Raw genomic sequence first — 56,404 nt, 5'->3', positions numbered from 1 at the left:
CACGGCCGCGACGATGCCCTCGACCTGCGGCACGACCGCCTTCTCGAGCTCGGGGTTGTAGGGGATCGGCGCCTCCGCGCCGCCGAGCCGCAGGATCGGCGCGTCGAGATAGTCGAAGGCTTCCGACTCGGCGATCATCGCCGAGATCTCGGCGCCGACGCCGAGCGTCTTGACGCCCTCGTAGACGCAGACGAGGCGGCCGGTCTTCATCACGCTCGCGATGATGGTCTCGCGGTCCATCGGGCGCACGGTGCGAAGGTCCACGACCTCGACGTCGATGCCGTCCTTGGCCAGTTCCTCGGCCGCCGCCAGCGCCTTGTGGACCATGATGGCGGACGCGACGATCGTCAGGTCCCTGCCCTCGCGCACCACCGCCGCCTTGCCGATCGGCACGGTGTAACGGCCCTCGGGGACGATGCCCTTCGACTTGTAGAGAATCTTGTGCTCGAAGATCATCACCGGATCGGGATCGTCGATCGCGGCGAGCAGCATGCCCTTGGCATCGTGCGGGGTGGAGGGCTGGAGCACCTTCAGGCCGGGGACGTGGCCGAGCCAGGCCTCGAGGCTCTGGGAGTGCTGGGCGGCCGCGCCCGTGCCCGAGCCCGCCGGAAAGCGCATGACCAGCGGCACCGAGACGTTGCCGCCCAGCATGAAGCGGAGCTTGGCCGCCTGGTTGACGATCTGCTCCATCGCCAGCGTCGCGAAATCGGAGAACTGGAACTCGTAGATCGGCTTCATGCCTGTGAGCGCCGCCCCCACCGCAACGCCCGCGCCGCCGAGTTCGGCGATCGGCGTGTCGATCACGCGATCGGCGCCGAAGCGATGGACGAGGTCGCCCGTCACCTGGAAGGCGCCGCCGTAGACGCCGATATCCTCGCCCATGATGAAGACACGAGGGTCCTCCTCCATAGCGATGGCGATCGCTTCCTGGATCGCCTGGGCATAGGAAAGCTCGCGGCCGCCAGCCGCGTTCGCAAGTTCGCTCATCCGGGGGATTCCTTGGGGGTCGCCGGTCAGGCGGTGTAGACGAAACGGGTCGCGTCGGATGGGTCGGGCGACGGGGAGTTCTTGGCGAACTCGATCCCTTCCGCGATCTCGCGCTCGACATCGGCGCGGATGCCTTCGACCTCGCCGTCGGTCACGATGCCGTACTGGATCAGTTCGGCCTCGAAGCGGCCGATCGGATCCTTGGAGATCCAGTCGTCGATCTCTTCCTTCGTGCGATAGCGATTGCGGTCGCTCTTGGAGTGGCCGCGGTGGCGATAGGTCTTGCACTCGATGAGGGTCGGCCCCTCGCCGCGCCGCGCCCGCTCGATGGCGGTGACGGAGGCTTCCGAGACGTCCGACAGCGAATTGCCGTCCACCGTCACGCCCGGCATCGAATAGGCCACGGCGCGGTCGGCGATGTTCTTGACCGCCGTGGAGCGTTCGGTCGAGACCGACATGCCGTACTTGTTGTTCTCGCAGACGAAAACGACCGGCAGCTTCCAGATCGAGGCCATGTTGAGCGCCTCGTGGAAGGCGCCCTCGTTGTTGGCGCCGTCGCCGAAGAAGGAGACGACGACGTCGGGACGCTTCTGCATCTTCATGGAGAGCGCCGCGCCCACCGCGATGGGCAGGCCGCCGCCGACGATGCCATTGGCGCCGAGATTGCCTTTGGTCACGTCCGCGATGTGCATGGAGCCGCCGCGGCCGCGGCAATATCCGGTCTCCTTGCCGAAGAACTCGGCGAACATCCGCCCGACCTCCGCGCCCTTGGCGATGCAATGCCCATGGCCGCGATGGGTCGAGGTGATCTGGTCGGTATCCGTCAGGGGCAGGCAGATCCCGACCGCCGAGGCCTCCTGGCCGATCGACAGGTGCATCGTGCCGTGGATCAGGCCGCGCATGTAGCTTTCCTCCGCGCCTTCCTCGAAGCGGCGGATCAGGTGCATCTGGCGCAGCGCGTCCTTGAGGACGGCCGGCTCGAAATGGCGGAAGGCGAAGGGGCGGTTGTCGCCCTCGCGCCCGCCGCTTGCCTGCGGCGCGGCCTCGGCGACATCGGCAGCCTTGGGGATGGCGGACATGCGACCTGTCTCCTGATCCGGTTATTCGGCGGCCGTGGCGAAGCGCCCGTCGGCCTGGTCGAGACGTCGGCGGATCTGGGTGATCACCAGGCTGTCGTCCGGCTCGCAATTGGCATAGGTCAGCTTCTCGCCGGCCTTGATCGGCTTGATGACACGCGCCCGCTCCGCCAGCCCCAGCGGCAGGGCGCCCTCGTCGCGGGCGCCTTCCCAGGTCATTGCGAAGCCGCGATAGTCGTACTCGCCGATCTTGCCGAGCGTATCGCCGGGGTTGAGGTCGCGCTTGGCGAGCGTGACGCACTCGGCGACCGGGCGATCGGCGGGGATGAGGTCTGGCGCGCCCTTCATCACCGCGCGCACCGCGGAAAGCGGCACTTCCAGCGAGGTCAGGTGATAGGGGCGGAAGATCGTGTAGTTCGGGCCGGGACCCATCTTGAGATCGCTCATGCGCTCGAGCACGCGATCGTGCCTGGGCTTCACGATGCAGAAGACGCCGGGCGCGACGCCCTTGCCGATGGAGTAGTCGACCTTGCCCGTGCCCGAGAGGACGCCGCCGTCCTCCCTGGTGCAGAGCACCGAGGCCAGCTCGTCACGCGTGGCGGCAGGCCCATGCATCCCCGGAACATCCGGCACGAGCCCCGTCGCGTTGGCGACCGCGACCATCTCGATCATGGTCTTGGAGCCGTCCACGAACTCGACCAGCATGCGGGCGTTCATATTGCGCCGGCGCGCCTCGTCCTCGTAGGCGTCCGGTGTCGCGTCGAACTTCAGGGGGTTGTTCTTGCCCTTGCCGGCGCAGACGATGTCGAAGCCCAGCGACTGGGCGAAACCGATGATCTCGATCGTCGCCGCCGGCTCGTCGCCCGCCGCGCCCGTGTAGACGACGCCGGCCTTGGCGGCTTCCTCGCGCAGGAACCGGCCGATCGTGATGTCGGCCTCGACGTTGAGCATCACGACATGCTTGCCGTTCCGGAACGCCTCCAGCGCGATCAACGTGCCGACGTTCGGGTTGCCGGTCGCGTCGATGATGACATCGATATGGCCGGAGGCGCAGAGCGCCTTAAAGTCCTCGGTCAGCGCGACCTTGCCGCCCTCGATGGCACGGTCGATGTCGTTGACGCCCGCGGCATGGACGAACTCGGTGCCTGCCATGCGCAGCGCGGCTTCCGCCCCCGCGACGTTCAGCTCGGACAGGGCGCCGAGGCGCACGCCCGGCATCAGGGTGAGCTGCACGACCATGTCGGTGCCCATCTGGCCGGAGCCCGCGAGGCCCACGGTCACCGGGCCGTTCTTGTCGGCATAGGCCTGGAGCTCGGCCGCGAGGCCAACCTGAAGAATCATCATCGCTGTTCCTCCCATGGGAAGCAAAGTACATTTGTCTCTTTATAAAGACAAGAGTTCAAAATCGTTCGCCGACGGATTTTCTGCCGTCGAGCAGGCGTTCGGCCGTTCGCTCGTCGGTCACGAGGATTTCGGGCGTCAGCAGCTTCATGGCCGCTCGGATCGCGGGGAACTTCGACCAGCCGCCGCTGGCGAGCACCGTGCGGCGCGCGTCCACGAGCCGGCGGGGATCGACGGCCAGGACCCGGTCGTTGACCGAATGGTCGAGGACGCGCCCTTCCGCGTCGATGAAGCGGCAGAGAATGTCGCCGACCGCCCCTGCCCGCTCCAGGCTGTCGAGATCGGCGCGTTCCAGAAGCCCGTAGTGGACGAAGATCGAATCGCGCGTGAAGTCGCCGACCGAGAGAATCGCGAGGTCCATCCGGTCGGTGCGCCGGAACACCTCGGCGATCCCGCGATGGGCGAGGAGCGCGTCGCGTGTCGCCTTGTCCGGCGCGAAGACCGGGCAGGCCAGCATGTAGCAGTCGCCGCCGATCCGGTCGGCGAAACGCCAGGCGAACTCGGACGGGTTGGACAGGCTGACATGCGTCAGCCCGCCCAGCATCGAGATCGTGGTGGAGCGCGCGTAGTCCATCGGCTCCACGAAGGGCAGAGAAGTGGAGAGCGTGCGTCCCCAGCCGAGCCCGATCGTCATGCCGTCGGCGACGAGGTCGGGCAGGAGCTGGCCGAGCGCCGCGCCGATCATGGCCGGCAGTCGCGCCTCGTCCTGCGGATCGGGCACCACCACCACGCGCTCCATGTCGAAACGGGCGCGGACCTCCCGTTCCAGCCGCGCGCAGCGGGCGATCGGCGCGGTCACGCGGATCTGCACCGTGCCGTCCTCCCGCGCGGCCGCCAGCATGCGCAGGACGCGCGTGCGGGTGAGGCCCAGGATCTTGGCGACCTGATCCTGGGTCAGGCCCTCCATGTAGTAGAGCCAGGCGGCGCGCGCCTTGATGTCGTCGCTGTCGGTGGTGGACACGGCCTGACTTTCGCCCGAGGAAATCGTCTCCTTCGGGTCTACCCCCTCCCCCGCCTGTCCGGACAGCCCAGGCGAGCCGCCGCGTGCGCGCCAGCCCACCGGTCAGCCCCTTGGGATCGGCGGGAGGAGAGCGCCCTGCGCCATCGTCCGCGCTCAGGCCGCCGTGCGGTCCAGGCCTTGGATCTCGATCTCCGCCGGCCGGGTCGGGCGCCTGGTGAACTCCAGCGTCTTCTCGAAGGAGGTGACGCCCGCCTGGCTGCCGAGGCCGAGCGCGTTCTGCGCCGAGGTCGCCTGGGCGAAGCGGACCATGGATTCGGGGTCCATACCGCGCACGAGGCCCGTGGCGATGCCGGCGTTGAACGCGTCGCCGCAGCCGCAGGAACACACCATCTCGATGTCGAAGGCCGGCATCAGGAAGCGGTCGCCGTTGGCATGGCGATAATAGGCGCCGTTCTCGCCGAGCGTCAGGATGCAGCACGCCACGCCCTTGTCGAGGAAGAAGCGCGACACGTCCTCGATGTCCTCCAGCCCCGACAGGACACGCGCTTCCTCGATCGAGGGCAGGAAGTAGTCCGTATGCGGCAGGAGACCGACGACGTTGGCGAGATCCTTCTCGGCGGCCGCGAAGACGTCCACCGTCGTGATTGCACCGCGCCGCTTGGCTTCCGCGAAGAGACGGGCGCTTGGGGGCCCGTCCATCCGGTCCATCAGGCCGACGCCGCCGATATGGACGACGGTCGCGTCGAGGACCTGGTCCCACATGTCCTCGGTGATCACGAAGGCGCCGGTCGCGCCCTTCATGTGGAGCGCCGGGCGCGAGCCGTCGGCACGCGTCAGAACGATGGAGGTCGAGGTACCGACGCCCTCGAGACGCTGCATGGTGGAGATGTCGACGCCGAAATGGGCCATCCGATCGAGCACCCAGCCGGCCATCAGGTCGTCGCCGACGCCGCCGACCGCGAGGCACTTCAGCCCGTGCTTGGCGGCCGCGACGACGGCCGCGCCCGCCGCCCCCGAGACGGCGAGGTCGATCTCCTCGATGAACTGCGTGCCCCCGCCCGCCGGGATCGTGCCGACGGGGCGGCCCAGGCAGTCGAACGTGTAGAAGCCGATCGACGAATAATCGTAGCGCATCGCGCTCTCCTCCCAGGAATGACGGATCCCTTCCCGATCCGGCGGATGATGGTTCAGGCGGCGGCGAGGCGGATCGCCTCCACCTCGTCGCGAAGCGCCGGCGTCACCGCCCCCGACAGAGCGAGGTCCGTGCGCCGGCGCAGGATGTCGTCCGCGGTGCGGACCCTCTCGTTGGCCGCGATCCAGGCGATCTCGGCGACATGGTGGTCGGGCGCGGCTCCGAGCGTTCGGCCGTCCGAGCCGCCGATCGCGGCGGCGATGGCGCCGGCCCTGGTGCCGTAGCGCCGCAGGAGGCGTTCGCCCACGGGCTCGGGCGAGCCGGCGAGTGTCGCAAGTTCGTGCACCAGCGCGCGGCGTCCGCCCTCGTCCACCGGGAACCCGCGGCCGCCCCCGATGGCGAGCTCGGCCGTCGAGGCGCGGCGGGCGCGCCCGAGCCGGGCGAGCACCTTGTCCGTCACCTCTTCCGAGAAGCCGCGATAGGTCGTCCACTTGCCGCCGATCAGCGAGAGGACGGGCACGTCGGTTCCAGGCAGGCGCTCCTCGGCGATCGAGTGGTCGCGGCTGATCGCGCCGGGATCGTCGACATCGGCATTGGGCAGCGGGCGCACACCGCAGAAGGCGTAGACCACGTCCTCGCGGCGGATCGCGATACGCGGGAAGACCTCCGAGACGACGCCGATCATGTAGGCGATCTCCGCCTCGCTCACGCGGGCCTCGTCGGGATGACTGATCGGAATATCGGTCGAGCCGATCAGTACCCGGCCCTTGAACGGGTAGAGGAGGTTCACGCGGCCGTCGGCAGAACCGAAATAGACCATGCGCCCGCCCAGCGCTTCGAGGAGCTCAGGATGCTCCACGACGACGTGGCTGCCCTTGGTGCCGCCCATGTGGCGCGTGTTGAGCCCGAGCGCGGCATTGACGCCGTCGATCCAGGCGCCGCCGGCGTTGACGACGAGGTCGGCGCGCACCCATTCGCGCGCGCCGGTCAGAACGTCCTCGATCTCGACCGCGCCCCCGGCAGCCGAGCGCACCGTGGTGTAGCTGCGGGCCTCGCTGCGGGGATTGTCGGACAGCGCGTCGAGGACGAGTTCCAGCCCCAGCCGCTCGGCATGGTCGAGGCGGGCCTCGTAGTAGAGGCCGACGGCGGTGATCGCGGGATCGAGGCCCTCGAGTTCCCGGCGTGCACGGGCGCCGCCGATGAAACGATGCACCGGCATGGTGCGGAAGCGCCGGCCGAAGGCGTCGTACATCGTGAGGCCGAGCTTGGTGATGATCGCGCCGCGGTCGTTGAGCCTGGCCTTGAGCCCCAGGAACCGCTTGATCGACGGTACGATGCCGCCGAACCAGGAGCGGACGGGCAGTGCGGTTTCCAGGGGCGTCACGAAGTGCGGCGCGTTGCGAAGGAGGATGTTGCGCTCCTCCGCCGACTGGCGCACCAGCCGGAACTCGCCGGTCTCCAGATATTTCAGCCCGCCATGCATCAGGCGCGAGGACGCCTCGCTCGCGCCCGAGCAGAAGTCGCCGCGGTCGATCAGCAGGCAGTCCACGCCCTGCAGGCAGAGATCGCGGAAGGTGCCGATGCCGTTGATGCCGGCGCCGATGACGACGACCGGGAAGTGGCGGGTGGCTTTGGGGGCATTCAAGCTCATGATCAGGATACGATGGCGACCTTGATGGCATCGCCGCGCGCGGCGGTTTCCAGCGCCTCGCCGATCGCCGGAAGAGCGAAACGATGCGTCAGGAACGGCTTGGTGTCGAGCTGTCCGGACGCGATCAGGTTCAGCGACTTCTCGAACTGGAGGCGCGTCAGGCCGAAGGAGCCGGTGACGATCAGCTCGTTGTAGTGGATGGCGTTGACGTCGAGCGGCGCCATCTCGCCCTTGTCGAAGCCGGCGAAGAGCGACACGCGGCCGCGCGGGCGCGCGAGGCCCAGCGCGTCGTTGGCGAGCGAAGGCACACCGATGGCGACGATCACGGCATCGGCGCCGATGCCGCCCGATTCGGCCCTTACGATGGCTTTCAGGTCTTCGTTTGCCGGATCGACCACGACGTCGGCCCCGGCGTTCAGCGCCGCATCGCGGCGTGCCGCATTCGGCTCCGACACGATGATGCGGCGGGCGCCGGACAGGCGCGCGACCTTGACGTGGAGGAGCCCGATCGGCCCCGAGCCGAGGATGGCGACGACGTCGCCGCGCTCGACACCGACCTTCTCCTGCCCGTTGATGACGCAGGCCAGCGGCTCGGCGAGCGCCGCCTCCTCGAAGGAGACGCCGTCCGGCATCGCGAAGACGTTCCCCGTCTCCAGCGCGCGGCCGGGAATGCGGATGTATTCGGCGAAGGCCCCGTCCACCTCGTAGCCGATGGCGGTGAGATTCTCGCAGACGTTCTCCAGGCCGCGTCGGCAATAGGCGCAGTGGCCGCAGGCGATGGCGGGATCGACGCAGACGGCGTCGCCCGCCTTGAAGCGGGAGGAGCCGCCGGCATCAACGATCTCGCCGGAAAATTCGTGGCCGAGAACCGACGGGTAGCGCACGCCCATGGTCTTGCGCCCGCTGACGATGCGGATGTCGGTGCCGCAGATGGTGGCGGCGCGCACCTTGAGGACGAGGTCGCCGCGCTCCGGGGCCGGGTCGGCGACGTCGCCGAACAGGACGTCGTTGGGAGCGCGCAGGAGGGCAGCTTTCATGACGAACCATCCGATGGAGCCAAAGTTGGCTTCGATCTACCTTGCATATTTGTGTTTTGTAAACACCAAAAGTTTAGCGCCACCCGAATTGTGGTAAGCTTCGGTCCGACACGACATGCACTGCCGAAGGCTCAGCAAAACCGGCCTTACCGGAACGGACGAACAGAGTCCCGAGCAAAGTTGGCAAGATGAACATTTGGCACATCGCAGTTCAAATGTATTGACGCCGATCCAAAAGTGCGCGAGACCAATGGGAACGCGCGGGCCTCGGGAGAGACGGGCCGCGTCGCGTGGCCTGCGGATCGCAGGTTTCGGGGCGGGAGGCGCCCCTTTCGGGAGGAAGACGACATGCGCAACGGATTCTGGTCCGCCCTCGTTCTCGGCTCCATGCTGGTCGGCGCCGCCGCGCCCGCCCTGGCTGAGGGGCAGGAAGACCTCATCAAGCCGATCGACAAGGAACTGACCTTCGTCTTCATCCCGAAGGTGATCCATCCCTGGTACGACGTCGTGCGCCAGGGCGGCCAGTACGCGGTGGACGAGCTCGCCAAGCAGGGCATCAAGATCAACATGATCTGGGACCAGCCGCCGCAGGCCGACGTCGCCGACCAGAACCAGCGCATCGAGGCCAATATCGGCCGCGCCCCCGACGGCCTCGCCGTCGCCTGCCTCGATCAGGCGACCAACGTCCAGCTCCTGACCGAAGCCAAGGAAGCCGGCGTCAACACGATCACCTTCAACTCCTTCTGCTCGCCGGACTTCGCCTTCGTCGGCCAGAAGGACAGCTATGGCGACGGCTACGACCTCGGCAAGTACCTGGCCGAGCATATCGGCGGCGAGGGCGAGGTGGGCATCCTGTCCGGATCGCTGACCGCCACCGACCACGTCGAGCGCATCAAGGGCTTCAAGAAGGCGCTGGAGGACTTCCCGAACGTCAAGATCGTGTTCGAGCAGCCCGACAACGACGTCCTCGAGGAGGCCGTCTCGCTGACCGAGAACGCCCTCCAGGCTCATCCGGACATCAAGGGCTTCTTCGGCTCCAACGCCTCGAACCCGATCGGCATCGCCCGCGCCGTTCAGAACGCCGGAAAGGCGGGAGATGTGGCGATCGTGGGCATGGACGACCTCCCCGAGGCCGTGGACTTCGTGAAGGAAGGCGTCATCACCGCGCTCAAGGCCCAGCGCCAGTGGGACATCGGCTACTCGGCCGTGAAGTATCTGGTCGCAATGAACCAGAACCATACGATCCCGATGGATCACAATACGGGCTCGCGCCTCATCACCAAGGACAATCTCTGAGATCGGGAAGGGTGGGGCCGGACCATCGGCCCCTTCCATCTGGAGGAAGCAGGAGGTTGAGATGGACGCGATGGCCACCGCCTTCGAGGCGAGAAACGTATCGAAGAGCTTCGGCGTCGTGCAGGCTCTCAAGGGCGTATCCGTCTCGATCCGCCCCGGCGAGGTCCATGCGATCATCGGCGAAAACGGCGCCGGCAAGTCGACCCTGATGAACATCATCTGCGGCCGCCTTCGCCCGACCGCCGGCCAGCTCCTCGTCGGCGGCGCGGAGGTACACTTCCATTCGCCGGGCGAGGCGCAGGACGCAGGGATCGCCATCGCCCCGCAGGAGATCAACCTCGTCCCCGCGCTCACCGTTGCCGAGAACATCATGCTCGGCGCCGAGATTACGCGCGGCCCCGCCATCGACTGGAAGGCGACGCGCGAGGAAGCCCTCACCCACCTTCACGCCGTGGACGACACGATCGCGGGAGACGCGCGGGCGGGCGAGCTGTCGAAGGCGCAGCAGCAGCTCGTCCAGATCGCCCGGGCCGTCGCCACCAAGGCCCGGATCCTGATCTTCGACGAGCCGACGGCGGCGCTGACGACGCGCGAGACCGAAAAGCTCTACGCCTTCATCCGCCGCTTCCGCGACGGGGGCGGCTCGGCCTTCTACATTTCCCATCGCCTGGACGAGATCCTCGACCTGTCGGACCGCATTTCGGTCCTGCGCGACGGCGCCTATGTCGGCGAACTCGTTCCGAAGCGGACCTCCAAGCACGAGATGGTCGCCATGATGGCGGGCCGCGAGGTCGCGCTCTCCACCCACACGCCCCGGCGCCTCGACGACCGACCGGTGGTCTTGAAGGTCAGCGGCCTGACGCGTCCCGGCGAGTTCGAGGACGTCTCGTTCACCTTGCACGAGGGCGAGGTGCTCGGCGTCTCCGGTCTTGTCGGCGCCGGACGCACGGAGGTCGCCAAGTGCATCTTCGGCCTGACCAGGGCGAAGTCGGGCACGGTCGAGATCTTCGGAGACGCGCGGCCCGTCGCCGACCCGACGGACGCGATCGCCCGCGGCCTCGTCTATCTGCCCGAGGAGCGCAAGCAGGAGGGCATCTTCCCGCTCCTCTCGATCGCCGAGAACCTGACCATCGCCACGCTCGACCGCTTCCGCGGCCCGGCCTGGATGGACTTCCGCGGCATGGCACGCACGGTGGACAACTATGTCGATCGTCTGCGCATCAAGATCGGCTCGGCCTCCGACCCGATCACCTCGCTGTCGGGCGGCAACCAGCAGAAGGTCATCCTGGGCCGCTGGCTCGCCAAGAACGCGAAGATCCTGATCCTCGACGAGCCGACCCGCGGCATCGACGTCGCCGCCAAGTCCGAGATCCAGGGCGTGCTCGACAGCCTGACGTCGGCAGGTCTCTCCATCGTCTACATCTCGTCCGAGCTGGAGGAGGTGCTGAATGTCTCCGACCGCATCCTCGTGATGCACGAGGGCCGCGTCAAAGGCACCCCGCGTACCGAGGATATGACGCAGGAAGCTCTCCTGCGCCTCGCCATGAGCTGACGCGCCGAAGCGCCCCACCCTTCCCGACCGAAAGGCACCCCGAGCCATGACCAACGCCGCTCTTGGGTCTCCCGCGCGGGCCCGCGCCGCTTCGCCCTCCATCTGGTCCCGCTTCAAGGGCTGGGAGGCCAGTGGCATCCTGATCGCGCTCGGCCTCTTCGCCATCATCCTGTCGATCGCCGCGCCGAACTTCCTCTCGGCCTACAACCTGACGGTGGTCGCCCGCGCGGCCGCCTTCGTCGGCCTCGTGGCGCTGGGCCAGACGCTGGTGCTTCTCCTCGGGGGCATCGACCTGTCGGTGGGCGCCGCGGCCGGCCTGTCGGCCATCGTCGGCTCGCTGCTTCTCACCTCGCTCGGCGTCCATCCCTGGCTGGTGATCCCCCTCGCCTGCCTGTTCGGCCTGTGCCTCGGCCTCGTCAACGGCTTCTTCATCGCCTACCTGAAGCTCAATCCGTTCATCGTGACGCTGGCCTCCGGCGAGATCTTCGCCGGCATGACGCTGGTCATCACCGAGGGCTATCCGATCCGACCGCTGGGCGCGGGTTTCCGCGTCTTCGGCCAGGGCGAATTCCTCGGCCTTCCCGTTCCGGTCTGGTTCTTCCTCGTCTCGGCGGCCATCCTGATCTGGGTGCTGCGCAACACCAAGTTCGGCCGCAACATCTTCGCCATCGGCGGCAACCGCGACGCGGCCGTCCTCGTCGGCATCCGCATCCGCCGGGTCGAGTTTATGGTCTACGGGCTTGCCGGCATGTTCGCGGCCATGGCCGGCATGCTCTATGCCAGCCGCATGGACGCCGGCCAGCCGTCGGTCGGCGAAGGCTGGATGCTCCAGGCGATCACGGCGGCCATCATCGGCGGCACCAGCCTTCGCGGCGGCCAGGGCACCATCGTCGGCACCGCGCTCGGCGCTCTGCTCCTCGCCATGCTCGCCAACGGCACCGTGCTTCTCAACGTCTCCGGCTTCTGGCAGCGGGTGATCGTCGGTCTCGTCGTGCTTGTCGCCATCCTCGTGGACCTCGCCCGACGCCATCGCCGCTGAGCCGCTCCCCGGTCTGTGAAAGGCCCGGCGGCTGGACCGCCGGGCTTTTCTGCGCCAAGTCTCGGGCGACGCGACCGGGAGACTCATGCATGACCCACGCCCTGCAGTTCTACATCGACGGCGCCTGGGTGGACCCGGCCGGAGGCACACGGCTTCCCGTGATCGACCCGTCCACCGAGGAGGCCTTTGCCGAGATCGCGCTGGGCACGCCCGCCGACGTCGATCGGGCCGTGGCCGCCGCCCGCCGCGCCTTCGACACCTATTCGCAGACGTCCCGCGAGGAGCGCCTCGCCCTGATGCGCCGGCTCCTCGCCGCCTACAAGGCGCGCCTGCCGGAGATGGCCGAGGCGATCAGCCGCGAGATGGGCGCGCCCCTGCCCTTCGCTCTCGCGTCCCAGGCTGGCATCGGCACGGCGCACCTTTCCAAGATGATCGAGACGCTGGAGACCCACGTCTTCGAGGAGATGCGCGGCACGACGCTGATCGCGCGCGAGCCCATCGGCGTCGTCGGCATGATCACGCCGTGGAACTGGCCGATGAACCAGATCATGTGCAAGGTGGCGCCCGCGCTCGCCGCCGGCTGCACCATGGTGCTGAAGCCCTCCGAGATCGCGCCGATGAGCGGCCTGCTCTTCGCCGAAATCTGCGACGAGGCGGGCTTGCCGAAGGGCGTTTTCAACCTCGTCAACGGCGACGGGCCGACGGTGGGCGACGCCATGTCGCGCCATCCCGGCATCGACATGATGTCCTTTACCGGCTCGACCCGCGCCGGCGTGGCTGTCGCCAAGTCGGCCGCCGACACGATCAAGCGCGTCCACCAGGAACTCGGCGGCAAGTCCGCCAACATCCTCCTGCCCGACGTCGATCTGGAGACGGCGGTGACGAGGGGCGTCCAGGGCTGCTTCGGCAATTCGGGCCAGAGCTGCAACGCGCCGACACGCATGTTCGTGCCGGCCGACCGCCACGACGAGGCGGCCGATATCGCCGCGCGCGCCGCCGGCGCCTTCAAGGTCGGCCCGGCCGACGCCCCGGCGACGCAGCTCGGACCCGTGGTCAGCCAGGCGCAGTACGACAAGATCCAAGGGCTGATCGAGACCGGCATCCGCGAGGGCGCGCGCCTCGTCGCCGGCGGCCCCGGCCGCCCGGACGGGCTCAACCGCGGCTACTTCGTTCGCCCGACCGTGTTCGCCGACGTCACGCCCGACATGACAATCGCCCGCGAGGAGATCTTCGGCCCGGTCCTGTCGATCCTCTCCTACGGGAGCGAGGACGAGGCGGTGGAGCTCGCCAACGACACGGTCTACGGCCTTGCCTCCTATGTCCAGTCGGCCGATCCGGAACGCGCCCGCTCCGTGGCGCGGCGGATGCGCTCGGGCAACGTCTACCTCAACTACCCCGCCTGGGACGCCGGCGCCCCCTTCGGCGGCTACAAGCAGTCCGGCAACGGGCGCGAATATGCCGAGTTCGGCCTCGACGAGTTCCTCGAGATCAAGGGCGTCGTCGGATGGGGCGCGTGAGGGGTCACGTGGCGAAGTAGTAGTTCGTCAGGTGGAAGAAGAGCGGCGCGGCGTAGGACACGGAATCCATCCGGTCCAGCGCCCCGCCATGGCCCGAGATCATGGTGCCCCAGTCCTTGGCGCCCATCGAGCGCTTGACCGCTGAGAGCACCAGACCGCCGCAGAAGCCGGCGAGGACGATGGCCGCCGCCATGCCGGCCGCCTGGAGCGGCGTGAAGGGCGTGGCGAAGGACAGGGCCGCGCCGAGCAGCACCGCCGACGCGCCGCCGCCGAGGAACCCTTCCCAAGTCTTGTTGGGGCTGACCACCGGCGCGATCTTGCGCCGCCCGAACAGCTTGCCGAAGACGTATTGCAGGACGTCGCTCGCCTGGACCACCGTCACCAAGAAGAACAGGAGCAGGACGTTGCGGCCCTTGAAGCCGGGAATGTCGAGGATCAGGAGCGCCGGCGCGTGGCTGATGCAGTAGACGGTGAGCATCAGCGCCCATTGCACGCGAGCGGTGCGACCGAGGAATTCGTCCGTCTCGTGCCGGAGCACCGCCAGAACGGGGAGGAGCAGAAAGGCGTAGACGGGGATGGCGATCGAGAAGAGCGACTGCCAGTCCACCCAGATCAGCCCGTATTGCAGCGGCAGGAAGACGTAAAAGGCGAAGGCGAGCGCCCTGTGGTCGGCCGCGCGGGTGGGGGTGAGCGAGATGAACTCGCGCAGGCAGTAGAACGACGTCAGCGCGAAGAGGATCAGCGTCACCGCCGGTCCGAAGGTGAAGGCGAGCGCGAAGATCGCCACCATCAGCCACCAGGCGCGGATACGCGCGTTGAGGTTTTCGACGGTAGCGTGGGCCTCGGGCGAGCGAACGCGGCGGCGCAGGACGTGTCCGACCGCCGAGGCAACCCCGAGAACGACGACGAGCCCGGCGAAGAGCGTGAGAAGTTGCGGATCCATCACGGCCTCATGCGAGATCGGTCACGGCGACGCGGGCGCGCTCGAGAAAGCTCTCCTTCGCCTCGCCCTCCTCCAGCCGGATCGGCGCGCCGAAGCGGACGTGGCAGGAGATCGGCACCGGCAGGAAGGCGCCGCGCGGAAAGGCTCGGCTGAGATTGCCGAGATAGACCGGCACGAGTTCCGCCCGTGGGTGCGCTCGCGCGAGCCAGTAGAGGCCGGACTTGAACGGCCCCGGCAGGGCGCTCTCGCCGCGCGTGCCTTCGGGAAAGATCACCAGCGAATGGCCGCGCGCGAGTTCCGCCTCCAGCGGCGCCATCAGGCTCACCTTGTCGGCGGTCCCGGACCGGTCGACCAGCACGGAGTTGAGAAGGCCGATCGCGATCTGCCGCCGCAGGGCGCCGCGCCCCCAATAGTCGGCGGCGGCGACGGGATGGGTCGTGGCCCGCAATGGTTTCGGCAGCGCCGCCCAGATCAGGATCGTGTCGAGATGGCTGCCGTGGTTGGCGAAGTAGATGCGCTGGCGGGTGGCGGGCTGCGTGCCCCGCCATTCCGGCCGCCCGCCGACGAGGAAGCGCGTCAAGCCGACGAGAAGATGGTCGATCATGCGCTCTCCCGCAGCCGCGCCGCCATGCGCGCGATGCGCGCTCCCGCCGTCCAGGCCGTGCCGAGCACGACGACGGCGAGCACCACGACCGGCACCCGGAGCGTGCCGAATGCGAGCGCTTCGGCGAAGGCGAGGACGGCCCCGATCGTCACCGCCGCCATACGCTGGGGCTTGGCCATGGGTCCGGAGAAGTCCTGACCGAGCCCGAGCGAGGCGCCCATAACCCTGAGATAGGCGGTCAGCACCGCCAGGAGCGCCGCCGCGAAGCCGAGCTCGGGAAAGCCCGAAGCGTATCCGAAGCCGATCAGGATGAAACTGTCCTCGAACCGGTCGGGGATCTCGTTGAACAGGACGCCCGTCGGCCCGCCCCGGCCGCCTTCCACCGCGACCATCCCGTCGAAGAGATTGCACAGGAGCCGAAGCTGCACGAGGAGCGCGCCCGCCAGGAACAGGAGGGGCCGCTCGGGCGCGAAGGCGAAGGCGAGGCCGCCGAGCGCCGCGAAGGGAATACCCGCCGCCGAGATCGCGTTCGGCGTCATACCGCTGCGCGACAGGCCCTGCGCGATCCGGCGCGCCCAGCCGGTGTCGCGCGATGCAAGGGGTCGTCGATCCGCCAACCGTCTTCCCTCCGTCCGGTCTGCCCGTCGATCGTCAGGCAGGACTACCGATCGGCTTGTGATGCCCTCCGGACCGCCCGCCTGTCCAGAGCCGGTGGATCGGACCGATGGTGCGACGAGCCTGTGAATTGCGGGGATCGCTCGCTCTCGGGCTCGAGGCCCGGAACCCAGGCTCACGGCCCTTCCCCGAAACCGGATGCGCGATGTCCTCCGGCGCGGTGCGGCAGGATCGCGGGGTGGAGAAACGGGAACGCCGTCGCCTCTAAGGAATTGCCTTCCCGCGCGGTTGATGACAAGGAGCCGCGAGACGACAGGGGACCTTGGACTGTCTCCAGGGAGGCCGAGGATCGCGAGGCGGTCCGAAGCGCACGAAGGAACCGCATGCATCTCGAAATCGAGCGCAAGTTTCTCGTGATCGGCAATGCCTGGCGCGAGCGGACGGTGCGCGTCCGCTCCTTTCGCGACGGCCTCGTCAGCCAGGGCGCCAATGGCAAGGTGCGCGTGCGCCAGGACGGCGAACGGGCCTGGCTGACTGTGAAGGGCGCACGTTCCGGCATCTCGCGCCCCGAGTTCGAATACGAGATCCCCCTGTGTGACGCCGAGCGCCTGATGACCGACGTCTGCACCGGCCAGATCATCGAGAAGGATCGGCACATCGTCCCGCACGAGGGTCGAACCTGGGAGGTCGACGTCTTCAAGGGGCCGCTCGCCGGCCTCGTCTGGGCCGAGGTCGAGCTCGACCATCCCGACCAGCCCTTCGCCGTGCCGGACTGGGTCGGCCGCGAGGTCACAGGCAATCCGCGCTTTCGCCACGCCAATCTCCTCAATCTCTGCGCCGCCAACGACGGCGCGACCGAGCTTCGGAGCCTGATGGCCGAGCGTTGAGGGGGCGGCCGCTGGCGTTTCGCCGCATTCGTCGGCGACAGACGCGGGGCATCGAATCCTCAATCAGGAGAATCGGCCCTTGTCCGCAGTCCGCCTTCTCGCCCCGCTCGCCTTCGGCCTCGCCCTGTCCGGCCGCGCCTTCGCTCAAGGCGAGCCGCCGGCCGCGCCCCCCGCGCCCGCCCGCATCAGCGTCACGGGCGAGGGCCACGCCAGCGGGACGCCCGACCTCGCGGTGACGCAGCTCACCGTGATGCGCTCGGCGCCGACGGCCGCCGAGGCTCTGGCGCAGGCCAACGACGCGATGGAGGCCGTGCGCGGCGCGATGTCCGGCTTCGGCGTCGAGGCGCGAGACCTGCAGACGTCGGGCTTCCAGATCGCCCCGCAGTACCGCTACGAGAACCGGAGCGACGGCACGCAGGCCCCGCCGGTCGTGACCGGCTACGAGGTGCGCAACACCTTGTCGGTCAAGGTCCGCGATCTCGCACGGCTCGGCGAACTCCTCGACAAGGCCGTGCAGCTCGGCGTCAACGAGGGCGGCTCGATCGCCTTCCAGATCGAGGACGATTCGGGCCTGCGCAACGAGGCGCGGCGCGAGGCCGTGCGCGAGGCGCGGGCCAGCGCCGAGACGCTCGCGGAAGCGGCCGGCCTGAAGCTCGGGCGCGTCGTGACGATCGAGGACGTGGCGGGCTCGGCCTTCCCCCCGCCGCCGCCCATGCCCTTCGGCGAGCTGCGCATGGCCGCGCCCGCAAGCGCATCGAAGGTGCCGGTGGAGGTCGGCGAGAGCATGGTCACGAGCGACGTGCGGATCGTCTACGAACTCCAGCCCTGAAAACGAAAAAGGGGGCGGCCAACGGGCCGCCCCCTCTTTTGATGCCGCGATCGCACGCCCGTCAGCGGTAGCCGATCACCGGGCAGCCGCGCTCCTGGGCGAAGCGGAGCAAGGTCGGGTAGCCGCGCTTGAAGCCGGCGACGACCACCGAATTGCGGCCGACGCGCACGATGTCGGCACTGCGGACGCCGAGATCGCGCGCCTTGCGCAGGGCGAGGCCCGGAGCGCAGCCCGGCCCACGGCGCGCCTCGCGATGCCAGCGGTCGCCGCGATGCGGACCGCGGTGCTCCCAGCGGTCTCGCCGGTCGTGGCGGTCCCAGCGATCGTGGCGCTCGCCGCGATGGTCGACGAGGGTCACGGCGCCGGCCGCCTCGCGCGGGGCGGCCGAAGCGGCGCCGAGCGAGCCGAGCAGCGTGGCTGCGACAAGCGTGGAACGCAGAAGGCAGGACAGCATCGGATGTCTCCCGTAAATGGCCCGCGCCGGTGGCGCGTCGTGGGACAAGGGATAGGCCCGCCCATCTGAACTGCGCCCGTTCGCCCCGTTCATCCCTCGTTCATCCTAAGGGAAGATGAGCCTGGTCCGTCGAAAGGCGTTCACCAAACGCCTGTAGTCTGCCGCCGATTCCATTGGTGAAGCTCTGCATGGGTCGGATCACGTCGTTCTGGAACGCTCGAATGGGCCTTGCGCTCGGCTCCGGCCGCGGCGCGGCTCCCGTCGCGTTCGTCTGGATTGCCCTTCTCGTCGGGTGCCTGTCGCTGAAGCCAACCCTCGTGCCGGTCGTCCTGGCCGCGCTTGCGCTCTCCTACGGCCAGACCCTCGGTCTTCGCGGCAGGGCGGACACGCTACGCCGCGAACTCGCCGATCTCCACGCCGACCAGGAAGCCCTCGTCCAGCGCCACGTGATGGACGAGATCACCGGCGTCCTGACGCGCCGCGCCTTTCTGGAGGCGGCGGGCGAGATCGTGAAGAACCGCAGCGCGGGCGCCCCCCTCGCCTTCTTCGCGATCGACATGGACAACCTGAAGACCCTGAACGACAGCTTCGGCCATCGGGCGGGCGACTTCGCCCTGTCCCATCTCGCGCAAACCCTTGTAGGGCTCGCACCGAACGCCGTGATCGGACGACTTGGCGGCGACGAGTTCGCCTTGGTCATGCCCTGTGCCGGCGAGGAGGCGGCCATCGCCTTCGGCAGCGCCTTCTGCGCCGCGCTGAACAAGCCCGTGATGGCGGGCGGACGGCACCTGTCCCTGTCGGCGAGCCTCGGCGCGGTCATGATCCCGCTGCGCACGGTCTACCTCACGGAAGCCATGCAGTTCGCCGACGTCGCGCTGTATGTCGCGAAGAGCGCGGGGCGCAACCAGACCGCCGTGTTCGACGCCGAGATGCTGGCGGAGCTCAAGCACCGCCGGTTGATCGAGCGCGAACTGCGCGCCGCGATCCTGCTTAACGAGCTCGACCTCCACTACCAGCCCATCACCGGGCCGGACGGCCAGATCGTGGCCGCGGAGGCGCTCCTGCGCTGGCAGAGCCCGTCGCGCGGCAACATCTCGCCCGCCCGCTTCATTCCGATCGCCGAAAGCACGGCGCTGATCGACCAGCTCGGCGAGTGGGTGCTGCGCCGGGCGCTCGCCGACGCACGGGCGTTCCCGGGCCTGCGCATCTCCGTCAACGTCTCGGCCAACCAGCTACGGCGCGACGACGTCGTCGCCATGGTGGCGCGGGTGCTGGAGGAAACCGGCCACCCGTCCCGCCTCCTGACGCTGGAACTCACCGAATCGGCCGCCGTGCAGGCGACGCCCGACATTTGCCGCCGCCTCCAGGCGCTGCGCGACATGGGCATCCGCATCGCGTTGGACGACTTCGGCACCGGCTTCTCCGGCTTCGACTACCTCCGGCATCTGCCGGTGGACTCGATCAAGATCGACCGCAGCTACATCGCGCGCCTCGGCGAAAGCGAGACGGACAACGTCTTCGTCTCGGCGCTGGCCAGCCTTGCCAACGCCATGCGCCTCGCGGTGGTGGCCGAGGGCATCGAGACCGAGCGGCAGCTTCTCCTCGCCAAGGCCGCGGGCTGCACGCAGTTCCAAGGCTACCATCTCGCACGGCCGATGCCCAAGGACGACCTCCTCAAGACACACAACCCGCAAGCCAGGAAATGCGCGTGAAACGCGCAGGGCCTATGGCTCCTTGCGACCCGGCCGCACGGTGCCGGCCGCAACGGGAAACGCCATCATGCCGTCCGCCATCGCCCAGCTTCTCGACACCCGCTGGTTTCCGCCCTTCGCGCGGGTGATCCTCACCTTCTGCTTCTGGGGCAGCGGCCTCGCCAAGCTCGCCGACCTCGACGCGGCCTCGGCCGAAATGGCTTACTTCGGCTTCTCGCCGCCCATGCTGGTCGCGATCCTCGTCGCTCTCGTGCAGATCGTCGGCTCCGCGCTCATCATTATCGACCGCGCCGCGTGGCTCGGTGCGGGGATGCTGGCCACCTTCACCGGCCTGACGATCCTCCTCGTCCACGACTTCTGGAACATGACCGGCCCCGACGCCGTCGGCCATTTCCATACCGCCACGGAGCATGTCACCGTGATCGGCGCCATGATGGTGGCCGCGCTCCTGTCGCGCCGCACCCGCTCCGTGCGCACCGCCGAGCGCACGCACGCCGCCACGGCCTGAGCCCCTCCATCCAACGAAAAAGGGCGCTCCCTCGGGAGCGCCCTTTTTTGTGCGTCTATCGACTTCGGTCAGCTGTCGAGGAAGCTGCGCAGCTTGCGCGAGCGGCTCGGGTGCTTGAGCTTGCGCAGGGCCTTGGCCTCGATCTGGCGGATACGCTCGCGCGTCACCGAGAACTGCTGGCCGACCTCTTCCAGCGTGTGGTCGGTGTTCATGCCGATGCCGAAGCGCATGCGCAGGACGCGCTCCTCGCGAGGCGTCAGCGAGGCGAGCACGCGCGTCGTCGTCTCGCGGAGATTCGCCTGGATCGCCGCGTCGATCGGCAGGATCGCGTTCTTGTCCTCGATGAAGTCGCCGAGATGCGAATCCTCCTCGTCGCCCACCGGCGTTTCGAGCGAGATCGGCTCCTTGGCGATCTTCAGAACCTTGCGGACCTTTTCAAGCGGCATCGCCAGCTTCTCGGCCAGTTCCTCCGGGGTCGGCTCGCGGCCGATCTCGTGCAGCATCTGGCGCGAGGTGCGCACGATCTTGTTGATCGTCTCGATCATGTGGACCGGGATGCGGATGGTCCGCGCCTGGTCGGCGATCGATCGGGTGATGGCCTGCCGGATCCACCACGTCGCATAGGTCGAGAACTTGTAGCCCCGACGGTACTCGAACTTGTCCACGGCCTTCATCAGGCCGATGTTCCCCTCCTGGATGAGATCCAGGAACTGCAGGCCGCGGTTCGTGTACTTCTTGGCGATGGAGATCACGAGGCGCAGGTTCGCCTCGACCATCTCCTTCTTGGCCTGCCGGGCCTCGCGCTCGCCCTTCTGCACCATATGGACGATGCGGCGGAACTCGGTGATTTCGAGGCCCGTCTCGGTGGCGAGGTTCTGGATCTCCTGTCGGAGATTGCGGATCCCGTCCTTCTCGTTCTGGACGAACTTCAGCCAGCCCTTGCCCGAAAGGTTCGCGATCGACTGCGTCCAGTTCGGGTCGAGCTCGGAGCCCTGGTAGCTCTGGAGGAACTCGTCGCGCTTGACGCCGTGGCTCTCGGCCAGGCGCAGGAGCTTGCCCTCGTTGCCGACGAGCCGCTTGTTGATGTCGTAGAGCTGGGCGACCAGCGCGTCGATGCGGTTCTGGTTGAGGGACAGGCCCTTCACCGCCGCGACGAGGTCTTCCTTCAGCTTGCGATAGGAGCGTTCCTGCGACGACGACAGCGTCCCTTGAGCGGCCAGACGGTTCTCGACCTGCTGGTCCTGCAGCTTGCGCAGCCGCTTGTAGTTCTCGGCGATCGCGTCGAAGGTCTCCATGACCTGCGGGCGGATCTCGGCCTCCATCGCGGCGAGCGAGAGCGAGTTCTCGAGGTCGTCCTCGTCGTCCTCTTCCTCCTCGCCGGGGCGCAGCTCGCCGTTCGGCGCGGGCGCGGCGCTGTCCCCGGCGCCCTCGGCGGGCGCGCTCGGCATCTTGGCCTCAGGGCCGGCATAGGTCGCCTCGAGGTCGACGACCTCGCGCAGCATGATGTTGCCCTCGTTGAGCTCCTCACGCCAGATGATGATGGCCTGGAAGGTCAGCGGGCTCTCGCAAAGGCCCGCGATCATCGTCTCGCGACCAGCCTCGATGCGCTTGGCGATAGCGATCTCGCCCTCGCGCGACAGGAGCTCGACCGACCCCATCTCGCGCAGGTACATGCGCACGGGATCGTCCGTCCGGTCGGACGCTTCCTTCTTGGTCGTGGTGGCGACGGCGCCCGAGCTGGCCTCGGCGACCTCGGTCGATCCGGACTCCTCGGACTCCTTCTCTTCCTCGTTGTCGCCTTCCTCGTCCTCGACGACGTTGATGCCCATGTCCGACAGCATCGACATGAGGTCTTCTATCTGCTCGGACGTGATGTCCTCGGCCGAGAGGACCGAGTTGAGCTTCTCCATGGAGACGAAGCCGCGCTTCTTGGCGGCCTTGATCATCTTCTTGACGGCGTCGTCCGACAGGTCCAGCAGAGGACTGTCAGGCGTCTCCTGACGCTCCTCGACGGCCGCCTCGCCTTCCTTGACTTTCGTCGCCATGTGCATTCGTCTCCATCTGGCGCGGTGCGGCTCGCGGAAAGCGGCGCCTCCCGCGCGCCATTCCGCCAGCCTTAACCGCCGGCCGTGAATGATCGATTAACCATGACCGAAACGTGGTCAGGGTCGATCGGTCGGTTCATTCCCATTCCAACCGGCGGATCCGACCGGTCCGGCATGGACCGGCACCGGCGTCCGGCCGATGCGTGTTTCTTCTTATCCGCCGCGAAGTCAAGGGCTTGACGCGACGCAGCTCGATTCGCGGGCTCGACGCTCCCGTGCCAGACGGTGCGCCAACGGAACTCAGATACCCTTGGCCGGCCGGCCAGACAGCAGTCCAAACCCGTCTATCAGCGCCTCGGTTCCCGCCAAATTGTTGATTTCCCGGTGGATCTCGACGAGCTGCGCATGCGCGACGTTGTCGCCTTCGGTGGCCAGCGCGGCCTCGGCCGCCCGGAGCTCCCTATGTAGTGACAGGTATCGGTGCTGCAAGTGCAGGGCCTGGCGCACGGCTTCGCGCGCGTCTTCCAGTGCGGCGCTCGCCAGGAAGCTCCACAGCCGCACCCCCTGGAGCTTCGCCTCGCAGGCCTGGAAGGGCTCCAGAAGCATCCGGCGGTCGAGCTCGGCGAGGATCTCGTCGCGCGAATGAGGCTGGCCGTCGGCATAGACGTCGATCACCGCCGAGCGCAGGCGCTCCAGCTCGGGGCTCGTGAGCTCGAGGTCCGCGAAATAGTCGAAGGCCTCGCGCAGCAGCAGCGGGTGGTTCACGAAGCCGACCAGGATCGACATCTCGCGCATCGGCGCCGCGCTCGCCTTGGCTCCGCCGCCGAGAAGCGCGCTGCGCGCCAGCCGGTCGGACACGGGCGAGCGTCGCCCGGCGCCCGGCGCTGCGCCGCGCCGCCCGGAGAACCCGCCGCCGCCCCGGCCCTCCTCGCCTCGCTTGCCGTTCCATCCGCCTCTTCCGCCGCCGCGCGCCGGCGCCGGGCCGAAGAAGCCGGCCAAACGCTCCTCCACGTCCTGGAGATAGTGGCGGCGCACGCTCTCGTCGCCGATCTGGCGCATCAGGCCCTTGAGGCGCCCTTCCAGCTCGGCGCGGCGCTCCGGCGTGTCGAAGCTGCCGCCGCCCGTCTCGCGCATCCACACGAGGTCGGCGAGCGGACGCGCGCGGTCCAGCACCTCGCGCATCGCCTCCGCTCCGGAGGCGCGCAGGAGATCGTCGGGATCCTTGCCCTCCGGCAGAAGCGCGAAGCGCAGGGAACGGCCGGGACGCAGCAGCGGCAAGGCGAGTTCGGCCGCGCGGTTGGCCGCCTTCAGGCCCGCCGCGTCGCCGTCGAAGCAGAGGATGGGTTCGGGCACCGTGCGCCACAGGAGGTCGAGCTGGCGTTCGGTCAGTGCCGTGCCGAGCGGCGCGACGGCGTTCTCGAAGCCGCCCTGGTGGAGGGCGATCACGTCCATGTAGCCTTCGGCGACTATAAGCGTGTTGGAGCCCTTCGCCGCCCGGCGGGCGGAGGCGAGGTTGTAGAGCACCTGCCCCTTGTGGAAGACGTCGGTTTCCGGCGAGTTCAGGTACTTGGCCGGCACGCCCGGCGCCATGGCGCGCCCGCCGAAGGCGATCGGACGCTCGCGGATGTCGAGGATCGGGAACATCACCCGGTCGCGGAACCGGTCGTAGGAGACGGCGATCCCCTCGCCGTGGACCACGAGCCCCGCACCTTCGATCTCCGCCTTGCCGACGCCCTTGGCCGCCAGGAATTCCTTCAGCCGGTTGCGGCTGTCGGGCGCGAAGCCGAGGCCGAAGGCCTTCTGCACGATCGGATTGATGCCGCGATCGCGTAGGTAGGCCCGCGCCTTGGCGCCGTCGGCTTCCTGCAAGGTCTGGCGGAAGAACTCGGCGGCAAGGCGCAGGGCGTCGATCAGCGTCGCCTGCGTTTCCTGCCGCCGCTCCTCGTCGCGGTCTCGCGCCGGCATGGGGAGCCCGGCTTCGGCCGCCAGCTTCTCCACGGCCTCCGGAAAGCTCATGCCTTCGAGCTCGGTGAGGAAGCGGAAATGGTCGCCCGACACGCCGCAGCCGAAGCAATGGTAGCGGCCCTTGGCGTCCTCGCAGTGGAAGGACGGAGACTTCTCGCCGTGGAACGGACAGCAGGCCCACCAGTCGCCCTTGGAGCTTTGAGTCTTGCGCCGGTCCCAGACCACGCGTCTGCCGATGACGTCCGAGATGGGAACGCGGGCACGGATCTCGTCGAGGAACTGGGGTGGAAAGCGCATGGCGGACATATCGTCATCCGGCCGGACGAATGCCACAGTTTTTCCAATCCAGTGCCGCTTGTCCACCCGTTCCACAGGCGGCGGCACGCTTTGACGGATCGGGCTTGGACGCTTAAGCCGGGTGTCGGAGAGAAACGCCGGATACCGGAACGCCATGGACCAGACCCCCGCCATCCTGCCCGAGCTGCAGTCGTTGCGGAACTCGATCGACAACATCGACGCGGCGATCATCCACATGCTGGCCGAGCGCTTCCGCTGCACGCAGCGCGTCGGCGTGCTCAAGGCCGAGAACGACCTGCCCCCCGCCGACCCCGCGCGCGAGAAGCGCCAGGTCGCGCGCCTGCGGGAGCTGGCGGCCGCTGCCCAGCTCGACCCGGATTTCGCCGAGAAGTACCTCGCCTTCGTGGTGCGCGAGGTGATCCGCTACCACGAGGCGGCCGCGCGCGAACTGGCGGAACGGACGGCGGGATGACCGCGCCCGGCTTCGATCCCGGGGCCACGCTCGTCGGCCCGAAGCTGACCGTGCGCAAGCTTGTGAGCGCCGATCTCGACGGGCTTCATGCGGCGGCGTCCGACCCGGAGATCTGGGCCGGCCATCCCGCGACGACCCGTTGGCAGCGCGAGGTCTTCGAGCCCTATTTCCGCATGCTGATCGACCTCGGCGGCGCCGTGGCGGTGGAGGATCGATCGGAGGGGCGGATCGTCGGCGCTTCGCGCTTCTACGTCGCGCCCGACCAACGCGACGCGATCTCCATCGGCTTCACGTTCCTCGACAGGACGCATTGGGGCGGCGTCGCGAATTTCGAGATGAAGTCGCTGATGCTGACGCACGCCTTCGCCCATTTCGGCGAGGTCTGGTTTCACATCGCCCCGAGCAACATCCGCTCGCAGAAGGCGACGGCAAAGCTCGGCGCCGTCCACGCCTATGACGCCCGGCTCGATCTCGCGGGCACGCCGACGGACTGGCAGTGCTTCCGCCTCGCCAAGGCGGATTGGGAGGCGGTCCTGGCGGGCCGGGCGGCCTAGCTCAGGAGGCCGCGCATCACGCTGCCGGCCTCGATGAGGTTGAGCTTGTCCTGGTAGCGCTCCTTCAGCGCGTTCATGCAGCGGCCGACGTCGCGCAGGCCCTTGGAGCCGGTGTCCGAGACGATCTGCCGGCAGGCGGCCTCGATCTCGCCGGTCGACACGGGTGCGGGCATAAGGCTGCGGATCACGTCCATGATCTCGCGCTCGGCGGCCGCCTCGTCGACGCGACCCTCTTCGCGAAGCTTGGTCTCGGCCGCCTCTCGATGGCGCAACATGCATTGAAGGAGCGAGGCGATGTCGGCATCTTCCGGCCGGCCCTTTCCAGCCTCGCGATAGGCGATTTCCTTGTCCTTCAGCGCGGCGGCGACGAGGCGAAGCGTCGCGATCCGGCGTTTGTCGCCGCTTGCCATGGCCGCCTGCAATGCGTCTGCGATCTGATCGCGCATTCCAACTCGTCCTGTTCGTCCACTCGGGCCCGTCTGTCACGCCGGATCGCGAGCCGGCCCCCGTCCAGGAAGGACGACAATGGCCGTGTCAGCTTGTGGGAAGATGGTGATGTTTCGGATGACCGGAAGCGGTCCGGAGCTTTGCGCCTGTGGAATCCCGTGGATAACTCGTGCGTCCACCGGTTCTGCCTGCCGGCGCCCCTCGAAAAGGTTGATGAACGATTAATGACGCTTCCGCGCTTTGGCAAGCGCATGCGTGTCATGCTCCACAGGCATGCATCGCAGGAGGGTTGCGCGCGGGCGCCGATGGCGCGATATGGACGCTCCGGAAGGGTGCGCCCGCGCTCCGTGTGCCGACGGCCCCCGATGGAATCCTAGGAGTAGAGACGATGAGCGACGCCTGGACGCAGAGAAAGCCCACGGCCCTGCTCGTGCTGGCCGACGGCACGGTGATCGAAGGCGACGGCATCGGCGCCATCGGAGAGGCGCTCGGCGAGGTCTGTTTCAACACGTCGCTGACCGGCTACCAGGAAATCCTGACCGATCCCTCCTACGCCAAGCAGATCGTCACCTTCACCTTCCCGCATATCGGCAATGTCGGCGCCAACGACGAGGACATCGAGGATCTCGTGCCCGACAACAATGTCGGCGCGGTCGGCGCGATCTTCCGCGCCGAGGTCTCGGCGCCCTCGAACTACCGCTCGGCCGGAGGCCTCGACGCCTGGCTGAAGAAGCGGGGCGTCGTGGCGCTCTCGGGCGTCGACACGCGCGCCCTCACCGCCCTGATCCGCGAGAAGGGCATGCCCAACGCCGTGATCGCCCACAATCCGGACGGCGTCTTCGACATCGAGGCCCTGCGCGCCAAGGCCGCCGCCTGGAGCGGCCTCGAAGGCCTCGACCTCGCCAAGGACGCCGCCTCCGAACGCACGGAGGTCTGGACCGAAGGCCCCTGGGTCTGGAACGCCGGCTACGGCTCGGGCCAGGAGCCCGCCTATACGATCGTCGCCATCGACTACGGCGCCAAGCGCAACATCCTGCGCCTCATGTCGGGCCACGGCGCGCGCGTCGTCATCGTGCCGCCGACGGCCAGTGCCGCCGACGTGCTGAAGCACGAGCCCGACGGCATCTTCCTGTCCAACGGACCGGGCGATCCGGCGGCGACGGGCGAATATGCCGTCGCCGTCATCCGCGAACTCTCCAAGACCGGCATTCCCATGTTCGGCATCTGCCTCGGCCACCAGCTCCTGGCCCTGGCGCTCGGCGGACGCACGGAGAAGATGCACCAGGGCCATCACGGCGCGAACCATCCCGTGAAGGACTTCACCACCGGCAAGGTCGAGATCGTGTCGATGAACCACGGCTTCGCGGTCGCGGCCGACTCGCTGCCCGCCGGCGTCGAGGAGACGCATGTCTCGCTGTTCGACGGCACGAACTGCGGCCTGCGCATGAAGGACGCGCCGGTCTTCTCGGTGCAGCACCACCCGGAAGCCTCGCCCGGCCCGCAGGACTCGCACTACCTGTTCGCCCGCTTCTTCGAGATGATCGACGGGCACCGGGCCAAGAAGGCGGCCTGAGGCGGCCTTCCCTTGTCTGAAACGAATAAGGGCGCCGGAGTGTATCCGGCGCCCTTATTCGTTTTCACCCCCTGGGAATCCGGGTGTCTTGGGAACTGTCATACGGCCTTGAACAAGTGGAGCACGCGGCGCACCATCGCTCGGATGGCGCACGAGAACGTGGCATGGCGGTGGAGATCGTCCCGGCCGCGGTCGGCGCCCAGAGCGGAGCGGCTGACGATGAGGTCGGCAAGCATGGCGTGTGTTTCCTTTCGGGTTTTCGGTCCTCGTTGATCGAAGGTCGGCCGGACCCTCACGACTATAAGATGTGCACATCGTGCGCCTTGGCAATGCCGTCGTGGCGCACAGTGTGCATTTTTCTTGTCCCGTCTCATCGATCTGGTATCGGGTTCGATCCGGCACGCAAACAGCTTGCGCCGCGAAGTTTAAGCCGGCCTGAACGACAACGAGCGAATGAGTTCGACGATGGATTCCGACGCCTTCCGGCAATGGCGACGTTCTCTCGGATGGAAGCAGAAGGACGCGGCCGACCGGCTGGGGCTGAAGAAGCGGGTGATCCAATATTACGAGAAGGGCGACCGCGACGGTAAGCGCGTCGAGATACCCCGATCGGTGGAACTCGCCTGCCTCGCCCTGTCGCTCGGCGTACGGCGTTACGACGGGCGTCCGGTGCCGCGAAGTGCCGCCGACATCCTCGGCCGGGCCGGACCGGCGGCCGATCCATCCACAATAGCCGCGCTCGACTGACGGTTCACCCTTTCGCCTTGGCACGGCTTTCCCTATAAGCCGGCCTTAGCCTGAAGAATGCCTCGCCTCTGACCCTCGTCCGCCTCAAGCGGCCGAGGCCATCCGCGCGCACGAAACGAAGACGGACCGCCATGCCCAAACGCGACGACCTCAAGACGATCCTCATCATCGGCGCGGGTCCGATCATCATCGGGCAGGCCTGCGAGTTCGACTATTCCGGAACGCAGGCCTGCAAGGCGCTGCGCGACGAGGGCTACCGGATCGTCCTCGTCAATTCCAACCCGGCGACGATCATGACCGATCCCGATCTCGCCGACGCCACCTATATCGAGCCGATCACGCCCGAAGTGGTCGCCAAGATCATCGCCAAGGAGCGGCCGGATGCGATCCTGCCGACCATGGGCGGCCAGACCGCGCTGAACACCGCGCTCTCGCTCAAGCGCATGGGCGTGCTCGACAAGTACAATGTCGAGATGATCGGCGCCGACGCGACCGCCATCGACAAGGCCGAAGACCGCGCCCTCTTCCGCGAGGCCATGGCCAAGATCGGTCTGGAAACGCCGCGCTCCTATCTCGCCAACGCCACGGAGGCCAAGCAGGCCGACCGCCTCGCCCACGAGGAGAAGCGCGCCGAGACGATCCGCACCACCGAGGCCGGCCCCGCGCGCGACGAGGCGCTGGCGGCGCTGGAAACCGAGTGGAACCTCGGCGAGACCGACCGCAAGCAGCGCTACATGGCCCGTGCCATGGGCGCGGCGGCGGAAGCGCTGGAGCATGTCGGCCTGCCCGCCATCATCCGCCCCTCCTTCACCATGGGCGGCACGGGCGGCGGCATCGCCTACAATCGCTCGGAGTTCTTCGAGATCATCGAGGGCGGCCTCGACGCCTCCCCCACCACCGAGGTGCTGATCGAGGAATCGGTGCTCGGCTGGAAGGAATACGAGATGGAGGTCGTGCGCGATCGCGCCGACAACTGCATCATCGTGTGCTCGATCGAGAACGTCGATCCGATGGGCGTCCACACGGGCGACTCGATCACCGTCGCCCCCGCCCTGACGCTGACCGACAAAGAGTATCAGGTCATGCGCAACGCCTCGATCGCGGTCCTGCGCGAGATCGGCGTCGAGACCGGCGGCTCCAACGTCCAGTTCGCGGTGAACCCGGAGAACGGCCGCCTCGTCGTCATCGAGATGAACCCGCGCGTGTCGCGCTCGTCGGCGCTGGCCTCCAAGGCGACCGGCTTCCCGATCGCCAAGATCGCGGCCAAGCTCGCGGTCGGCTACACGCTGGACGAACTCAAGAACGACATCACGGGCGGCGCCACGCCGGCCTCGTTCGAGCCGTCGATCGACTACGTCGTCACCAAGATCCCGCGCTTCGCCTTCGAGAAGTTCCCCGGCGCCTCGCCGGTCCTGACCACCGCCATGAAGTCGGTCGGCGAGGTCATGGCGATCGGCCGTACCTTCGAGGAATCGCTCCAGAAGGCCCTCCGCGGCCTGGAGACCGGCCTCGACGGGCTCGACGAGATCGAGATTCCGGGCCTCGGCGAAGGCGACGACAAGAACGCCATCCGCGCCGCGCTCGGCGTGCCGACGCCGGACCGCCTGCGCATGGTCGCGCAGGCGCTGCGCGAGGGCGCCACCAAGGAACAGGTGCACCGCTCCTCCAAGATCGACCCCTGGTTCATCGACCGCTTCAAGGCGATCATCGACCTGGAGACGCGCGTCAAGGAGCACGGCCTTCCCGCCGACGTCGACAACCTGCGCTTCCTGAAGTCCGCCGGCTTCTCCGACGCGCGGCTCGCCAAGCTCTCGGGCCAGTCCGAGGCCGAGGTGAAGGCGCTGCGCGAGCGGCTCGACGTCCACCCGGTCTTCAAGCGCATCGACACCTGTGCGGCCGAGTTCGCCTCGCCGACCCCCTACATGTACTCGACCTACGAGCGGCCCTTCGCGGGCGAGGTGCGCTCCGAGGCCGGCGTGTCGGACCGCAAGAAGGTCGTCATCCTCGGCGGCGGCCCGAACCGGATCGGCCAGGGCATCGAGTTCGACTACTGCTGCTGTCACGCGGCCTTCGCGCTCCGTGACGCCGGCCTCGAAGCCATCATGGTCAACTGCAACCCCGAGACCGTCTCGACCGACTACGACACGTCGGACCGGCTCTACTTCGAGCCGCTGACGGCCGAGGACGTTCTGGAGATCCTGCGCGTCGAGAAGAGCCGCGGCAGGCTGCACGGCGTCATCGTGCAGTTCGGCGGCCAGACCCCGCTGAAGCTCGCCGAAGCGCTGGAAGAGGCTGGCATCCCGATCCTCGGCACGAGCCCGGACGCGATCGACCTCGCGGAAGACCGCGACCGCTTCCAGAAGCTCCTCCACGACCTGAACCTGCGCCAGCCCAACAACGGCATCGCCCGTTCGGTCGAGGAAGCGCGCACCATCGTCGAGCGCATCGGCTACCCCGTCGTCATCCGCCCGTCCTACGTGCTCGGCGGCCGGGCGATGGAGATCGTGCGCGGCGACACGCAGTTCGAACGCTACATGAAGGAGGCGGTCGTCGTCTCCGGCAAGTCGCCGGTGCTGATCGACAGCTATCTCTCGGATGCGACGGAAGTCGACGTCGACTGCCTGTCCGACGGCGCCGACACGTTCGTCGCCGGCATCATGGAGCATATCGAGGAGGCCGGCATCCATTCGGGCGATTCGGCCTGCTCGCTCCCCGTCCATTCGCTGTCGCGCGAGATCACCGACGAGCTGGAGCGTCAGACGCGCGAGATGGCGCTGGCGCTGAAGGTCGGCGGGTTGATGAACGTCCAGTTCGCGATCAAGGACGGAGACATCTACGTCCTCGAGGTGAACCCGCGCGCCTCGCGCACCGTGCCCTTCGTCGCCAAGACGATCGGCTCCCCGGTCGCCAAGATCGCCGCGCGCATCATGGCCGGCGAGACGCTGGAGGCCGCGTTCAACGCCTATGGCGGCAAGCCGGACGTGAAGAATCTCCGCCACATCGCCGTCAAGGAAGCGGTCTTCCCCTTCGCCCGCTTCCCCGGCGTCGACACGCTTCTCGGCCCCGAGATGCGCTCGACCGGCGAGGTCATGGGCCTCGACCGCGGCTATGCGCTGGCCTTCGCCAAGTCCCAGCTCGGCGCCTCGGTCGATCTGCCGCGCGAGGGCACGCTCTTCGTCTCGGTGCGCAACGGCGACAAGGAGAAGATGCTGCCGACCGTGCGCCGCATGGCCGAACTCGGCTTCCGGATCTCGGCGACCGAGGGCACCCACCGCTTCCTCGCCGAGAACGGCGTCGCGGCGGAGAAGGTCAACAAGGTGCTTGAAGGCCGCCCGCATATCGAGGATGCTATCCGCAACCGGCAGGTGCAGGTGGTGCTCAACACGACGGAGGGCGCCAAGGCCCTGTCCGACTCCCGGTCGCTGCGACGCGCCGCCCTCATGCACAAGGTGCCGTACTACACGACACTGGCCGGCATGGAGGCCGCGGCCGAGGCGATCGCGGCCCTGAAGGCCGGCAGCCTTGAAGTTCGATCCCTGCAATCCTACTTCTCGGCAGCCTGATTTCCAGGGAAGGCTCCGGCCTTCCCGTTCGGGCCTCGCGAATGAATTGCGGCTGGTCCCCGCCGGGGGCCGGCCCTTCTTATGTCCGGCTCGGCCTCTTGCGCTGGGCGGACTCCACGAGAGAGCCTCCGGCCCGCAAGCCGGATGCCGCGACAGGTAAGGGTTGAGGACATGGAAAAGGTCCCGATGACGAGTGCCGGCTTCGAGTCCCTGAAGGAGGAGCTCCGCCGCCGCCAGCAGGAGGAACGCCCGCGGATCGTCGAGGCGATCTCCGAGGCCCGCGCCCATGGCGACCTGTCGGAAAACGCCGAGTATCATTCCGCCAAGGAAGCGCAGAGCCTCAACGAGGGCCGCATCGCCGAGCTCGAGGACCTGACGGCCCGCGCCGAGGTGATCGACGTCTCGAAGCTCTCCGGCGACCGCGTCAAGTTCGGCGCGACGGTCAAGCTCGTGGACGAGGACACCGAGGAGGAGAAGGTCTACCAGATCGTCGGCGACCAGGAAGCCGACGTGAAGCAGGGCCGCATCTCGATCTCCTCCCCCATCGCCCGCGCCCTGATCGGCAAGGGCGAAGGCGATACGGTGGAAGTCGCCGCACCCGGCGGCGCGCGGTCCTACGAGATTCTGGAACTGCGCTGGGTTTGAACGGCGGAAGGCGATGAGCGAGGCGAGAGCCAGGGTCTGGAGCTTCCCCGACTTCCTCCTTTGGGAGCGGGATCAAGAGCGGCGCTACGAGTTGGTCGAGGGTCAGGCGATCCTCATGGCCGGCGGTACCCAGGCCCATGCGCTCATCGCCGCCAACCTCGTTTCCAGTCTGCGCCCGCTTCTGCGCAATTCGCCCTGCCGCCCGAGCGGCTCGGATCTGCGCATTCCGATCGTCAAGACCGGAAACGTACGCTACCCCGACGTGACCATCGATTGCGGTCCGTTCCGGCCCGAGGCGCACGACGCCTCGGAGCCCCGCGTCGTTTTCGAGGTCCTTTCGCAATCGACGGGCTGGTACGACCAGACCCGCAAGCTGCGGGACTACGAGGGGGTCGCCTCCATCCGCCAATATGTCTGCGTCTCGCAATCGGAAGTGCGGGTCAGCCTGTGGCTTCGCGACGACGGCGGGCGCCTCGTGTCCCAAGACGACATCCTGCGCGGAAATCTCGCGATCGACCTCGGCCCGCCCCCCCTCGTCTTGCCGTTGACCGATATCTATGACGGAACGGGTCTGACGCCGGCAGCGCCGGCGGTCTGAGCCACTTGTCTTTGCACCTTCCGCCCGTCCGCGATCTCCTCGTCGTCGCACCCAACTTCAAGCGCCGGCTGTCCGGCGTGACCTCGACCATCGTCCAGCTCGTGCCCGAGCAGGCCAAACGCCTGCCGATCGCTGCGCTCGGACCCGGCCTGCCGTCCCATCTGCCGAAGCTGCGCTGGCGCGACCTCCTCTATTTCTGGAGGCGCCCTGCGGCCAAGCCCTTCCGCATCTGGCACGCGCGGCGCAATGTAGAAATGCTGCCCGGCATCCTCCTGCGCGACGTGCTGCGCATGCCGCTGCGCCTCGTCTTCACCTCCGCCTCGCAGCGCCGCCACACCGGATACACAAGCTGGCTGATCGGTCGGATGGACGCCGTGATCGCGACCTCCGCGCGCTCCGGCGCCTATCTCACCGTGCCCCACATGGTGATCCACCACGGCATCGACCTCGACCGCTTCCGGCCCCATCCCAAGGGAGCAGAAGCCGCGCGTTCCGAACTCCGCCTCGATCCGACGAAGCGCACCGTCGGCTGCTTCGGTCGCGTGCGCCACCAGAAGGGCACCGATCTCTTCGTCGAGGCGATGATCACCCTTCTTCCCCATCATCCCGGCTGGCAGGCCATCGTCGCCGGCCGCGCGACGGCCGAGCATCAGGGGTTTGAGACCGAATTGAAGGCGAAGGTCGCGAGCGCAGGCCTCCAGGACCGCATCCTCTTCGTCGGCGAGCACCGCGACATCGAGTACTGGTACCGAGCGCTCGACCTTTTCATCGCGCCCCAGCGGTGGGAAGGTTTCGGCCTGACGCCGCTGGAGGCGATGTCCTGCGGCGTGCCCGTGGTCGCCGCCAATGTCGGCGTCTTCTCGGACGTCGTGACGCACGGCTGCGGCGCGATCGTGCCGCCGGACGACCTGCCCGCCCTGACGGCCGCGATCGAGCCTTTCCTCGCCGACGAGCCGCGCCGCGCCGCGGCCGCCGAGGCCGCGCTCGTCAAGGCCCGGGCCGAGTTCCCGCTCGCCCGCGAAGCCGACGAGATCATCGCCGTCTACGAGCGCCTCTGGGCCGAGGCTCAGCCGAAGTCCTCGTCCACGATCGGCGTGCGCGCATAGCGCGCCGGTCCCAGCCGCATCAGGTGGTAGCGCAGGAGGCCGACCTGCGTCGCGAGGCGGCGCAGCGCGAAGGGCAGGTTGGCGCGGGTGAGCGGCGGCCGCGTCCGCACCGCCTGGATCGAGGTCGCAGGATCGATGCCCGCCGCTAGCCCCCGCGCTTCAAGGATATGCGCCTGCACCACCAGCGCCGGCTCCGCCTGCCAGGACGCGAGCCCCGCAAAGCCGTGCAGGAACGCGTCCACCGGCGCCGCGCCGCGCCGCTCCGTCCGCAGGAGGAGCTTGCGTGCCCCTGAGGGCCAGAGGAGGTAGCCGGCCGAGCCCGACTTGTCGCGATACATCCGCCGCACCGCGATTCCGCCGAGATCACGCGTTCGTCGCGACGCGAACCGCTTGCGGTCGAAGCTCTCCAGGTTGAGGAAGTCCGCCTCCCCGAACCCCCCAAGCACGGGGAGTGCGTCCGGCAGACGCCGCGACAGAACCGCGTCGTCCTCCAGCACCAGCACCGGGCCGTCCGCTCGCGCCACGTCCTCCCAGATCGCATGGTGAGACAGGAAGCAGCCGAGTTCCGGGCCGCTGAGCGGCCGCTCCCAGCGCCCGTTAAGCCGCGCGTCCAAATCGGCGGAGATATCCCCCGTCTCCACCGCCCGAACGCGTTCGAGCGGCACGCCGAGCCGCTCCCCCTGCCCCTCCATGAAGGCCCGGCGCTCTGCCGCCCGGTCGAGATTGACGAAGACCGCTCGCATGAGAGTGTCCTACCGGATTATCGGTTGAGGCTGGACGAGGACCGGCCGGCGTCGGCGAGGCGACGAACGCAGTCGATGCCGGGGGCAGCGGCGAGGTTCGGCAACGAAGTCCGGCGTTGGCAGGGACCGGCCAGCCGACCCGGGAATCCGGCGGGACATTCTCTAATCCCTCCAGAAGCCGGGCGACAGGATCACCAGCACGGTGACGATCTCCAGTCGCCCGATCAGCATCAGGAAGGAGAGGATCCAGAGCGCGGGATCGGAAAGGGTGGAGAAGTTGCCGGCCGGACCGACGACCTGCCCGAACCCCGGTCCGACGTTGCCGATGGCGGTCAGCGCGGCCGAGAACGCCGTCAGAAGCTCCAGCCCGCAGATCGAAAGCGCCGTGGTGCCGAGAAGCAGCGACAGGAAGAACAGGAAGATAAAGATCGTCACGCTCTGCAGCGTCTCGATCGAGATGTCGTCGTGCCCGTATTTCAGACGCTGCACCGAATGGGGCCGGATCACGCGCGCGAAATTCGCGCTTACCAGCGCGTAGAGGATAATGATGCGGTTGACCTTGATACCGCCCGCCGTCGATCCCGCGCAGCCCCCGATAAACATGGCGAGGAAGAAGATGCCGATGGCCGCGTTCGACCAGAGGGTGAAATCCTCCGAGACGTAGCCGGTCGTGGTGATGATGGAAACGAGGTTGAACGCGGAGGAGATGAGCGCCTCGCGTACCGGCACCTCGTTGATGACGACCCGCGTCACCGCGAGCGAGAGCGTCAGCACCACGCAGAGCGCGAGAAACAGCACCACCTGTGGATCGCGCCACCTCTGAAACCGCCGGGGCAGGAAGATGCGGATGTAGAGCACGAAGGGTAGCGATCCCGCGATCATAAAGACGGTCGACACGAGCAGGATTGCGTCGCTTTGGAAGAAGCCGATACTCTCGTCATGCGTGGAGAAGCCACCCGTCGCCAGCGTCGACATGGCGTGGTTGAAGGCATCGAAGAGGCTCATGCCGAACGTGTAGTAGAGCAGCGCGCAGACCAGCGTCATGGATCCGTAGACCGCGACGATCCCGGAGGCGAGCTGACTGATGCGCGGCAGGAGCTTGCTGGACCGATCCGAGCTTTCCATCTGGAACAGCGCCATGCCGCCGACCCGCAACGACGGCAGGATCAGGAGCGCCATCACGACGATCCCGACGCCACCGATGAAGTTGAGCAGCGAGCGCCAGAGAAGCAGCCCGCGCGGCAGGGCGTCGAGCCCCGAGATCGTCGTTGCGCCGGTGGTGGTCAGGCCCGATATCGCCTCGAAGACGGCGGCCGCGAAGGGGCGATCGGCTTCCGCGAAGTAGAGCGGCAGCGCCCCGATGACCGCGCCGACCAGCCAGATCGTGGTGACGAGAAGAAAGCCGACGCGCGGCGTCGAGCGCACGCTCGCCCCGCGCGTCGCCACCGCGATGAGCGTGCAGACGGCCGCGACCACGCCACCTGTCCCGACAAACACGACCCAGTCCGGGTTGCCGTCCGACAGATCCACCAAGGCGGGCAGAATCATGGTTCCTGCCAGGATCAACCCGAAGATCGCGGCCACGTGGCTGATGGTCCTGAAGATGGCGCGACGTCCCCAAAAAGCGGTCGCGCCGCCCCCGCCGGCCGACCCCATGTTGCTTCTAGAGGGGGCGGCGCGGGGGACACAAGTCTTCCCCCGCGCCGGCTGCCGGTTATGCCCTACCCGCCGATCATGCCCGCCGACTGCTGCTCGACCAACGCGCGGTAGAGACCACCGGATTTGAGCATCAGCTCGCCCGGCGCTCCGTCCTCGACGATCCGCCCGCGGTCGAAGACGAGGATCCGGTCGAGCGCACGCACCGTCGAGAGGCGATGCGCGATGACGAGGGCCGTGCGCCCCGCCATCAGCCGCTCGGTGGCCGCCTGGATCAGGTGCTCGGACTGGGAATCCAGCGCCGAGGTCGCCTCGTCCAGGACCAGGATCGGTGCGTCCGCGAGGAAGGCGCGGGCCAGCGCGATCCGCTGGCGCTCGCCGCCCGACAGCTTCACGCCCCGCTCGCCGACCAGCGTGTCGTAGCCCTCCGGCATGCGCGCGATGAAGGCGTCGGCATGGGCGAGCCGCGCCGCCGCCTCGATCTCGTCCCGGCTCGCCTCGGGGCGGCCATAGGCGATGTTCTCGGCGAGCGTCCGGTGGAACAGGATCGATTCCTGCGGCACCACCGCGATCCGCCGCCGCAGCGAGACCTGGGCGACGGAGGCGACGTCCTGCCCGTCCAGCATCACCCGTCCGCCCGCCACGTCGTGCAGGCGCTGGATCAGCTTGACGAAGGTCGTCTTGCCGGAGCCCGACGGGCCGACCAGACCGACGCGCTGACCCGCCGGGATCGTCACCGACAGGCCGTCGTAGAGCGGCACCGCGTGCTTGCCGTAGTGGAAGCGCACGTTCTCGAAGCGGATCTCGCCCGGTCCGGCCGCGATGGCCGGCGCGTTCGGCACGTCCCGGATTTCTGGCCGCTCGTCGTGCAGGTCCACCAGTTCCTCCAGCTCGTTCACCGAGCGCTGGAGGTTGCTGACATGCATGCCGATGTCGCGGAGGTATCCGTGCAGCACGAAGTAGGTCGTCAGGATATAGGTCACGTCGCCGGGCGAGGCCTGGCCGCGCCACCACAGGAGAACCGCGACGCCCGCGATCCCGATGCGGATGGCCCAGAGCACGACCGTCTGGAGCGTGCCGAGCCATGTGCCCCGCATCCAGGTGCGGCGAGTGCCGACCGCCCAGGCGCCCAGCGCCTCGCCCAGCCGCGCCTCCTCGCGCGCCTCCGCCCCGAACGCCTTGACGACGCCGTTGCAGGCGAGCGCATCGGCGATCACGCCGCCGACCCGCGTGTCCAGCCGGTTGGAGATGCGCGACATGGGCGCGACCCAGCGCGTCGAGAGTAGGATCGTCATCCCGACATAGACCAGCGCGCCGACGCCCATGGCGAGACCCATCACCGGCCATTGGACGCTGAGGAGCGCCACCGTGCCAACCAGCACCACCACGGAGGGGAGCAGGGCCAGGAGCAGGATGTCGTGCAGGAGGTCGAGCGCCCACATGCCGCGCGTGATCTGGCGCACCACCGAGCCGGAGAAGCTGTTGGCGTGCCAGCTCGCGGAGAAGTGCTGCACACGGCCGAACGTGCCCTGTCCGACCCTGGACATGATGCGCAGCGTCATCGGGACGACGCTCGCCCAGGCGCAATGGCGCGCAACCACGAAGACGGCGCCGAGAACGGCCATCGCCCCCAAGGCCTCTAGAGCGGGCGCCAGGGTCCGCTCCCCGCCGGTCACCGCCAGCGCGTCGACGAGGCGCCCGGCATAGAACGGGATCAGGATGTCGGCGAGCGTCGCCAGCGTGATGCAGCCGGCCACGGAGAAGGCGAGCGGGCGCTCGTCCCGCCAGTTGGAAACAGTGAAGCGCAACGTTCTGCGGATCGCGCCGGCGCGATCCTTCGGATGTATCTCGGACATGGATCAACACGGCGACGAGCGCCGTCCCTGCCCGCGGGCACCCTTTCAAGGGCGCGGACGGGCCATCAACGAATCGGAGCGGAGCCGGGAGAGCCGGCGACGAAGGGAGGCTGGGACGGGCTCAGGCCGAGGGCGCGAGCGGTCGCAGTCCTGCGGGGGGACGGATCGATGACTGGATCTTCATGCGCCCTCCCTCGGGTTCGTCGCTGAAAGAGGGCGGACCATAGCGACCGCCCCGAATCCCGTCCACCCCGCCCGGCGTTCGGCCGGCACCTGTTGCATGGAGGCAACGGATCGTGTTGTGGCCGTGCCTTGGGTGATCTATTGAAGAGGGGGAGTGCCGGGGCCATGTCCGGCTCGGTATCGGATAGCCCAGAGTCTCGTCATGACCCAGCGCCACGCGGAAATCCTCGTCATCGGCTCCGGCCCGGCCGGATACACGGCCGCGATCTACGCCGCGCGCGCCATGATGAAGCCGCTCCTCGTCGCTGGGCTCCAGGAAGGCGGCCAGCTCACCATCACCTCCGACGTCGAGAACTATCCCGGCTACCGCGACCCGATCGCCGGCCCGTTCCTGATGGAGGAGATGAAGCAGCAGGCGCTCAACGTCGGCGCCGAGATGGCGGCCGACCTGATCGTGGAGGCCGACCTGTCGCGCCGGCCCTTCACCTTCCGCGGCGATTCCGGCACGACCTACACCGCCGACGCCGTGATCATCGCGACGGGCGCCCAGGCGCGCTGGCTCGGCCTCGAATCGGAGGCCGCCTTCCAGGGCTTCGGCGTCTCGGCCTGCGCCACCTGCGACGGCTTCTTCTACCGCGGCAAGGACGTGGTCGTGGTCGGCGGCGGCAACACGGCCGTCGAAGAAGCGCTCTACCTGTCCAACATCGCGCGCTCCGTGACGGTGGTGCATCGCCGCGACGGGTTCCGCGCCGAGCGCATCCTGCAGAACCGCCTCTTCGCCAAGGACAACGTCAAGGTGATCTGGAACTCCGAGGTCGCCGAGATCCTCGGAAGCACCAAGCCGATGAAGTCGGTGACGGGTGTGCGCCTCAAGAGCCGGATCGACGGATCGACGCAGGACGTCTCCACCGACGGGGTCTTCGTGGCCATCGGCCATGCGCCGGCGACGGAAGTGTTCGGCACGCAGCTCCGCCAGAAGGACGGCGGCTACCTCTGGGTCGAGCCCGGCACCACGCGCACCTCGATCGAGGGCGTGTTCGCCGCCGGCGACGTGGCGGACGACGTCTTCCGCCAGGCGGTCACGGCCGCCGGCCTCGGCTGCATGGCCGCGCTGGAGGCTGAGCGCTGGCTCACCGCGCAGGCCGTCTCCGACACACGGCAGGCTGCCGAATAAAAACCGTTCAACGCTTCGGGGGAGGCTGGGAAGACGATGGCGCTCGACTGGGACAAGCTGCGGATCTTTCACGCAGCCGCCGAAGCCGGGTCGTTCACCCATGCCGCGAACACGCTGAACCTGTCGCAGTCGGCCATCTCGCGTCAGGTGGCCGCGCTGGAGCAGGAGATCGGCGCGCCGCTCTTCCACCGGCATGCGCGCGGCCTTGTCCTGTCCGAACCCGGAGAACTCCTCTACGAGACCGCGACCGACGTCCTGAAACGGCTGGAAACGGTGCGCATGCAGCTCACCGAGACGCGCGAGAAGCCGCAGGGCAAGTTGCGGGTGACGACCACCGTCGGCCTCGGCTCCGGCTGGCTGACCCAGCGCGCCCAGGAGTTCCTCGAGCTCTATCCCGAACTCGAACTCCAGCTCGTCTTCGACAACGAGGAGATCGACCTCACGATGCGAAAGGCGGACGCGGCCATCCGCCTGCGCCAGCCCCAGCAGCCGGACCTCATCCAGCGCCGGCTCTTCACCGTGCATCTCCACGTCTATGCAGCGCCCTCCTATCTCGCGCGCCACGGCACGCCGGAGACGGTGGAGGACCTCGACCGGCACCGGATCATCACCTTCGGCGAGCCGGCCCCGAACTATCTGCGCAACCTCAACGCGCTGGAAACGGCGGGCCTGCCCGAGGGGCAGAGCCGCTCCTCGATCCTGCAGATCAACAATCTCATGGCCATGCGCTCGGCCATCGAGCGCGGCATCGGCCTCGCCCTCCTGCCGGACTACATGATCGACAAGGACACCAAGCTCGTCCAGGTCCTGCCCGACCTCGATCTCGCGTCCTTCGACACCTACCTCTGCTATCCCGAGCAGCTGCGCGACGCGGCCAAGCTCAAGGTGTTCCGCGACTTCCTGATCGGCAAGGCGCGGACCTGGTCCTACTAAGCGAGTCGCATATCGACGGATCGTGGGCGACACCCTTTCGCACACGCAAATGTTGCATGCGCTCACTGCATGGCAGACATGCCCTTTGAACGCTGGTCCGCCGTCATTCGCGATATATATTCATTATCAGTCGGGTCGCGGAGGGCTTACCTCCTCCCAAGCTGCTTCGCTCCCGACCGTTTCCTCCCAAGGGTTTGCTTTTTCGAAAGCCCCTTATTTTTCGGCCGGGTTCTTCGTGAGCCCGGCTTTTTTCTTGCGGCCGCCCCGGCACGTCCGCCTGTCATCCGTCTCTCATCGAATCGACATATGAGACCGGAATGACGATGAGAGCCCCAGACCGGCCGAACGGCGCCGGAGCCGTCTTCCTCGCCTTCCTGGCGCTCGGCCTGACCTCGTTCGGCGGGCCGATCGCCCATCTCGGCTATTTCCGACGCGCCTTCGTCGAGAAGCGCCGCTGGCTGGACGACGCGGCCTATGCCGACCTCGTGGCGCTGTGCCAGTTCCTGCCAGGCCCGACCTCCAGCCAGGTCGGCTTCGCGATCGGCCTGACGCGGGCCGGCCCGCTCGGAGCGCTGGCGGCCTTTGCGGGCTTCACCTTCCCCTCCGCCGTCCTCATGCTCGCCTTCGCGCTCGGTACGGCCGGTCTCGACGGCCCGGCGAGCGCGGCGCTTCTCCACGGCCTGAAGCTTGCGGCCGTCGCAGTCGTGGCCGACGCGGTGCTCGGCATGGCGCGGACGCTGACGCCGGACCTGCCGCGCGCCGCGATTGCGCTCCTCGCCGCCGCCGTGGTGCTTCTTCTGCCCGGCGCCTTCGCGCAGATCCTGGCCATCGCCCTCGGCGCCCTCCTCTTCCGCATGCTCGGCCGGCGCACCGCGCCGGGCGCCCCGCCGGCGGCGCCAGGCTTGGCAGTGTCGGCCCGTGCCGGCTGGATCGCGCTCGGCATCTTCGCGATCCTCGCCCTCCTTCCACCGCTCCTCGCCTCGGCCGGCTCGGTTCTCTCCTTGTTTGCGGCCTTCTTCCGCAGCGGCGCGCTGGTGTTCGGCGGGGGCCATGTCGTGCTGCCGCTGCTGGAGGCTGAACTCGTCGCGCCGGGCTGGCTCGACATGCCGACCTTTCTCGCCGGCTACGGCGCGGCGCAGGCCATGCCCGGCCCGCTCTTCACCGTCGCGTCCTTTCTCGGCGCCCTCGCCGCGCCCGCCCCGACGCCCCTCGTCGGGGCGGCCGTGGCGCTTCTGGCGATCTTCCTGCCGGGCTTCCTGCTTCTCGTCGCGGCCCTTCCCGCCTGGGCGCGGCTCGGCGCGTCGGCGGGGGCGCGCCTGGCGCTCACGGGCGCCAACGCCGCCGTGGTCGGCCTCCTGGCCGCAGCCCTCGTCGGTCTCGGCCTGTCCGGCACGATCGGCTCGGCGTTCGACGCCCTGATCGTCGCGGCGGCCTTCGGTGCCCTTCGCTTCGCCAAGGCGCCGCCGCTCCTCGTCGTGGCTGGGTCGGCCGTGGCCAGCCTCGCCGTCTGGTCCTTCGCATGAAAAAAGGGCGGCGGATCGCTCCGCCGCCCTTCCCGATGTCCGTGTCGAAGCGTCAGCGCTGCAGGCTGCCGCAGAAGCGCTGGATGCGCGTGCAGGCCTCCTCCAGCAATGCATCCGAGGTCGCGTAGGACAGGCGGAAGTTGGGACCGAGACCGAAGGCCGTGCCGTGCACCACGGCGACACCTTCTTGCTCCAGGAGCGCGGTGACGAAATCCTCGTCCGTCTCGATCAGCTTGCCCTTTTGCGTCTTCGATCCGATCGTGCCCTTGACCGAGGGGTAGACGTAGAACGCCCCTTCCGGCGAGGGGCACTCGATGCCGCTGGCCTGGTTCAGCATGGACACCACGAGGTCGCGGCGCTTCTCGAAGATCGCCCGGTTCTTGGGGATGAAGTCCTGGGTGCCGTTCAGCGCCTCGACCGCCGCCCACTGCGCGATGGAGCAGGCGCCGGAGGTCTGCTGGCCCTGGATCATGTCCATGGCCTTGATCAGCTTCAGCGGCCCGCCGGCATAGCCGATGCGCCAGCCGGTCATCGCATAGGCCTTGGACACGCCGTTGATGGTGATGGTCCGGTCGTAGAGCGCCGGCTCGACCTGCGCCGGGGTGGCGAAGGTGAAGTCGCCGTAGACGAGGTGCTCGTACATGTCGTCGGTCATGACCCAGACATGCTCGTGGCGGAGCAGCACGTCGGTCAGGGCCTTCAGCTCGGCATGTGTATAGGCCGCGCCCGACGGATTGGAGGGCGAGTTGAACAGGAACCACTTGGTGCGCGGCGTGATCGCGCGCTCCAGCGCCTCCGCCGTCAGCTTGAAGCCGTTCTCCTGGCGCGTCTCGACCACCACCGGCGTGCCGCCGCACAGCGACACCATCTCGGGATAGCTCACCCAGTAGGGCGCGGGGATGACGACCTCGTCGCCGGGGTTCAGCGTCGCCATGAAGGCGTTGAAGAGGACGTGCTTGCCGCCGGTCGAGACGATCGTCTGCTCCGGCTTGTAGTCGAGCCCGTTCTCGCGCTTGAACTTACGTGAGATCGCCTCGCGCAGCTGCGGGATGCCGGAGATCGGGGTGTACTTGGTCTCGCCGCGTGCGATGGCCTCGACGGCCGCCTGCTTGATGTTGTCAGGCGTGTCGAAGTCCGGCTCGCCGGCGCCCAGGCCGATGACGTCCATGCCCTGCGCTTTCAGCTCCCGCGCCTTCTGCGACACGGCGATCGTGGCGGAGGGCTTCACGCGGTCGAGGGAAGCGGCGAGAAAGGCCATGGGAACGGCTCCGGTCTGAAACTGACGAAGCGGGTCGGAAGAGGAAAAGGACCTCGCCGGACCCGCTGCCGACCGAGGCGGGCGGACCCTAGTCGGCTCATTGGTGCGGCGCAAGACGAAAGGGCGCAGTGCATATCGAACCAATCGAAAAGCTCCGGCTCACCGTTGCAGTCATTCGGGCACAGAGGTTCGGCGAACATCTGCCAACGATAAATGGTCGTCGATTTTCGGTCTGAACCTAACAGCGCCCTGCCTCTGCGGACTTGGCTGCGCTCATTATCCAGATGAACACCCCTAAGGTTTGCCCTCAGCATCCAGGCGAAGTAGATGGATTTGGATTTGCTCACTCACCGCCTTGGCTGACTGCCCTTCGGCCCCAGCAACTAACTTGACGATGTGGATAGCGAGATCAGCGACTTGATCGGCTCTGGCCTCGTTTGCGTAGTCGATTTCTACGATCCGCTGACACGTAGCAATAACCTCGCCCGATTCGTTTTCGATCCAGAATCCATCCGATCGAACATCACGATAAGTCCCATATCGATCACGTAAAGCGTAGGTTGTCTTCACCGGCCTCCGGGATATCAAACTAGATTTGCCGAGTTCTCGAAGTCGCTCCCGGTCTGCAGGGTGAATGCAAGCGCGAAACACTGGCCCATCGACGACCAGCCCCCGATCGGAGAAACCCAGGATGACTGCGAGGTTGGCGTCGAGATGAAATGAGTCGGTTGCTGGGGTCCAAGTCAAACCGCCGTCGATCACAGTCTCGCTTTCAAGGGAGATCGAGCGCCCGTCCATTCCATCCTCTTCAACACGAGACCTACTAGATGCCTAAATATCTTGCACAACCAGTTGGCGCAATATGTTCGCCAACTGGGCCTAGCGACCTACGGTCAGGAGTCCAGTCTTCGTCGGCGCATCACCCATGACGATGACTTTGTCTCGCTAGATGGTTTCGTCCCTCAGGGCCGCTTTTGGCGCTTTCCGAAACCGGTCTCGAGCCAATCGTATCGAGTATTTAGCGGCCTTCCGTTCGACCCGATCGATAGAACCGTCTGATGGATCTGTTGCAGATTTGGAATTGGTCTTTCGCGTCCCGAAGCGGCACAGGTACCGGGCACACGACACGGGAGACCCGCCATGATCACGATCCACGGCATGCAGGACAGCGGCAACTGCTACAAGCCGCGCCTCATGATGGCCCTTCTCGGCCGCCCCTTCCGCCACAACGAGGTCTCGACGCGCGACGGATCGACCCGCACGCCGGACTTTCTGGCGCGCAACCCCGTCGGCCAGTGCCCGCTGCTCGAACTCGAGGACGGCCGGGTTCTCGCCGAATCCAACGCCATCCTCGTGTTCCTGGGGGAGGGCTCGCCGTTCCTGCCCGCCGACCCGTTCGCGCGGGCGCAGACGCTGCGCTGGATGTTCTTCGAGCAGAACCAGCACGAGTTGAACATCGCCGGGCGCCGCTCCCTCACCGTCTATCCCGAGCGCGCCGCCGCGGCGACGCCCGAGCGGATGGCGCTGACGCTGGAGAGCGGCAACCGCGCCCTCGGCGTCATGGAGACGCATCTGACCGGCGCCCCCTTCTTCGGCGGCATGGCGCCCACCGTCGCCGACATCGCGCTCTATCCCTACACCGCCAGTGCGCCCGAAGGCGGCTTCGACCTCGCCGCCTTCCCGGCCGTTCAGTCCTGGCTCGCCCGGATCGAGTCGCTGCCGGGCTTTCGCCCGCGCGACTGGCTGCCGGCGGCGTGAGATACGAAAAGGCCCTCGCCGTTCTCGGCGAGGGCCTTCCTGCGTTCGATGCGGGATCGATCAGTCGTGGTCGGGGAACAGCGTGTCGAGATCGGTGTCCGGCGCCGAAGTCAGGATTTCGCGCGTCAGCGTCGGGGCGTTGATGCGCATCTTGTTGCCGTCCATGGCCATCTGCAGCTCGGAGAAGTTCACGAGCACGTCCTTCTCGCCGATGCCGAGGAAGCCACCGACCTCGATCACCGCCGCGGCGACCGTACCGTCGGAATTGATCACGAAGTCCTCGATCTCGCCGATCTTCTCGTTGTTGGCGCCGTAGACGTCCTTGTCGTCGAGGTCGCTGGCGAGGTGGCTCATCGCCATCTGGCCGGCGGCGGGCGGCTGCACGGTGTAGAACGGTCCGCCGGCCGCGGCCGTGGCGGGCGTCGTCGCCGTCGTCGCGGGCGCCATGGCACCGTCCGTCGCAGGGGTCGTGGAGGTCTGCGCGAGAGCGGCGCCGCTCAGGAGCGTGGCAAGGCCGGCGGCGAGAACGAAGGACTTCATGGAACAAACCTCTTGGCTGATGTCTGCGACGCTCCGCCATCGGGTGCGTCACGATGTCAGCTAAAGCCCGCTCCCGCCGATCGGTTCCACCGACCCGACCGCCTCGTCAGCGCTTGGGCCAGAGCAGCGGCCACTCGGCCGGATCGCCGCCTTCGCCGTCGCAGTCCGCTTTCTCGCGCGCTTCCGTGAGGATTACGGCGCCCGCCTCCGTGTCGATCCGCCAGGTCGCGGTCTGCCCGCAGTCGCCGATGCCCCGCCCCTTGAAGAAGGACGACAGGCGGTCGCCCTGGAGATCGACGTTCCAGGCCATGAGGTCGGCGGCCGGCCCGTCGGCGGTCATCGTCGCAAGCGGCACGATGTCCGCCGCGTCGCCCGACAGGCTGAACAGGCGCGAGGGAGCGTTGTAGGCACCCGGCATCCCGCAGGCGAGAACGAAGAGGCGCGCGTCCGTGCCGAAGGGAACGGAGAAGCCGAGGTCGCCGAACGCGTCGGGATCCCTGTCGGAGCAGCCGCCCGCGCCCTCCCAGAGCGCGCGCACGGGCGCGGGCAGATCGTCCGGCGCCGCGACGTCCTGCGGCAGGGCCGACCGGTCGGGCAAAGGCTTGTCGCCGCGGTCCACCAGCGCAGTCTGCGTGCCGATCCGCCGCTGGTCGTCGTCCATCTTGCGCAAGGTGGCGACGACGCCCGACAAGGAGAAGACCTGCGAGACGTCCCGGCCGCCGAGCCGGGCGGTCACCTCCACGCTGGTCCCGTTCTTGAAGCGCGGCACGAGGATCGCGCGGATTCCCTCGTGCCGCGCGGAGAGCTGCGTCTCCGTGTCCTTGGTAAAGGCCGATGCCGGCAGGGTCAGCGTGTCCGCCCCATCGACCTTGACGGCGACGTCGCCGGAGAGGGCGTGATCCTCGCCGAGGCCGAGCAGCAGCCGCACCGGGGCATCCTCCGACGCGCCCCGCTCCAGCCCGAAGCTGGTCAGCTCCCTGCCACCCTGCGGAAAGGTCGCGGCGGTGCAGAGGAGGCCCGGCGTGCAGGACAGGGTCCAGTCGCGAAACGACCCGCCCCTCTCGGCAGCGGCGGGCGACAGGGCGGCCAGAAGCGCGGCACCGGCCAGAATGCGCAGTTTCATCTTACGTCCCCCAAGCGGCATGGGCCATGGTGTGCCGGTCCCCGGCCGTTTGGCAAGCCGGTCGGCAAGGCGGGCCGGCCGCTGTAGGATGGATCCGCCACAGGGAACCTTGCCGATGTCCGATTCCGCCTCTCAGCCCACGGGCGACCTCATCATCCGCGTGCAGGCCATGCCGGCCGACAGCAATGCGGCGGGCGACATCTTCGGCGGCTGGGTCATGTCGCAGATGGACTTGGCCGCCGGCGTCCGGGGCGCCGAGCGGGCCGGCGGGCGGGTCGTGACGGCGGCCGTCCAGTCGCTCGCCTTCCGCAAGCCGGTGAAAATCGGCGACACGCTCTGCGTCTACGCGCGCATCGAGAAGGTGGGCAACACCTCGATTACGCTGCATGTGGAAGCTTGGGCGCGCCGCTATCTTTCGGACCACCGCGAGCTCGTCACCGAGGGCAGCTTCGTGATGGTGGCGCTGGACGAGGCCGGGCAGCCGACCCCGGTGCCGCCGCACCCCGCCTGACCGGAAACGAAAACGCCCTCCCATGGAGAGAGGGCGTTCCGTGCGTCAGTTGGCCGGAGCCTGCGGCGGCGGAGGCGGCGCGTCGCCGGCCGGCGGGGCCACGAGATCGGCCGGCGGCGGCGGAACCTGCCTCACCTGCGCTTCCGGCCCGCCCGCGGCGGCCGGGCCGCCGGGCCGCATGTCGCGGGCCGCGTCGATGATCGGCTTGGCCGCCTCGATGCAGCGGGCGAAGGCCTCGTCGCCGCAGTCGACGCGGATGGTCTGGCCGGGGCCGAGATTGATCTCGAAGCCGGCGCGCGGCGGCGGCGGGGGCGGCGGCCCGCGGCGGCCTTCCCGACCTTCCGGCCCGCCGCGGCGCGGCCCCCGGTCGTCGTCGCGATCCCGCGGCCCGCGGTCGTCGCGGTCCCGCATCTCGGCCCGGTCACGATCCTTGTCGCGCTCCCTGTCCTCGTCCTTCTTGCGGTCGCGGTCGTCGTCCTTCCGGTCGCGGTCGTCGTCGCGATCGCGGTCCCAGTCGCGCGAGCCGCGATCCTCGTCGCGGTCGTAGCGGTCCATCGCCCAGCGGTCGCCGCGGCGGACATCGCGCATCGGCGGATCGCCGCGGTCGTCGCCTCGCTCGACCCGTTCGAGACGGTCGCCGTAGTCGTCGGAGTCCTGCGCGTGCGCCATCGGCGCCGTTGTGGCCATGAGAACGGCCACGAGGGTCAGGGGCTTCAGCATCAGCGTGTCCTATGCAGGCGTACGGCGGCATACCGCACGCCGCGCAAAACGTGCCGCGACGCGTTTCGTTGCCTGGGACCGAACCGGGCTCTTCGGCCGGGTCCGCCCTACTTGCAGACCGGGCGCAGCCGCACCTTGGAATCGAGGTGGAGATGGTCGCGGTGCGCGCGGTTGTAGCCGGGTCCCAGCACCGTGCCGAAGTGCCGGCAGCTCGCGCGCCGGATCTCGTTCTGGAACGGCTTCTCGCGCCAGGCGAAGGGCCCTTTCGGCTCCACCTTGACCACCGAGCCGTCCGCGAAGCGGAAGCCGCCGACATCCAGAGCGTTGCCGCCGGCATGCTCGGAGATGGTGCGCGAGCCCGCGATGCGCGAGCAGCGATAGGACGAGAGGTTGATCAGCGCGGTCGGCTGCTTCCACAGCTTCCAGCGCGCAGCCGGCTTCACGTCGTCGCGCAGCCAGCGGGCGACGTTGAGCGCGGTCTGGCAGTTCAGCGTGGCCGGCGGCAACATGGCGATGCCCTTCAGGGCCTCCGTCACGCGCACGGGATCGTCGATGCCGCAGGAGCGGCCCGAGGAGAGCGGGGAGATGTCGGTGAAGCGCACGCCGAGTTTCTTCAGCTCGCGCCGGCACATGGCCTCGGATTTCGCGATCGGGCGATAGCCGTCCGGCGTCTCCCTTTCCAGGGCGCCGCGTGGCGGCCGGGCGATGGGCGAGAGCGGCCGGTCGCCGCCGAGCGACGCCCAGCTCGGCACCGTGCTCCGGCGCTGGGCCGGGCGAGCGGGCGCGGGCTCCGGCGGCGGCTCCACCTCTGGCTCGGTCAAGCCCTCCCAGGGGTCGAAGCCGCTGTCGGGCAGCTCCTCCTCCGGCAGCGCACCGCCGTCGTCGATCACGCGCGGTGCGCCGAGCGGCTCCAGCGCCGCCTCCTGAAGGGCGGGCGGCGCGGCCTCCTGAACGGGGTAGGTCCGGCCGTAGTCGCCCGGACCTGGCTCGGGCAGCGCGGCCGGCACGGGCGCGGGCGCGGCGAGAACGGGTTCGGGCATGGGCTGCACGGGCTCGGGCGCGGCATAGGCGGGCGCCGCGTCCACCGCCGAAGGGCTCGGGATATAGGCCGGCGGCACCGGCGCGCCCCAGACCAGCCGGGCGCCGGTCCGCGCGTCGCGCGCGACCATCCCTTCGCCGGGGATGTCGGCGGGCGGCACGGGCTTGAAGTCCATGGCGAGGAGCGGGCGGTCGGCGCTCGCCGCCGCATACACGGCGACGGCGAGCGTGACGATACGCCATCCGGTTCGACTCGGTACCATCCGGCTGGCCCTCAGTTCCGCGAAACTCGAGCGGATGAAAGGGAGGATAGGGGCGGCTTGGTAAGCGAATGATGAACAGGGGCAGTTCAAATCTCTTTTGTCGAACAACGAACGTCTCACTCCGGGTTTCGCCCATCACCGGCGCGAGGGAAATCCGCAGACATCCCAGGCGGGACATCCGCCCCTTCGTTCCCCCTTTATTCCGCCCCTCTCCCGGCCCATATTCGGCCCCATGGCCGATCCCAAGACGACCCCCAAGCGCTCGCCGCTCCTCGATTATTCCGACGCCTCCGAGCGCCTCCATCCGGGCTTCGGAGAGGCGCCGCAGGCCGAGTTCGAGGGCGCGCCCCTCACCGGCCCCCTGTCCGGCTGGGCCGACCGGATCGCGCAGAACCTCGAGGAGGAGGCCGAGCGCAAGGCCGCCGCGCCGGCGAAGAAGGCGAAGAAGCCGTCTGCCCCGGCCGACGCGCCGAAGTCGAAGCCCGGCAAGACGGCCAGGGGCACCTCGATGGGCGTCGCGACTTCGCCGGCGGAGCGCGCCCGCGCCGGCCTCAACCCCGTGTCCGGCATGAATGTCAGCCTGGAGGACGCCGCCGCGCTTCCCGAAAGCGGCGTCACGGCCACCGTCCAGGCGCTGCAGGACCTCATCGCCTCCGGCAACCCGCTGTTCAAGAACGGCGAGCTGTGGATCCCGCACCGGCCGGACCGCCCCTCGAAGTCCGAAGGCGGCCGGGCCTTCCGCATCGCCTCCGAATACGAGCCGAAGGGCGACCAGCCGACGGCCATCGCCGACCTCGTGTCGGGCATCACCGAGACCAACGACCAGACGCAGGTCCTCCTCGGCGTCACAGGCTCCGGCAAGACCTTCACCGTCGCCAACGTCATCGAGCGCACCCAGCGCCCCGCGCTGATCCTCGCGCCCAACAAGACGCTGGCGGCCCAGCTCTACGGCGAGTTCAAGAACTTCTTCCCCGACAACGCCGTCGAGTATTTCGTCTCCTACTACGACTACTACCAGCCGGAAGCCTACGTCCCGCGCTCCGACACGTTCATCGAAAAGGAATCCTCGATCAACGAGCAGATCGACCGGATGCGCCACGCCGCGACGCGCGCGCTGCTCGAGCGCGACGACGTCATCATCGTCGCCTCGGTCTCCTGCATCTACGGTATCGGCTCGGTCGAGACCTACACGGCGATGACCTTCCAGATGTCGGTCGGCGACCGGCTCGACCAGCGCCAGCTCCTCGCCGATCTCGTGGCCCAGCAATACAAGCGCCGCGACATGGACTTCGTGCGCGGCTCGTTCCGCGTGCGCGGCGACACGATCGAGATCTTCCCCGCCCACCTGGAGGACCGCGCCTGGCGCATCTCGCTCTTCGGCGACGAGATCGAGGCGATCCACGAGTTCGACCCGCTGACCGGCTCCAAGACCGACGACCTCAAGTCGGTGAAGATCTACGCCAACTCGCACTACGTCACGCCGCGCCCGACGCTGCAGCAGGCCGTGAAGTCGATCAAGGAGGAGCTGAAGAACCGGCTCGTCGAGCTGAACAAGGCCGGCCGCCTCCTGGAAGCCCAGCGGCTGGAGCAGCGCGTCACCTTCGACATCGAGATGATCGAGGCGACGGGCTCGTGCAACGGCATCGAGAACTATTCGCGCTATCTCACCGGCCGCCAGCCCGGCCACCCGCCGCCGACGCTCTTCGAATACCTGCCCGACAACGCCCTCGTCTTCATCGACGAGAGCCACGTGACCATCCCGCAGATCGGCGCCATGTACCGGGGCGACTTCCGCCGCAAGGCGACGCTGGCCGAATACGGCTTCCGCCTCCCCTCCTGCATGGACAACCGCCCGCTCCGCTTCGAGGAGTGGAACGCCATGCGCCCGCCCACCGTCGCGGTCTCGGCGACGCCCGGCAAGTGGGAGCTGGAGGAAGCCGGCGGCGTCTTCGCCGAACAGGTCATCCGCCCGACCGGCCTCACCGATCCCCCGATCGACATCCGACCGGCCAAGAGCCAGGTGGACGACCTCCTCGGCGAGATCCGCGAGACCACGGCCAAGGGCTACCGCGTCCTCGTCACCGTGCTCACCAAGCGCATGGCCGAGGACCTCACCGAGTATCTCCACGAGCAGGGCATCCGCGTGCGCTACATGCACTCGGACATCGACACCTTGGAGCGCATCGAGATCATCCGCGACCTCCGGCTCGGCGCCTTCGACGTGCTGGTCGGCATCAACCTCCTGCGCGAGGGCCTCGACATCCCCGAATGCGGCCTCGTCGCCATTCTCGACGCCGACAAGGAAGGCTTCCTGCGCTCCGAGACCTCACTGATCCAGACGATCGGCCGCGCCGCGCGCAACGTGGACGGCAAGGTCATCCTCTATGCCGATCAGGTGACGGGCTCGATGGAGCGCGCCATCGCCGAGACCAACCGCCGCCGCGACAAGCAGGAGGCCTACAACGCCGCCAACGGCATCACGCCGGAATCGGTCAAGGCCAAGATCGCCGACATCCTCGACTCGTACTACGAGAAGGACCACGTCCGCGTGCCCACCGGCGCGCACGCGGCCGAGGGCGCGCTCGTCGGCAACAACCTCAAGAGCCATCTGGAGCACCTAGAAAAGGAGATGCGGCACGCCGCCGCCGATCTCGACTTCGAGACCGCCGCGCGCCTGCGCGACGAGATCAAGCGCCTCCAGGCCACGGAGCTCGCCGTCGCCGACGACCCGATGGCGCGCGACCTCGACGTCGATATGTTCTCGGACGGCGGGGGCTCCAAGTCGAAGGGCGGTTCGCGCAAGAGACCGGGCAGCAATAGGGAGAACCCGCGCTTCGGCCCCAACGGCGAACCGCTCGCCGCCCGCATCAAGCCGCCGACGACACGCGGCCATGCCGCCATCGGCGACCACGTGGGCCTACGCTCCGACCGCGGCGACGGCGCCTCCTACTTCGCCAAGCCCTCGCTGGACGACATGGGTCCCGGCACCGACACGCCGACGCCCAACCGCACCCTGTTCCGCAAGAACTCGCTGGACGAGATGACCGTCCGCCGCACGGAGAAGCCCCTCACCTCAGGCCCCCTCCCCCCGAAGCCCGGCGACGACCTCAAGCCCATCCGCCGCGAGAAGATCGGGCTTGGGAGCTACGAGGACCCGGCGGACGAGAAGAAGCGCGGACGGCGCAAGGCGAAGACGGGGCGGCCGGGGCGGTGATTGACCATTAACGACCCAAGCACTATGTTTGGCAGGCTTACGCGAATGAATGGTCAGATGCTTCGTCTGACATCACCATACTGGTTAATTTCTGGTCGGCTCCGAAGAGTGTGCATCCTTAAAACCCTTCGGGCCGCGCTGCTTTTTAAGGCTCCACACTCTTCGGAGCCCTCTAGGTAAGTGATTGGCGAAGACTTACTGCCTTCGCTTCATAAAATCGTGGATGCGGACAATGTCCGCGTCCACAACCCTTCGGACGTTATTTTCGTCTGCGGAGGGCCTTGTGATGTGCAAAGCATTCTGCCGCTGTCGTTTCGTGACTTATTCATGCGTCTCGAAGCGGATCGCATTTTTCCTCCAGCTCACTACTTAATGGCTGAGGATATTAATGCATTTTTCCCCGCAGCAAACTATCGCGACATCCTCTCGCTAGAGAGAGACTTGGCGCAGTTGTCAGATTTGATACTATTGTTTTCCGAGAGTTATGGAAGCGCTGCGGAACTTGGCGCTTTCGCAATTTCAGAAGAAATCGCCGAGAGACTTATCGTCTTGGTGGACGATAAGAATTTCAATGACAACTCCTTCGTAAAACTTGGGCCACTTCAGATTTTGGCTGAGAGGTATGGAGACAGCGCGATTTGCGTCCTCCATCTCGCACATCTGGAAATGGAAAATGCTCGCGACTTCTCCGGTATAAATATAAACAACTTTACCGACCTTGTAAATCACAGCATGGTCGATAGAAGACGAAATATAAAAGAAAAATCTACTTTCTCAAAAAATGTCAACGGCCATATTCTAAGGTTCTCAGTCGGCATCATTCAGCTGTACGGGGCGCTGGATTTCGATGAGCTACATATAATACTAATGGATTTCCAAGTCGACATCTCGACGAACGATCTTCATAACCTGCTTCATTGCGCAAAGATCATCGGCTGGATTGCCATAGAGAAACTTGGGACGAGGACGTTCTTTGTTGCAAATATAGAAAAGAAAGCCGCCAGCCTACCATTTAACAACCAGTCAATTAGGAGGAAAGAATTTGAGTTGATTACTAGAGCCTTTTGGAAGGACACGGATGCCGTGAGATTTGGGTGCATCTCACGAGCTGCAGCAGGCTTTGATCAAAATGTCTAAGATTCTAGGCTTACTATCGCAATCTACAGGCATTGGGCCACTCAATCTGCTCAGAATTATCAGAGATGCGCCTAAAAGCTACAAGATATTCTATATTCCTAAAAAGAATGGCGATTCCCGAGAAATTGCGCAGCCATCCGCTGAGTTGAAAATTGTCCAACGAGCACTTGTGAGCGAATACCTCGTATTCCTTCCTTGCCATCCGGCGGCTACCGCTTACCGCTCTGGCTTATCCTTAAAAGACAACGCTACTCCTCATGCTGGACATACTCCAATTGCCAAGTTCGATTTCAAAGATTTCTTCCCGAGTATAACAGAGAACGACTGGATTACATACTGCAGGAAATTTACTGATCTCGATAAACTTGACATCGATTTAACAAGGCGCCTTTTGTTTATGCGGCAACCTGGCGGCCGAATTTTACGGTTGTCGATAGGAGCGCCATCGTCACCTATCCTCTCAAACGTCATTATGTATAATTTTGATTCCATACTAGCGGAACATGCTTCCCGCGATGAGGTGACGTACACACGTTACGCTGACGACATGACGTTTTCTGCTCCGCGTGCTGGGCATTTGCGGAATATCGAAAAATATATTCGTCAAGCAGTTAAAGAAGCTGGCTTCCCAAAGCTGCAGTTGAACAAAGAAAAAACGACGCTCGTAACAACTCGTTTCTCCCGACGCGTTACTGGACTAACCCTAGCCAATGATGGGCGTGTCACAATCGGAAGCGAAAGAAAGCGTTGGATACGATCCGCATTGCATCACCTGTCAATTGGCACAATATCGCTATCCGATCGTGAAAGATTATCTGGGCTTCTAGCGTTCGCAAACGGTGTCGAGCCAGCATACCTAGACAAACTCAAGAAAGACTATGGCGAAGAATTTATAGACGATACATTAAGGATCAAGCCCCGACAAAAGTGGAAGGGTCCGTCCTCTCGTCTTTTGCCTGCCGCACTTCGCGCTCAGAAATCCGATTAGAAGTAAACTTCCATTTTTGTACGGTGGTTCAACTTTGTAAACTCGATCTACCACACCTCCCGCCGCCGCTCCTCCCGCTCCCACCGACGCCTCTCCTCCCGCTCCCAGCGCCGCTCCGCGCGCTGGCGGCGCTCGTAGCGCTCCTGGCGGCGGATCTGGCCGGGGCTGTAGAAGCCGCGCTCGCGGTTGATCTGGATCTGCGTGTCCACGCGGTCCTGCAACCGCTGTTCCAGCGCGTTGCGCGGCGGGCCGGAGGGCAGCATGATCGCCTACGCCGGCGCGAGCAGCGCGGTCAGCGTCAGCACAAACACAACGCCCATCCCCACCACCGTCATACCCGCACAAACCCCACCGCGCACCCGCAGCAACCGGTGGCTATCTAAATGATTAACCACATCGTGCTTACCGTTGATCCTTCATCGTCGGACTGCGAGGGATCTCCGTGTTGCACACCATTCGGCAGAAGCTTCTGGCGGCGAGCGTCGCCGTTCTGATCCTCCTGGTCGGCGGCATCGGCATGGGCCTCTGGTCGATGGGCCGGCTCGGCGCCGCGCTCGACCGGTCGGATGCGGCGGGCCGGATCCTGCAGAACCACATGCAGGCCGACATGATGCACGACGCGCTGCGCGCCGATGCCCTGTCCGCGATCGTCGGCCGGACCGGCGGATACGGCATCGACATCGCCAAGGTCCGCGCGGAGACCGCCGAACATGCCGCCGAGTTCCGGTCGGCGATCGAGACCAACCGCCGGCTGGCCACCGAACCCGAGATCCAGGCCGTTCTCGGCGAGCTCGTCGCGCCGCTCCAGGACTATATCGCGGCGGCGGAGGCGATCGTCGATCGCATCGGCCGGGGCGAGACGGTGGCGCAGGCCGTGCTCGACGACTTCCTCCAGCGCTTCGACGTCCTCGCCGGCCGCATGGAAGCCGCCTCGGAGGCGATCGACCGGTCGGTCGCGCTGGAGAACGGGACGGCGGACGGCATCGAGGCCTTCAGCACGCACATCCTCGTGGCGCTGATGGGGGTCGGGGTCCTCTTCTCGGCCGGGCTCGCCGCCTTCGTGGTCCTCTCCGTGTCGCGCCCGATCCGCGTCCTGTCCAGCAACATGCGCGCCCTCGCCCAGGGCGATCTCGACGTCCGCCTGCAGGGCGCGGCGCGCCGCGACGAGGTCGGCGAGATCGCCCGGGCGGTCGGCGACTTCCAAACCTTCCTCGGCGAGAAGGCGCGCAACGAGGCCGCCGCGGCGGATGCCAGGCGGCGGAGCGAGACCGAGCAGCGCGACCGCCAGTCGGCGATCGACAGCGCCAAGGCGGAGGACCTGCGCGCCTTCGTCCATGCCGTCGAGGCCGGCTTCACCAGGCTCGCCGCCGGCGACCTCACCGCCCGCATGGACCGGGCCGTCGCGCCCGAGTTCGAACCCATCCGCGCCCAGTTCAACCAGTCCGTCGCCCAGCTCGAGGACACGATCGGACAGGTCGTCTCCGCCGTCGGCGCCATGCGGTCGGGCCTCTCCGAGATCACGGTGGCCGCCGGCGACCTCTCCCAGCGCACCGAGCAGCAGGCGGCAAGCCTT

The 56,404-nt window shown here is 67.5% G+C and carries 50 protein-coding genes (1 of these 50 cut by a window edge); 25 read left to right on the top strand and 25 right to left on the bottom strand.

All coding sequences use genetic code 11. The annotated features are described in order from the left end of the window. From O5O54_RS12665 to O5O54_RS12635, 7 genes are all read right to left on the bottom strand, one after another. Window positions 1–987, bottom strand: partial view of an alpha-ketoacid dehydrogenase subunit beta gene (locus O5O54_RS12665; RefSeq protein WP_279482150.1) — the 5' portion only. The gene continues 27 nt to the left of window position 1, outside the view; only the first 987 of its 1,014 coding nucleotides appear in the window; its start codon is at window positions 985–987; its stop codon lies off the left edge, out of view. Window positions 988–1,013: 26 nt separating this feature from the next. Beyond that, window positions 1,014–2,066, bottom strand: coding sequence for a thiamine pyrophosphate-dependent dehydrogenase E1 component subunit alpha (locus tag O5O54_RS12660; protein ID WP_279482148.1), 1,053 nt, complete (start codon window positions 2,064–2,066; stop codon window positions 1,014–1,016). 21 nt (window positions 2,067–2,087) lie between these two features. Continuing rightward, a complete protein-coding gene (locus tag O5O54_RS12655; RefSeq protein ID WP_279482326.1) occupies window positions 2,088–3,404 on the bottom strand; it encodes a homoserine dehydrogenase in 1,317 nt (438 codons plus the stop codon). Window positions 3,405–3,462: 58 nt separating this feature from the next. Then, complete coding sequence (locus O5O54_RS12650; RefSeq protein ID WP_279482147.1) at window positions 3,463–4,425, bottom strand: sugar-binding transcriptional regulator; 963 nt, start codon at window positions 4,423–4,425, stop codon at window positions 3,463–3,465. Window positions 4,426–4,578: 153 nt separating this feature from the next. Further along, on the bottom strand, window positions 4,579–5,559 hold the full coding sequence (locus tag O5O54_RS12645) for a carbohydrate kinase family protein (RefSeq protein ID WP_279482146.1): 981 nt from the start codon (window positions 5,557–5,559) through the stop codon (window positions 4,579–4,581). A 53-nt stretch (window positions 5,560–5,612) separates the two neighbouring features. Further along, window positions 5,613–7,208: a glycerol-3-phosphate dehydrogenase/oxidase gene (locus tag O5O54_RS12640; RefSeq protein ID WP_279482145.1), complete on the bottom strand. Its 1,596-nt coding sequence runs from the start codon at window positions 7,206–7,208 to the stop codon at window positions 5,613–5,615. Between the two features lie 2 nt (window positions 7,209–7,210). Further along, on the bottom strand, window positions 7,211–8,245 hold the full coding sequence (locus O5O54_RS12635; protein ID WP_279482144.1) for a zinc-dependent dehydrogenase: 1,035 nt from the start codon (window positions 8,243–8,245) through the stop codon (window positions 7,211–7,213). Between the two features lie 348 nt (window positions 8,246–8,593). On the opposite strand from O5O54_RS12635, the gene O5O54_RS12630 reads away from it, so the two are divergent. The 4 genes from O5O54_RS12630 to O5O54_RS12615 all read left to right on the top strand — a co-directional run bounded on the left by O5O54_RS12630 (window position 8,594) and on the right by O5O54_RS12615 (window position 13,649). After that, window positions 8,594–9,541, top strand: a complete 948-nt coding sequence (locus tag O5O54_RS12630; protein WP_279482143.1) for a substrate-binding domain-containing protein — start codon at window positions 8,594–8,596, stop codon at window positions 9,539–9,541. 61 nt (window positions 9,542–9,602) lie between these two features. Beyond that, window positions 9,603–11,093, top strand: a complete 1,491-nt coding sequence (locus O5O54_RS12625) for a sugar ABC transporter ATP-binding protein (RefSeq protein ID WP_279482142.1) — start codon at window positions 9,603–9,605, stop codon at window positions 11,091–11,093. Between the two features lie 46 nt (window positions 11,094–11,139). After that, on the top strand, window positions 11,140–12,132 hold the full coding sequence (locus tag O5O54_RS12620; protein ID WP_279482141.1) for an ABC transporter permease: 993 nt from the start codon (window positions 11,140–11,142) through the stop codon (window positions 12,130–12,132). 89 nt (window positions 12,133–12,221) lie between these two features. Continuing rightward, window positions 12,222–13,649: an aldehyde dehydrogenase family protein gene (locus O5O54_RS12615; protein ID WP_279482140.1), complete on the top strand. Its 1,428-nt coding sequence runs from the start codon at window positions 12,222–12,224 to the stop codon at window positions 13,647–13,649. Window positions 13,650–13,653: 4 nt separating this feature from the next. Here the strand turns inward: O5O54_RS12615 and O5O54_RS12610 are convergent, their stop codons facing one another. From O5O54_RS12610 to O5O54_RS12600, 3 genes are read right to left on the bottom strand one after another with little or no spacing between them, the layout of a single operon-like run. Beyond that, window positions 13,654–14,592, bottom strand: a complete 939-nt coding sequence (locus O5O54_RS12610; RefSeq protein ID WP_279482139.1) for a phosphatidate cytidylyltransferase — start codon at window positions 14,590–14,592, stop codon at window positions 13,654–13,656. 7 nt (window positions 14,593–14,599) lie between these two features. After that, a complete protein-coding gene (locus tag O5O54_RS12605; protein WP_279482137.1) occupies window positions 14,600–15,196 on the bottom strand; it encodes a lysophospholipid acyltransferase family protein in 597 nt (198 codons plus the stop codon). After that, on the bottom strand, window positions 15,193–15,813 hold the full coding sequence (locus tag O5O54_RS12600; RefSeq protein WP_279482136.1) for a CDP-alcohol phosphatidyltransferase family protein: 621 nt from the start codon (window positions 15,811–15,813) through the stop codon (window positions 15,193–15,195). The genes O5O54_RS12605 and O5O54_RS12600 overlap by 4 nt, the downstream gene beginning before the upstream one ends. 381 nt (window positions 15,814–16,194) lie before the next feature. On the opposite strand from O5O54_RS12600, the gene O5O54_RS12595 reads away from it, so the two are divergent. Together O5O54_RS12595 and O5O54_RS12590 are read left to right on the top strand one after the other, a co-directional pair. Next, complete coding sequence (locus O5O54_RS12595) at window positions 16,195–16,698, top strand: CYTH domain-containing protein (protein ID WP_279482135.1); 504 nt, start codon at window positions 16,195–16,197, stop codon at window positions 16,696–16,698. Between the two features lie 79 nt (window positions 16,699–16,777). Further along, window positions 16,778–17,527, top strand: coding sequence for an SIMPL domain-containing protein (locus O5O54_RS12590; protein WP_279482134.1), 750 nt, complete (start codon window positions 16,778–16,780; stop codon window positions 17,525–17,527). A 61-nt stretch (window positions 17,528–17,588) separates the two neighbouring features. On the opposite strand, the gene O5O54_RS12585 is transcribed toward O5O54_RS12590, so the two are convergent. Further along, the gene (locus tag O5O54_RS12585; protein ID WP_279482133.1) at window positions 17,589–17,981 is read right to left on the bottom strand and encodes a hypothetical protein; all 393 of its coding nucleotides are present in this window, start codon (window positions 17,979–17,981) and stop codon (window positions 17,589–17,591) included. 188 nt (window positions 17,982–18,169) lie between these two features. On the opposite strand from O5O54_RS12585, the gene O5O54_RS12580 reads away from it, so the two are divergent. Both O5O54_RS12580 and O5O54_RS12575 read left to right on the top strand, forming a co-directional pair. Beyond that, on the top strand, window positions 18,170–19,693 hold the full coding sequence (locus tag O5O54_RS12580; protein ID WP_279482132.1) for a bifunctional diguanylate cyclase/phosphodiesterase: 1,524 nt from the start codon (window positions 18,170–18,172) through the stop codon (window positions 19,691–19,693). A 67-nt stretch (window positions 19,694–19,760) separates the two neighbouring features. Then, entirely contained in the window at window positions 19,761–20,201 is a 441-nt protein-coding gene (locus O5O54_RS12575) for a DoxX family protein (protein ID WP_279482131.1), read from the top strand. 68 nt (window positions 20,202–20,269) lie between these two features. Here O5O54_RS12575 and rpoD read toward each other — a convergent pair whose 3' ends face one another. Then, the gene (rpoD, locus tag O5O54_RS12570) at window positions 20,270–22,246 is read right to left on the bottom strand and encodes an RNA polymerase sigma factor RpoD (RefSeq protein WP_279482130.1); all 1,977 of its coding nucleotides are present in this window, start codon (window positions 22,244–22,246) and stop codon (window positions 20,270–20,272) included. Window positions 22,247–22,546: 300 nt separating this feature from the next. Further along, entirely contained in the window at window positions 22,547–24,508 is a 1,962-nt protein-coding gene (dnaG, locus tag O5O54_RS12565) for a DNA primase (RefSeq protein WP_279482128.1), read from the bottom strand. Window positions 24,509–24,662: 154 nt separating this feature from the next. Here dnaG and O5O54_RS12560 point away from each other — a divergent pair, with 154 nt between their 5' ends. Both O5O54_RS12560 and O5O54_RS12555 read left to right on the top strand, forming a co-directional pair. Next, window positions 24,663–24,980 (top strand): chorismate mutase, encoded by a 318-nt coding sequence (locus O5O54_RS12560; protein ID WP_279482127.1) that lies wholly within the window; start codon window positions 24,663–24,665, stop codon window positions 24,978–24,980. Continuing rightward, window positions 24,977–25,534 (top strand): GNAT family N-acetyltransferase, encoded by a 558-nt coding sequence (locus O5O54_RS12555; protein WP_279482126.1) that lies wholly within the window; start codon window positions 24,977–24,979, stop codon window positions 25,532–25,534. The genes O5O54_RS12560 and O5O54_RS12555 overlap by 4 nt, the downstream gene beginning before the upstream one ends. Here the strand turns inward: O5O54_RS12555 and O5O54_RS12550 are convergent. Next, on the bottom strand, window positions 25,531–25,980 hold the full coding sequence (locus O5O54_RS12550; RefSeq protein WP_279482125.1) for a GatB/YqeY domain-containing protein: 450 nt from the start codon (window positions 25,978–25,980) through the stop codon (window positions 25,531–25,533). The genes O5O54_RS12555 and O5O54_RS12550 overlap by 4 nt on opposite strands. 389 nt (window positions 25,981–26,369) lie before the next feature. Between O5O54_RS12550 and carA the strand changes: the two genes are divergently transcribed. Continuing rightward, window positions 26,370–27,554 (top strand): glutamine-hydrolyzing carbamoyl-phosphate synthase small subunit, encoded by a 1,185-nt coding sequence (gene carA, locus O5O54_RS12545; protein WP_279482124.1) that lies wholly within the window; start codon window positions 26,370–26,372, stop codon window positions 27,552–27,554. A 98-nt stretch (window positions 27,555–27,652) separates the two neighbouring features. Here carA and O5O54_RS12540 read toward each other — a convergent pair whose 3' ends face one another. Further along, a complete protein-coding gene (locus tag O5O54_RS12540; protein ID WP_279482123.1) occupies window positions 27,653–27,790 on the bottom strand; it encodes a hypothetical protein in 138 nt (45 codons plus the stop codon). Between the two features lie 217 nt (window positions 27,791–28,007). Between O5O54_RS12540 and O5O54_RS12535 the strand changes: the two genes are divergently transcribed. The 5 genes from O5O54_RS12535 (at window position 28,008) to O5O54_RS12515 (ending at window position 34,213) form a co-directional block, all read left to right on the top strand. Beyond that, window positions 28,008–28,301 carry a helix-turn-helix transcriptional regulator gene (locus tag O5O54_RS12535; RefSeq protein ID WP_279482122.1) on the top strand — a complete coding sequence of 98 codons (294 nt, stop codon included), beginning with the start codon at window positions 28,008–28,010 and terminating at the stop codon, window positions 28,299–28,301. A 131-nt stretch (window positions 28,302–28,432) separates the two neighbouring features. Then, window positions 28,433–31,864 carry a carbamoyl-phosphate synthase large subunit gene (gene carB / locus O5O54_RS12530; RefSeq protein WP_279482121.1) on the top strand — a complete coding sequence of 1,144 codons (3,432 nt, stop codon included), beginning with the start codon at window positions 28,433–28,435 and terminating at the stop codon, window positions 31,862–31,864. A 171-nt stretch (window positions 31,865–32,035) separates the two neighbouring features. Further along, entirely contained in the window at window positions 32,036–32,509 is a 474-nt protein-coding gene (gene greA / locus O5O54_RS12525) for a transcription elongation factor GreA (protein ID WP_279482120.1), read from the top strand. Window positions 32,510–32,522: 13 nt separating this feature from the next. Then, complete coding sequence (locus tag O5O54_RS12520; protein WP_279482119.1) at window positions 32,523–33,107, top strand: Uma2 family endonuclease; 585 nt, start codon at window positions 32,523–32,525, stop codon at window positions 33,105–33,107. A gap of 5 nt (window positions 33,108–33,112) precedes the next feature. Next, complete coding sequence (locus tag O5O54_RS12515) at window positions 33,113–34,213, top strand: glycosyltransferase family 4 protein (protein WP_279482118.1); 1,101 nt, start codon at window positions 33,113–33,115, stop codon at window positions 34,211–34,213. Here the strand turns inward: O5O54_RS12515 and O5O54_RS12510 are convergent. From O5O54_RS12510 to O5O54_RS12500, 3 genes are all read right to left on the bottom strand, one after another. After that, window positions 34,174–34,956: a glycosyltransferase family 25 protein gene (locus tag O5O54_RS12510; RefSeq protein ID WP_279482117.1), complete on the bottom strand. Its 783-nt coding sequence runs from the start codon at window positions 34,954–34,956 to the stop codon at window positions 34,174–34,176. The genes O5O54_RS12515 and O5O54_RS12510 overlap by 40 nt on opposite strands. A 162-nt stretch (window positions 34,957–35,118) precedes the next feature. Then, entirely contained in the window at window positions 35,119–36,516 is a 1,398-nt protein-coding gene (locus O5O54_RS12505) for a TrkH family potassium uptake protein (protein WP_279482325.1), read from the bottom strand. Between the two features lie 161 nt (window positions 36,517–36,677). Then, on the bottom strand, window positions 36,678–38,468 hold the full coding sequence (locus O5O54_RS12500; protein ID WP_279482116.1) for an ABC transporter ATP-binding protein: 1,791 nt from the start codon (window positions 38,466–38,468) through the stop codon (window positions 36,678–36,680). A 385-nt stretch (window positions 38,469–38,853) separates the two neighbouring features. Between O5O54_RS12500 and trxB the strand changes: the two genes are divergently transcribed. The 3 genes from trxB to chrA all read left to right on the top strand — a co-directional run bounded on the left by trxB (window position 38,854) and on the right by chrA (window position 42,281). Then, window positions 38,854–39,825, top strand: coding sequence for a thioredoxin-disulfide reductase (gene trxB, locus O5O54_RS12495; RefSeq protein WP_279482115.1), 972 nt, complete (start codon window positions 38,854–38,856; stop codon window positions 39,823–39,825). Between the two features lie 36 nt (window positions 39,826–39,861). Then, entirely contained in the window at window positions 39,862–40,758 is an 897-nt protein-coding gene (locus O5O54_RS12490; protein ID WP_279482114.1) for a LysR family transcriptional regulator, read from the top strand. Window positions 40,759–41,075: 317 nt separating this feature from the next. Next, window positions 41,076–42,281, top strand: coding sequence for a chromate efflux transporter (chrA, locus tag O5O54_RS12485; protein ID WP_279482113.1), 1,206 nt, complete (start codon window positions 41,076–41,078; stop codon window positions 42,279–42,281). A 52-nt stretch (window positions 42,282–42,333) separates the two neighbouring features. Here the strand turns inward: chrA and O5O54_RS12480 are convergent, their stop codons facing one another. Both O5O54_RS12480 and O5O54_RS12475 read right to left on the bottom strand, forming a co-directional pair. Beyond that, complete coding sequence (locus O5O54_RS12480) at window positions 42,334–43,539, bottom strand: pyridoxal phosphate-dependent aminotransferase (protein WP_279482112.1); 1,206 nt, start codon at window positions 43,537–43,539, stop codon at window positions 42,334–42,336. A 294-nt stretch (window positions 43,540–43,833) separates the two neighbouring features. After that, window positions 43,834–44,337 (bottom strand): PAS domain-containing protein, encoded by a 504-nt coding sequence (locus tag O5O54_RS12475; RefSeq protein WP_279482111.1) that lies wholly within the window; start codon window positions 44,335–44,337, stop codon window positions 43,834–43,836. A 342-nt stretch (window positions 44,338–44,679) separates the two neighbouring features. Between O5O54_RS12475 and O5O54_RS12470 the strand changes: the two genes are divergently transcribed. Beyond that, window positions 44,680–45,297, top strand: a complete 618-nt coding sequence (locus O5O54_RS12470) for a glutathione S-transferase family protein (protein ID WP_279482110.1) — start codon at window positions 44,680–44,682, stop codon at window positions 45,295–45,297. A 60-nt stretch (window positions 45,298–45,357) separates the two neighbouring features. Here the strand turns inward: O5O54_RS12470 and O5O54_RS12465 are convergent, their stop codons facing one another. Both O5O54_RS12465 and O5O54_RS12460 read right to left on the bottom strand, forming a co-directional pair. Further along, window positions 45,358–45,837: a PRC-barrel domain-containing protein gene (locus tag O5O54_RS12465; RefSeq protein ID WP_279482109.1), complete on the bottom strand. Its 480-nt coding sequence runs from the start codon at window positions 45,835–45,837 to the stop codon at window positions 45,358–45,360. Window positions 45,838–45,943: 106 nt separating this feature from the next. Next, complete coding sequence (locus tag O5O54_RS12460) at window positions 45,944–46,960, bottom strand: DUF1176 domain-containing protein (protein WP_279482108.1); 1,017 nt, start codon at window positions 46,958–46,960, stop codon at window positions 45,944–45,946. A gap of 115 nt (window positions 46,961–47,075) precedes the next feature. Here O5O54_RS12460 and O5O54_RS12455 point away from each other — a divergent pair, with 115 nt between their 5' ends. After that, a complete protein-coding gene (locus O5O54_RS12455; protein ID WP_279482107.1) occupies window positions 47,076–47,471 on the top strand; it encodes an acyl-CoA thioesterase in 396 nt (131 codons plus the stop codon). 45 nt (window positions 47,472–47,516) lie between these two features. Here the strand turns inward: O5O54_RS12455 and O5O54_RS12450 are convergent, their stop codons facing one another. Together O5O54_RS12450 and O5O54_RS12445 are read right to left on the bottom strand one after the other, a co-directional pair. Further along, on the bottom strand, window positions 47,517–48,191 hold the full coding sequence (locus O5O54_RS12450; RefSeq protein WP_279482106.1) for a hypothetical protein: 675 nt from the start codon (window positions 48,189–48,191) through the stop codon (window positions 47,517–47,519). A gap of 107 nt (window positions 48,192–48,298) precedes the next feature. After that, window positions 48,299–49,492 (bottom strand): extensin family protein, encoded by a 1,194-nt coding sequence (locus tag O5O54_RS12445; RefSeq protein ID WP_279482105.1) that lies wholly within the window; start codon window positions 49,490–49,492, stop codon window positions 48,299–48,301. Between the two features lie 232 nt (window positions 49,493–49,724). Between O5O54_RS12445 and uvrB the strand changes: the two genes are divergently transcribed. From uvrB to O5O54_RS12430, 3 genes are all read left to right on the top strand, one after another. Beyond that, window positions 49,725–52,706 carry an excinuclease ABC subunit UvrB gene (gene uvrB / locus O5O54_RS12440; RefSeq protein ID WP_279482104.1) on the top strand — a complete coding sequence of 994 codons (2,982 nt, stop codon included), beginning with the start codon at window positions 49,725–49,727 and terminating at the stop codon, window positions 52,704–52,706. 180 nt (window positions 52,707–52,886) lie between these two features. Beyond that, window positions 52,887–53,843 carry a retron St85 family effector protein gene (locus tag O5O54_RS12435; RefSeq protein WP_279482103.1) on the top strand — a complete coding sequence of 319 codons (957 nt, stop codon included), beginning with the start codon at window positions 52,887–52,889 and terminating at the stop codon, window positions 53,841–53,843. Then, a complete protein-coding gene (locus O5O54_RS12430) occupies window positions 53,836–54,831 on the top strand; it encodes a retron St85 family RNA-directed DNA polymerase (protein ID WP_279482102.1) in 996 nt (331 codons plus the stop codon). Before O5O54_RS12435 ends, O5O54_RS12430 begins: the two co-directional genes overlap by 8 nt. Before the next feature lie 47 nt (window positions 54,832–54,878). Here O5O54_RS12430 and O5O54_RS12425 read toward each other — a convergent pair whose 3' ends face one another. Beyond that, the gene (locus O5O54_RS12425) at window positions 54,879–55,094 is read right to left on the bottom strand and encodes a hypothetical protein (protein WP_279482101.1); all 216 of its coding nucleotides are present in this window, start codon (window positions 55,092–55,094) and stop codon (window positions 54,879–54,881) included. 182 nt (window positions 55,095–55,276) lie between these two features. Between O5O54_RS12425 and O5O54_RS12420 the strand changes: the two genes are divergently transcribed. Next, window positions 55,277–56,404, top strand: a 1,128-nt coding sequence (locus tag O5O54_RS12420; RefSeq protein ID WP_279482100.1) for a methyl-accepting chemotaxis protein, incomplete at its 3' end; no start/stop codon positions are given.

The organism is Aureimonas sp. SK2 (assembly GCF_029813115.1).
Lineage (GTDB): Bacteria > Pseudomonadota > Alphaproteobacteria > Rhizobiales > Rhizobiaceae > Aureimonas.
Note: the sequence above shows the minus strand (reverse complement) of the source record. Positions and strands in the feature narration are given on the sequence as shown.

What these genes read in the sequence shown, in the direction of transcription:
- O5O54_RS12660 (WP_279482148.1), bottom strand. Translation starts at nt 2,066, where the DNA reads ATGTCCGCCATCCCCAAGGCTGCCGATGTCGCCGAGGCCGCGCCGCAG.
- O5O54_RS12655 (WP_279482326.1), bottom strand. Translation starts at nt 3,404, where the DNA reads ATGATTCTTCAGGTTGGCCTCGCGGCCGAGCTCCAGGCCTATGCCGAC.
- O5O54_RS12645 (WP_279482146.1), bottom strand. Translation starts at nt 5,559, where the DNA reads ATGCGCTACGATTATTCGTCGATCGGCTTCTACACGTTCGACTGCCTG.
- O5O54_RS12640 (WP_279482145.1), bottom strand. Translation starts at nt 7,208, where the DNA reads ATGAGCTTGAATGCCCCCAAAGCCACCCGCCACTTCCCGGTCGTCGTC.
- O5O54_RS12635 (WP_279482144.1), bottom strand. Translation starts at nt 8,245, where the DNA reads ATGAAAGCTGCCCTCCTGCGCGCTCCCAACGACGTCCTGTTCGGCGAC.
- O5O54_RS12630 (WP_279482143.1), top strand. Translation starts at nt 8,594, where the DNA reads ATGCGCAACGGATTCTGGTCCGCCCTCGTTCTCGGCTCCATGCTGGTC.
- O5O54_RS12625 (WP_279482142.1), top strand. Translation starts at nt 9,603, where the DNA reads ATGGACGCGATGGCCACCGCCTTCGAGGCGAGAAACGTATCGAAGAGC.
- O5O54_RS12620 (WP_279482141.1), top strand. Translation starts at nt 11,140, where the DNA reads ATGACCAACGCCGCTCTTGGGTCTCCCGCGCGGGCCCGCGCCGCTTCG.
- O5O54_RS12615 (WP_279482140.1), top strand. Translation starts at nt 12,222, where the DNA reads ATGACCCACGCCCTGCAGTTCTACATCGACGGCGCCTGGGTGGACCCG.
- O5O54_RS12610 (WP_279482139.1), bottom strand. Translation starts at nt 14,592, where the DNA reads ATGGATCCGCAACTTCTCACGCTCTTCGCCGGGCTCGTCGTCGTTCTC.
- O5O54_RS12605 (WP_279482137.1), bottom strand. Translation starts at nt 15,196, where the DNA reads ATGATCGACCATCTTCTCGTCGGCTTGACGCGCTTCCTCGTCGGCGGG.
- O5O54_RS12595 (WP_279482135.1), top strand. Translation starts at nt 16,195, where the DNA reads ATGCATCTCGAAATCGAGCGCAAGTTTCTCGTGATCGGCAATGCCTGG.
- O5O54_RS12585 (WP_279482133.1), bottom strand. Translation starts at nt 17,981, where the DNA reads ATGCTGTCCTGCCTTCTGCGTTCCACGCTTGTCGCAGCCACGCTGCTC.
- O5O54_RS12580 (WP_279482132.1), top strand. Translation starts at nt 18,170, where the DNA reads ATGGGTCGGATCACGTCGTTCTGGAACGCTCGAATGGGCCTTGCGCTC.
- O5O54_RS12575 (WP_279482131.1), top strand. Translation starts at nt 19,761, where the DNA reads ATGCCGTCCGCCATCGCCCAGCTTCTCGACACCCGCTGGTTTCCGCCC.
- rpoD (WP_279482130.1), bottom strand. Translation starts at nt 22,246, where the DNA reads ATGGCGACGAAAGTCAAGGAAGGCGAGGCGGCCGTCGAGGAGCGTCAG.
- dnaG (WP_279482128.1), bottom strand. Translation starts at nt 24,508, where the DNA reads ATGCGCTTTCCACCCCAGTTCCTCGACGAGATCCGTGCCCGCGTTCCC.
- O5O54_RS12560 (WP_279482127.1), top strand. Translation starts at nt 24,663, where the DNA reads ATGGACCAGACCCCCGCCATCCTGCCCGAGCTGCAGTCGTTGCGGAAC.
- O5O54_RS12555 (WP_279482126.1), top strand. Translation starts at nt 24,977, where the DNA reads ATGACCGCGCCCGGCTTCGATCCCGGGGCCACGCTCGTCGGCCCGAAG.
- O5O54_RS12550 (WP_279482125.1), bottom strand. Translation starts at nt 25,980, where the DNA reads ATGCGCGATCAGATCGCAGACGCATTGCAGGCGGCCATGGCAAGCGGC.
- carA (WP_279482124.1), top strand. Translation starts at nt 26,370, where the DNA reads ATGAGCGACGCCTGGACGCAGAGAAAGCCCACGGCCCTGCTCGTGCTG.
- O5O54_RS12540 (WP_279482123.1), bottom strand. Translation starts at nt 27,790, where the DNA reads ATGCTTGCCGACCTCATCGTCAGCCGCTCCGCTCTGGGCGCCGACCGC.
- O5O54_RS12535 (WP_279482122.1), top strand. Translation starts at nt 28,008, where the DNA reads ATGAGTTCGACGATGGATTCCGACGCCTTCCGGCAATGGCGACGTTCT.
- carB (WP_279482121.1), top strand. Translation starts at nt 28,433, where the DNA reads ATGCCCAAACGCGACGACCTCAAGACGATCCTCATCATCGGCGCGGGT.
- greA (WP_279482120.1), top strand. Translation starts at nt 32,036, where the DNA reads ATGGAAAAGGTCCCGATGACGAGTGCCGGCTTCGAGTCCCTGAAGGAG.
- O5O54_RS12520 (WP_279482119.1), top strand. Translation starts at nt 32,523, where the DNA reads ATGAGCGAGGCGAGAGCCAGGGTCTGGAGCTTCCCCGACTTCCTCCTT.
- O5O54_RS12510 (WP_279482117.1), bottom strand. Translation starts at nt 34,956, where the DNA reads ATGCGAGCGGTCTTCGTCAATCTCGACCGGGCGGCAGAGCGCCGGGCC.
- O5O54_RS12500 (WP_279482116.1), bottom strand. Translation starts at nt 38,468, where the DNA reads ATGTCCGAGATACATCCGAAGGATCGCGCCGGCGCGATCCGCAGAACG.
- trxB (WP_279482115.1), top strand. Translation starts at nt 38,854, where the DNA reads ATGACCCAGCGCCACGCGGAAATCCTCGTCATCGGCTCCGGCCCGGCC.
- O5O54_RS12490 (WP_279482114.1), top strand. Translation starts at nt 39,862, where the DNA reads ATGGCGCTCGACTGGGACAAGCTGCGGATCTTTCACGCAGCCGCCGAA.
- chrA (WP_279482113.1), top strand. Translation starts at nt 41,076, where the DNA reads ATGACGATGAGAGCCCCAGACCGGCCGAACGGCGCCGGAGCCGTCTTC.
- O5O54_RS12480 (WP_279482112.1), bottom strand. Translation starts at nt 43,539, where the DNA reads ATGGCCTTTCTCGCCGCTTCCCTCGACCGCGTGAAGCCCTCCGCCACG.
- O5O54_RS12475 (WP_279482111.1), bottom strand. Translation starts at nt 44,337, where the DNA reads ATGGACGGGCGCTCGATCTCCCTTGAAAGCGAGACTGTGATCGACGGC.
- O5O54_RS12470 (WP_279482110.1), top strand. Translation starts at nt 44,680, where the DNA reads ATGATCACGATCCACGGCATGCAGGACAGCGGCAACTGCTACAAGCCG.
- O5O54_RS12465 (WP_279482109.1), bottom strand. Translation starts at nt 45,837, where the DNA reads ATGAAGTCCTTCGTTCTCGCCGCCGGCCTTGCCACGCTCCTGAGCGGC.
- O5O54_RS12460 (WP_279482108.1), bottom strand. Translation starts at nt 46,960, where the DNA reads ATGAAACTGCGCATTCTGGCCGGTGCCGCGCTTCTGGCCGCCCTGTCG.
- O5O54_RS12455 (WP_279482107.1), top strand. Translation starts at nt 47,076, where the DNA reads ATGTCCGATTCCGCCTCTCAGCCCACGGGCGACCTCATCATCCGCGTG.
- O5O54_RS12450 (WP_279482106.1), bottom strand. Translation starts at nt 48,191, where the DNA reads ATGCTGAAGCCCCTGACCCTCGTGGCCGTTCTCATGGCCACAACGGCG.
- O5O54_RS12445 (WP_279482105.1), bottom strand. Translation starts at nt 49,492, where the DNA reads ATGGTACCGAGTCGAACCGGATGGCGTATCGTCACGCTCGCCGTCGCC.
- uvrB (WP_279482104.1), top strand. Translation starts at nt 49,725, where the DNA reads ATGGCCGATCCCAAGACGACCCCCAAGCGCTCGCCGCTCCTCGATTAT.
- O5O54_RS12430 (WP_279482102.1), top strand. Translation starts at nt 53,836, where the DNA reads ATGTCTAAGATTCTAGGCTTACTATCGCAATCTACAGGCATTGGGCCA.
- O5O54_RS12425 (WP_279482101.1), bottom strand. Translation starts at nt 55,094, where the DNA reads ATGCTGCCCTCCGGCCCGCCGCGCAACGCGCTGGAACAGCGGTTGCAG.